The following is a 45,811-nucleotide window of genomic DNA, read 5'->3' on the forward strand; positions in this document are numbered from 1 at the left end:
GCCCCGCTGGGTCGGGGTGGCGGGGGCTCCGCCCCCGGGCCCCCGCGCCTCAAACGCCGGCGAGGCTGGAATGGGCCGTCGCGCCGGGAACGCCGACGCGCTGGACTTGGCCCGGCGGGCCCGGACGTCAGCGGCGAGGCCGGGATCGCCACCTGTGCCCGGCCGGCCGGCCCCCGCTCAGCGCAAGTACGACAGGCCCGGGTGGGCGGCGGCGTAGCCGTCCAGGAGGCGGTGGGCGACGGTGACCGAGTCGACCAGGGGGTGGAGGGCGAAGGCCCTCAGCGCCGCGGCACGGGAACCGTGCTCGGCAGCGGCCAGGACCTCCCGCTCGACGGCCTTCACGGACGCGACCAGCCCGGCCGCATGCGCCGGCAGCGGCGACACCCGCTCCGGCACCGCCCCACCGCGCCCCACCACACACGGCACCTCGACCACCGCCTCGCCGTCGAGCCCCGCGAGAACGCCACGGTTGCGGACGTTGAGGATCAGCCGCGCCCGCTCGTCCCGCGCGATCGCCCGCATCAGCGCGAGCGCCACCCGCTCGTACCCCCCGGACTCCAGATCCGCCTCGGCCCGCTCACCCGCCCCCGCCGCCTCCCGGTTCTCCGCCATGTACGTGGCCTCCCGCTCGGCCCGGGTCCGGTCCCACGCGGCGAGGGCCTTGACCCCGGGCCGCCCGGCCTCCGCGTAGAACCGCGCCTGCTGGTCCCGCAGGAACGCCCCGCGCGTCTGCTCCGCCTCGCGGTACGCCCGTACCGCCTCGCGGTTGAAGTAGTAGTAGTGGAGGTACTCGTTCGGGACCGCCCCGAGGGCCTGGAGCCAGTCCGCCCCGAACAGCCGCCCCTCCTCGAACGACCCGAGCAGGTCCCGGTCGGCCAGCAGCCCCGGCAGCTCGTCCCGCCCGTCGACCCACAGGCCGCTCACCCAGCCGAGGTGGTTGAGCCCGGCGTAGTCGATGCGCGCGGCCGCCGGGTCGGCGCCCAGCAGCCGGGCGATGCGGCGGCCGAGGCCGACCGGCGAGTCGCAGATCCCGATCACGCGGTCACCGAGGTCGGCGGCCATCGCCTCGGTCACCAGGCCGGCCGGATTGGTGAAGTTGATGACCCAGGCCTCCGGCGCCCGCAGCGCGATCCGCCGGGCCAGTTCCCGTGCGACGGGCACGGTCCGCAGCCCGTACGCGACACCGCCCGCGCCGGTGGTCTCCTGGCCGAGGACCCCTTCGGCGAGGGCGATGCGCTCGTCGTCGGCGCGCCCGTCCAGGCCGCCGACGCGGATGGCGGAGAACACGAAGTCGGCGCCGGCCAGGGCCTCGTCGAGGTCGGTGCCGGCGGTGACGGCCGGCGCGTCGGGGACGCCCTCGGCCTGCTCGGCGAGCACCTTGGCGATGGCGGAGAGCCGGGCCGGGTCGCGGTCGTAGAGGGCGACCCGGTCGACCCGGCCCTCGGCGTGGTCGCCGAGGAGCGCGCCGTACACGAGGGGGACCCGGAACCCGCCGCCGCCGAGGATCGTCAGTTTCACGTGCCGCCCGCCCTTCCGCCCGGCCCGGTGCGGAATCACCGTGCCCGGGCCAGTCTCGCCGACGCCCGGCCGCCCCCGTGCCACGGCACCCCGGCACCGGCCGGCTCGGCGTTCCGCCGGGCAGACAGCCCGCCGGACAGGCCCTAATCGGCCAGCGGCGGCACGGCCCGCAGCTGCGGGCCCGGCCGGACGGCGGCGAGGGCGCCCGGCGGGATGCCCGCGGCACCCTGCGGGGCGGAGAGCACGAAGGTGACGCGGGTCAGGCCCATGTCGTCGAGCAGCGGCCCGGACTCGGCCAGCACCCGGCAGCGGGTGACGCCCCGGCGCGGGTCCGGGTGGCGCACGGCGAGCACCGCGCCGTCGTCGCGCGCGGCCTCGGGGCCGTGGGCGGCGAGCCAGTGCGGGACGCCGTACCGGTACGCGGCCTCCATGAACGGGTCGTGCGCGATGTCCTGCCGGATGCTCTGCAGCCCCTCGTCCTCGGGGTCCGCGGCGAGCGCGGCCGCGAACCGGGCCAGCAGCGGCACGCACCACGAGGGCTCGTGGTCCTCCAGCACGGCGGCGGCGTCCGGGTGGAAGAGCACGAAGCGCAGGAAGTTGTCGTCGGGCAGCGCGGTGGGGTGCGGCCGGACGGTCTGGAAGAGCTGGTCGAAGGCGGAGTTGGTGAGCGCGACGTCCCAGCGGCGGTCGACGAGGAAGGAGGGGTACGGCACGGACTCCATCAGGGCCGCGTAGTCGCGCAGGTAGTCGCGCTGGACCGGGTCCGCGGGCAGCCGGCTCTCCTCGGAGGGCCGCCAGGACTGCGGCGGGTCGCGGTCGACGAGGACGCGGAACAGCCAGAAGCGCTGCCGCTCGCTCATCTCCAGGGCCTGGGCGAGGGCCAGGAGCTTGCGGTCGTTCCACTCCTTGACCAGGCCGCGTTCCCAGTTGCCGTACGCGCGGACGCTGATGCCGAGGCGGCCGGCCACGTCCTCCTGGCTCAGGCCGAGCTCTTCGCGGCGCTGCCGCAGGAGAGCCTTGCGGCGCTCCGACCGGATGGCTCCACGTACGGGCTCTTCGCCCGCCAGGCGATCCTGGCCGGACCGCGCGAGGGCCTCGGATGGGCCCACGGCTGCGAGATGTGACACCGGGAGCTCCCCCTTCTCACGGTCTGCGATCTTCATTTCCGTGTGGCGATCCTGCTACCGACGGCAAGACAGTGTCAACTATTGTGGCAATTCCAGCCCGTTGACACCTCATTCGCGCCACAGCTGTGGCAAGTTCTAGCCGTACGAACGGGAACCGGTTAGCCTCCAGAGGCCAACCGCGTGCCCGTACCAACCTCGCGTGATCTAGGAGAACCACTGGTGACAGACGGCTTCCAGGCAACCGTCACAGTGGCCACCGGACCCCTGGCGGCCACTGCCGCGCGCGTCGCCGAACTCGCGGGCAAACTCGGACGGTCCCCGAGCGAGGTCTTCGACCTGCGGCGGCTTTCGGACGCCTCGGGCGTCCCCGCGGACGTGGTCCGGGCCCTCCTCGACGGCCGCCCCGCCGGCGAACCCGACCTCCAGACCCGCTTCCTGCAGCGCCTCGACCTGCTGCGGCGCACCCGGGTCAAGCCCAACGGGCGCCGCTACACGCAGCAGGAGATCGCCGACGGCGCGGGCATGTCCCGCCAGCAGGCCGGCGCCCTGATCAACGGCGACCGGCGCCCGACCATGGAACACTGTGACGCGATCCAGCGGTTCTTCGGGGTGCACGCCGGCTTCCTGACGGCGCACGACTCCGACGCCCTCACCGACGCCCTGCAGCGCACCGAGCAGCAGCTGCTCCAGGACTTCGCAGGTCTCGAACGGGAGACCGTTCCGGCCGAGGCGGCCGCCGTGGACGACCCGCTGGCCCGTCTCCTCCAGGACCACGGGGTCCGCGGAATCGCCTGGCGGGCGGCCCAACTGCCCAGCGACAAGCACCGCGACAAGGTGACGGAATGGCTGGACATGCTGCTGGAAAGCGTCAAACCCACCGATTCCTGAGCAGGGAAGCGGCGTCAACCACGACAATGCGGTGCAGAGTTCCGGATCCGGGTCCGCTCCGACGGGGAGAACGGTGAGCATAGGCAGAGAGCAGCGGCGGCTGTGCGCGGAGCTCGTGGCCGGAATCCGGCTGCCCGCTCCGGCGGAACCCGCGGACCTCTACGCCGCGCTGTGCGAGGGCATGAGCCGGCACCGCGGGCGCCCCGTCCAGTTCCGCATGGCCTCGTTCCCGCCCGGGACGGCCAGCGGGCTGTGGCTCGACATGGCCGACCGCGACCTGGTGGTCATCGAGGAGCGCACCGCGCCCGACCACCAGCTGGTCATCCTCGGGCACGAGCTGTGGCACATGAAGGCCGGCCACTGCAGCCACCACGTCGACGGCGCGGCCGTCGCCGCCCGGCTGCTGTCCGACGAGGCCGACCTGAGCGAAACCGTCCGCAGCGTGGCGGCCCGCACCCGTGCGGACGTCTCGGAGGAGACCGAAGCCGAAACCTTCGGCCTCCTGTTGGGCAGCAAGTGCCGCTCCTGGCTGGCGGGCTCCGCCGGCCGGGCCCCGTCGGCCCGCGACGGCCTGGCCGGCCGCCTGGAAGCCTCCCTCGGCTACCGAGGACCCCGGACCTGACCATTGAACGGGGGGGACTACTACATACCCGCGGCGGCCATGTGGGTGGCACTCGCGTTCAAGGTGCCGGCGCTGCGGGCCAACTGGCGTGATCCGCTGCTGCGGTCGGTGTGCGCGCTGCTGGCCCTGGCCGGCGCCGTGTTCGCGTTCGCCGCGCCGCCGACGATCTCGGCCGTGAACCGGTTCACCGGCATCCCGAACGTCTCGGCGCCGCTGGTGTACTGCCTGATCACGGCGTTCAGCGCGTCCTGCCTGATCCTCATCGTCAACTGGCGGGGCGGCCCGCCGGAGGAGACCCGGCGGGTCTCCCGGCTCTGGATCCGCGGGTACGCGGCCGTCGTGGTCGCGCTGGTCGTCCTGTTCGTCCTCGGCGACGCACCGGAGGAACGGCTCCGGGACCTCGACACCTTCTACGCGAGCACCCCGTACATCCGCGAGATGATCGTGCTGTACCTGGTGGCGCACAACGTGGCCGCGGTCGTGATGGTGGCGATGTGCTGGCGGTGGGCCCTCCAGGTGCGCGGCTGGCTGCGCACCGGCCTCACGATCATCGTGATCGGCTACCTGTTCAACCTCAGCTACGACGTCACCAAGTTCGCGGCCATCGGGGCCCGCTGGGCGGGCACCGACTGGGACGGGCTGAGCACCTACCTGGCGCCGCCGCTGGCGTCCGCCGGCGCGCTGGTCAGCTCCGTCGGGTTCGTGCTGCCGCTGGTGTGCCAGCGCGCCGCCGACCACTGGCAGGTCTGGGCGACGTACCGGCAGCTGGGCACCCTGTGGCACGAGCTGCAGCGGGCCGCTTCGGACCGGACCACCGCGGTGCGCATCGCGTGGTGGTCGCCCGCGGACCTCCGGGTCACCCAGCGGGAGTCGGACATCCACGACGGGTTCCTGACCATCGGGCCCTGGTTCGACGCCGGCCTGCGGGCCGACGCGTACGCCCGGGCCGTCGCGGGCGGTGCGGACGAGGTCACGGCCGAGGCCGTCGCCGACGCGGCGATGGTCGCCGCCGCCGTACGGGCCCGGCGGGCGGACCTGGACGCCGGCACGGCGGAAATCGACCAGGAGCACCCCGCGGCGCCCGTGGCCCGCCCCCGGGATCTCGTACGCATCTCCCACGCGTTGCGCCATTCGCCCGTAGTAGCAGCAGCCCGCCGCGAGGCGGCCAGGTCAGAGAGCGGCCCCCATGGCAGATCCTTCGAAAACTGAGCGGGCCGCACGGCACGCCGTCGTCATCGGCGGCGGTCTGGCGGGCATGCTCGCCGCCGCCGCCCTGGCCGAGCACATGGACGCGGTCACCGTCGTCGACCGGGACGTCCTCCCGTCGGGTCCGGAGCCGCGCAAGGGCCTCCCCCAAGCGCACCACGCCCATCTGCTGTGGTCGGGCGGCGCCCGGGCGATCGAGGAACTGCTGCCGGGCACCACGGCACGCTGGCTGGCCGCCGGGGCCCGGCGGATCCCGCTGCCGACGGGGCTGGTGTCGATGTCGGCGAGCGGCTGGTTCCGGCGCTGGCCCGAGATGCAGTTCCTGATCGCCTGCAGCCGGGACCTCCTGGACTGGGTGGTGCGCCGGGAGGTCCTCGCCTGCGACCACGTACGGATGCTGGACGGCACCGAGCTGCTGGGCCTGGACGGGGACGCCGGCCGGGTCACCGGGGTGCGGATCCGGACCGCCGCCGGCGAGACGGCCACCCTGGACGCGGCGCTGGTCGTGGACGCGAGCGGACGGGGCTCGCGGGCCCCGCGCTGGCTGCAGGACCTCGGCGCCGGGGAGGTCCGCGAGGAGGAGGTCGACTCCGGGCTCGCCTACGCCAGCCGGATCTTCCGGGCGCCGGCCGGCACCGAGGACTTCCCGGTCGTCAACGTCCAGTCCGACCCGCGGGTGCCGGTGCCGGGGCAGACCGCCACCATCATCCCGGTGGAGGGCGGCCGCTGGCTGGTGACGCTGTCCGGGACCCGCGGCGGGCAGCCCACCGGGGACGCGGCCGAATTCGAGGCGTTCGCCCGCCAGGTCCGCGACCCGGTGGTCGGCGAGCTGATCGCGCACGCCAAGCCGCTGACCGACGTGGTGATGAGCCGCAGCACCGTCAACCGGCGCCGCTACTTCGAGGAGCTGAAGAGCTGGCCCGAGGGGTTCGTCGCGCTCGGGGACGCGGTGGCGACGTACAACCCGGTGTACGGCCACGGCATGTCGGTCGCCGCGCAGGGCGTGCTCGCGCTGCGCGCGCAGCTGCGCAGCCACGGGGCGGCCCGGCCCGGCTTCGCCCGCCGGGTGCAGCGGGCAGTGGCCCGGCCGGTGGCCACGGCCTGGGACCTGGCCGTCGGGCAGGACATCCTGTACCCGGGCGCGGTCGGCTCCCGGCCGCCGGCCTCGTCGGCGCTGCTGCGGCGGTACATGGACCGGCTGATGCTGACGGCCACCGGGCGGCCGATCGTCACCCGGACCCTGTTCGACGTCATGACGCTGTCCGCGCCGCCGCAGGCGCTGCTGCGGCCCGAGGTGGTGCTGGCGGTGGCCCGTGGACCGCAGCGGCCGCCGCTCGAAGGGCCGCCCCTGACCGGGGGCGAGCTGCGGTTCACGGAGCCCACCGACGGCAGCGCCGAGCACACCGACGCGGAGACCCCGGCCGAGGCGTGAGCCGGGGCCGGGGTCCGGGTGGGGGCTGGGGCGGGCCGGAGCCGGGGCGGGGTCAGGGTGCGGCGGCCGCCTGGGCGACGGCGACGGGGAAGAGGTCCGTGAACGGCGCCGCCGATTCGCCGTCCCGGCCGAACGGCGCGTCGAAGCTCCACACCAGGAACAGCAGGAACCCGATCAGCGCGCTGAACAGCCCCGCGAGCAGCAGCTCCCGGCGCGACCGGCGGATCTGCAGGGTGAAGATCAGGCCGACGGTGACCAGCGCGCCGGTCAGCAGCCCGAACCACACCACCCCCGGCAGCGTCGTCGTGTCGCTCTGGGTGCGCGCGTGCCGGGCGTCGTCCGCCGTGGCGATCTGGTCCAGCAGCGGCTGGTAGGCCTGCGCCTGCAGCTCGTTGGCCGGCGCCTGATGGGTGACGTCGCGGCGCAGCTTGCCGAGCAGTTCACCGCCCTCCGCCGACGGCGGCTCGTCTTCGGTCATCCGCGGCCAGTCGACGGCGACGGTGTGCGCCACGTACGCGTCGACCTCGCCGCGGATCCGGTCGCGGACCGCCGCCGGGTAGACGTCGGCCCGCTGGGTGACCTCGTACAGCGCCTGGGCCTCGCGCCGCACGTTGTCCTCGGCGGCGCCGCGGGCCTCCCAGACGCCGGCGATGGCCAGGCCCAGCACGATCGCGTACACGACGCCGACCATCATCGTCATGTACTCGATGACGTCGGGGGTTTCGCTGGTGTCCTCGTCGTCGGAGGCCCGGCGGTGCCGCAGGGTCGTGAAGAACAGGACGAGGGCGCAGGCGAGCGCCATGGTGATGGCCAGGACCAGCCACTGGGACACGAGGGGGCTCCGGTTGAGAGATCGGTCGGGCTGAGCGCCCGGGGGTCCGTCAGGACGCCCCGCGGCTCTTCGAACGGGGCCGCAGCGAGGCGGCGGCCAGCACGGCGGGCGTCGTCACGACGAGCATCAAAGTCATCGTCGACAGCCCCCCGGCCCGGGGGCTGCGCACCACGGCCGAGCGGTACGGACGCACCTTGAAGGCGGCCGGGCGGGCGGGCGGTACGGGCGCGGGCCGCACGGCCGGGGCGGGCGCGGTACGGGCCTCCGGCGATGCTGCCGGCACGTCCGGCACGTGAGGCACGTCCGGCACGGGTACGGGAGCCGCGGGGGCGGCGGCCGGGGGCGGTGCCGCGGCCGGCGGCGGTACGGCGGGCGGCGGCACCGGTGCGCCCGGCCGCTCCACGGGCGGCGGCAGCGGCACCGCGGGCCGGGCCGGCTCCACCGGCGGCCGGGGCTGCGGTGCGGGCGGCACCACCCGCGGCGGCTCGGGCGCCGGCCGGACCGGCCCGGCCGCGGCGCAGCCGCTACGCTGCACCCCCTGCCGCTCCCGGAGCTCCCGCAGCGACCACACCTTCACGGCCTGCCGCCCGTCCGGACCGGCTGCCGGTGACCGCTTCAGCACCCGCTCGCCGCCCTTCCCGGTGCCCGCGCGCACCCACGCGCCGCCGGGCCCCGAGCCGGTGCCGGCGGCCGCCCACCGGCCCTCCGGGCCGCCGGCGCGGGTGCCCGCCCGGACCCGCTCGCCGTCCGGTCCAGTGCCCCTGCCGACCATCGCCCAGTGGTCGGCGGCCGGTGCATCCGGGGCGTGGGACCAGACGGTCATCCGGCCCGGGCCGGGGAAGCAGACGCCCGCGTCGGGGGTGGACCAGCCGGACGGGCCGGTGCCGGTGGCGGCCGTGGCGGCGCCCGCGGTCAGCGGCGCCAGCAGGGCCGCGAGACCCGCTCCGGCGAGGTAGCGCCAAGCATCCACCGCGTGCCCTCCCGCTCGTTCCGGCGCACCACGACGTGGTGGCTCCGCGAGAAGAAACGATCAAGGCCCGGTTTCGACACGGCCGGTGCCCCTGCCGGGCTCACCCGGGCGGCCCAGTCCAGCGGGCCGCCCCGCCGCCCACCGGCCCAGACTCGGCCCAGGGCCGCAGCCGCGGCCCCACCCCGCCCCTGGGAGGACGGTACGGCGTGACACGGGACCAGACCGGGGGCGGCGGCCGCACATTCACCTTCCCGAGCGCGCTCACCGTGCTCGCCCTGGTCACCGTCGCGGTCTGGGCGCTCGCGTTCCTGATCCCCTCCGGCCGGTACGACCGCGACGCGAACGGCGCGCCGGTGCAGGGGACGTACCGGCGGGTGCCGTCCGGGCAGAGCGTCACCGACCGCCTGAACGACCTGTTCCTCGCTCCGGTGAACGGCCTGTACGGCGTCCAGGACGAGAAGACCGGCATGGTCGGACCGGACCTCTCCGGTTCCCTGTACGGCGCGGCCGGCGTGTTCCTGTTCGTGCTCGCGATCGGCGCGTTCATCACGGTCGTGTTCGCCACCGGCGCGCTGGACCGCGGGATCGCCCGGCTCGCGCACCGGCTGCGGGAGCGCGGGGCGCTGCTGATCGCGGGCGTGATGCTGGTGTTCTCGGTGCTCGGCACCGTGGAGGGCTTCGCCGAGGAGACCCTCGGCTTCTACGGCCTGCTGGTCCCGATGATGCTGGCGCTCGGCTACGACCGGCTGGTCGCGGTCGGTGCGTCCATCCTCGGCGCCGGCATCGGCGTGCTCTGCTCGACCGTCAACCCGTTCGCGACCGGCGTGGCCTCGGCGGCGGCCGACATCTCGCTCGGCGACGGGATCGCGCTGCGGTTCGTGATGTGGATCGTGCTGACGGCGGTCACCATCGGGTACGTCGTCCGGTACGCGAAACGCGTGCAGAAGGACCCGTCGCGCTCGCTGTGCGGGTTCCTGCCCGGGGACCGCGAGCAGGCCGCAGCGGGCGCCGGCGAGGAACCGGAACTGACCCGGCTGCACAAGGCGGTCCTCGTCCTGCTGGTGCTGGTCTTCGCGTTCATGATCTTCTCGGTGGTGCCGTGGTCGAGCGCGCTGACCGGCAAGGCGGATGCGGAGCCGTACTCCTGGGAGCTGGACTGGTCGTTCCCGCAGCTGGCCGCGATGTTCCTGGTGGCGGCGGTGCTGGTGGGTCTGGTGGCGCGGATGGGTGAGCAGCGGCTCAGCTCGACGGTGATCCAGGGCGCGGCCGACTTCATGTCGCCGGCGCTGGTGATCCTGCTGGCCCGCGGGGTGACCGTCATCATGAACAACTCGAAGGTCACGGACACCGTGCTGCACTCCATCGAAGGCGTGGTGAAGGGCACCTCGTCGGGGCTGTTCGCGGTGATCGTGTTCCTGGTGAACCTGCCGCTGGCGTTCCTGATCCCGTCCACGTCGGGCCACGCCACGCTCGCGATGCCGATCCTGGCGCCGCTCGCGGACTTCGCGGGCGTCTCGCGGGCGGTGGTCGTCACGGCCTGGCAGGCGGCCAGCGGCTGGATGAACCTGTGGGTCCCGACGACCGCCGTGACCATCGGCGGCGTGGCGCTCGCGAAGGTCGGCTACGACCGCTACCTGCGCTTCGTCTGGCCGCTGCTGGCCATCCTGTTCGTCCTGATCTGCGGCTTCGTGGCGGTCGGCGCGGTGATCTGAGGCGGGGGCCGCGGCGCGGGCGGGTCGCGGCCCCCGCCCGGCTCAGTCCTCGGCCCGCTGGGTCACCACGGCGCTGCTCTCGTCGCCGAGGAACTCGTACCAGCGCCGCTGGAGGCACAGGTAGCGGGTGTCGGCCTCGGCCAGCGCGAGGAACGAGTCGACGGTGGCGCCGAGCCGCTCCCGCAGCCCCGGGTCGGCCAGGTCACCGTCCTCGCCGAACGCGGCGTGCGCCTGCGCGAGGCTGAACATGTCCGGGTAGACGCGCGCACCGAGGTGCTCCAGCGGGACCCGCAGCGCCCACAGCCCGCGGTTGCCGCCGACCATCGAAGGCGAGGCGGACACCAGCAGCGTCTGCTTGTCCTTGAAAGGCTGCGGCCGGAACCGCGACACCCAGTCCACCGCGTTCTTCAGCACGCCCGGCACCGACGCGTTGTACTCGGGCGAGGCGATGACCAGCGCCTGCGCGGCCAGCAGCCGCTCCCGCAGCAGCCCGGCGCCCTCCGGCGGCCCGTGCTCGGCCTCGGCGTCCCCGTCGTACACCGGCATCTCGAAGTCCCGCATCCGCGCCCGGTCGACCACCGCGCCGGACCGCTCCACCTGCGCCGCCACCAGCGCCGCCAGCCGCGCGTTCACCGACCCGTCCCGCGAGGACCCGGCCAGCACCAGCACCCGCAGCGCCCCGGCCCCGTCGGTGACCGGCCCGGTCACCCCACTCGTCTCGTCCACGCGGGGACCGTACGCCCCCCGCCCCCGCCCGCCCCTCCGACGCCCCGACCCCTCACCCCATCGGCGGCACGACGAGGCCAACGCAAAAGAACCCCAGCCGAAGCTGGGGTCCTTGCTGGTGTCCGAGGGGGGACTTGAACCCCCACGCCCGATAAAGGGCACTAGCACCTCAAGCTAGCGCGTCTGCCATTCCGCCACCCGGACCGGTGGTCGGCCCCGGTTTCCCGCGGCGACATGGACAACAATACCAGGCGTTCGAGGTGGGTCCGAACCACATTTCCGATGGTCAGCTCGCTGCCGTGGTCTTGTTCTCGGTGATCCACTCCTTGTCGTGCTGCCAGCCGTACAGGGTGTCGCCGTCGACGTACGCGTAGTAGAGGCCGCAGCGGGCGGTGGCGCGGTCCTCGGCGCCGGCGGGGAACCAGGCGGCGCCGAGGGCGGGGGCGCCGCCCGCCGGGATCGCGGCGCCCGCGGGGGCGGGGCTGCATCCGGCGGGGAGCCGGCCGTCGGCGAGGGTGGCCTTGAGGAGGCGGTCGCCGCCGGTGGTCTTCATCGCGTACTCGACGGACCGGGCGTCGTCGGGCAGCCAGCGCGGTACGGAGGCGCGGGCCTGCTTGGCCTCGGCCCCGGTGGCGTACGAGGAGGTCTCCTCGTGCCGCTTGCCGGCCCAGTCCAGGGTGGCGGGCACGGCGACGGCCGCGGCGAAGCCGACGGCGACGAGGACTCCCGCGGTGGTCAGGACGAGGTTCTTGGCGACGCTCATGGACGGGCTCCGGGTGGGACGAGGGGGTGGTTCCGTCCCATGCTGTCGCGCCGGGCGGCCTCCCGCGTCCGCCCTGGGGACCGCTCCGCGTCCGCCCCGGGTCCCACGCCGGGGTCCGCCTCGGGGACCATCCCGTGTGCGCCGGCCCCGGGGTTTACGCGGCCCGCGTCGGTGCGTGGTTCCGCGTCCCCGAGCCGGCGCCTGGTCGGGCGTCACGCGCCGGCCCGTCACCGCAGCCGGCCGCTACGGGCAGCGGATGACCTGGCCCGCGTACGAGAGGTTGCCGCCGAAGCCGAAGAGGAGGACGGGGGCGCCGGTGGGGATCTCGCCGCGCTCGACGAGCTTGGAGAGGGCCATCGGGATGGAGCCGGCGGAGGTGTTGCCGGAGTCGACGACGTCGCGGGCGACGACGGCGTTGACTGCGCCGATGCGCTGGGCGAGCGGCTCGATGATCCGCAGGTTGGCCTGGTGGAGGACGACCGCGGCCAGGTCCTCGGGGGTGATGCCGGCCCGCTCGCAGACCTTGCGGGCGAGCGCCGGGAGCTGCCCGGTGGTCCACCGGTAGACGGACTGGCCCTCCTGTGCAAAGACCGGCGGGGTGCCCTCGATGCGGACGGCGTGGCCCATCTCCGGCACGGAGCCCCACAGGACCGGTCCGATGCCCGGCTCCTCGCCCTCGGCGCACGCCTCGACCACCGCGGCCCCGGCGCCGTCGCCGGTCAGCACGCAGGTGGTGCGGTCGGTCCAGTCGGTGATCTCGGTCATCTTGTCGGAGCCGATGACCAGCGCCCGGGTGGCCGAGCCGGCCCGGATCGCGTGGTCGGCGGTGGCCAGGGCGTGCGTGAAGCCCGAGCAGACGACGTTGATGTCCATCACGGCCGGGGAGCCCATGCCGAGCTTGGCGGCGACCCGGGCGGCCATGTTCGGCGAGCGGTCGATGGCGGTGGAGGTGGCGACGAGCACCAGGTCGATGTCCGCGGGCGTCAGGCCGGCGCCGGCCAGGGCCTTGCCGGCGGCCTGCGCGGCCATCTCGTCGACCGTCTCGTCGGGACCCGCGACGTGCCGCGTCCTGATGCCGACCCGGCTGCGGATCCACTCGTCGTTGGTGTCGACGAGCTCGGCGAGGTCGGCGTTCGTGAGGACCTTGGCGGGCTGGTAGTGACCCAGCGCGATCACACGGGAACCCGTCATGGGCGGTTTACCCCCTGGTGCGGCAGTATGCAGGACCCCCCAGCTTTGCCTGCTACCGACCGGTATGGGGGCACGTGATCCCACAGGTTCGGCCGGTCATCTTTGGAGCTTCCCGAGCGGTGCCCAGGGCAGCGGACCAGATCGTTCCGCGGGCCGTGGCGCCGGCCGGGGTGCTGGGGCCGCCGAACTCCGGCCGGAGCGCGTGCCCGACAATGGTGGGGCCGGAGAGTGCCGAGAAGAGGGTGGGCTGAGCACCATGGGACGGGTCACCGAGCGCCGTCGGATCGTCCGGATCCGGGACGGGCAGGTCAGCCGCCGGCCGGACACCCTGGTCGCCGAGGAGCCGCTGGAGATCCGGCTGAACGGTAAACCGCTCGCCATCACCATGCGCACGCCCGGCGACGACTTCGCGCTCGCCGCCGGCTTCCTCGTCAGCGAGGGCGTGCTGGGGCGGGCCGACGAGCTGCAGTCCATCGTCTACTGCGCGGGCGCCACCGCCGACGGCACCAACACGTACAACGTGGTCGACGTACGCCTCGCGCCCGGGGTCCCGGTCCCGGACATCACGCTGGAGCGCAACGTCTACACCACGTCCTCCTGCGGGCTGTGCGGCAAGGCCAGCCTGGACGCCGTACGGACGGCGACCCGGTTCCCCGACCTCGCGGACGACCCGGTGCAGATCACTCCGGCGCTGCTGGCGGAGCTGCCGGAGCGGTTGCGGGCCGGGCAGCGGGTGTTCGACACCACCGGCGGGCTGCACGCGGCCGCGCTGTTCGACGCGGACGGGACGCTGCTCGACGTACGCGAGGACGTGGGCCGGCACAACGCCGTCGACAAGATCGTCGGCCGGGCGCTCCAGGACGGCCGGCTGCCGCTGCGGTCAACGGTGCTGATGGTGTCCGGGCGGGCGTCGTTCGAGCTGGTGCAGAAGGCCGTGATGGCGGGTATCCCGGTGCTCGCGGCCGTCTCCGCGCCCTCGTCGCTGGCCGTGGACCTGGCCGCCGAGTCGGGGCTGACGCTGGTGGGCTTCCTGCGCGGTACGTCGATGAACGTGTACGCCGGGGACGAGCGCGTGCTCGTCGGGGACGCGGTGCCTCGGCAGGGATGAGGCGGGACGCCCGCCGGTGCTCACCGCCTCCGGCGCCGCGGCGCGGGCGTGCGGGTGTCGGCGGGCGGGTCGATGCGCTGGAGGTCGAGGGCGGGCGGGAGCGGGGCGATGCCCGGGCCGCCGGCCAGCGCGTACGCCGCGACCTCGTCGGTGGCGTCGTCGTCGAGGGCCCAGCCCACCCAGACCGCCCGGCCGCCGCGCTGCCGGCCCTCGCCGGAGGGCTGAATGACGATCACGTTGGCCTGGGCGCACGGTCCGAGGCAGTCGGAGGTGCGGACGGCCAGCCGTCCGCCGGATTCCGCGGCGGCGGCGTGCAGCCGGGCCAGCTGGCGGGCGTGGTCGGTTCCGGGGTTCTTGCGGGAGCTGCCGCAGCAGCAGCCGCGGCAGACGACGAGGGTGCAGGGGCGCGCTGCGGTGGGCCGTATCCAGGTCACCACGGAACGCTATCGGCCCAGGTGGTCAGCCGTGCCGGGCGGGGTCCGAGAGCTTCGCCACATCGCGGGCCGGGTCCGGCTGCGGATCGCGGGCGCGGCGGCGGGCGAGGGCCGCGCAGACCATGAGCTGCATCTGGTGGAAGAGCATCAGGGGCAGGACGGCGAGCCCGGCCTGGGGGCCGAACAGCACGCTGGCCATGGGCAGGCCGGCGGCGAGGCTCTTCTTGGAGCCGGCGAACTGGATGGCGATGCGGTCCTCGCGGGAGAAGCCGAGCCGGCCGGCGCCGTACCAGGTGAGGCAGAGCATCACGGCGAGCAGGACGGCTTCGACGAGGAACAGGGCGCCGAGGCGGCCGGGGCCGACCCGGTGCCAGACGCCGGCGGTCACGCCCGCGCTGAAGGCGCTGTAGACGACGAGGAGGATCGAGCCGCGGTCGACGTAGCCGAGGGCCTGCCTGTGGCGGGCCAGGAAGCCGGCGGTCCAGCGGCGGGTCAGGCGGCCGGCGAGGAACGGCAGCAGCAGCTGGACGACGATCTTCAGGAGCGAGTCGAAGGAGAGTCCGCCCGGGCCGCCGGCGCCGGCGCCGGCGAGCAGGAGGGCGGCGAGCAGCGGGGTGAGGACGATCCCGACGAGGCTGGAGAACGAGCCGGCGCAGATCGCCGCCGGAACGTTTCCGCGGGCGATGGACGTGAACGCGATCGAGGACTGCACGGTCGAGGGGACCAGGCAGAGGAAGAGGAACCCGCTGTACAGGTCGGGGGTCAGCACGTGCGGCACCAGGCCGCGGGCGGCGAGGCCGAGCAGCGGGAAGACCAGGAAGGTGGCCGCGAGCACGGTGAGGTGCAGCCGCCAGTGGCGCAGCCCGTCGAGCGTCTCCCGGGTGGACAGCCGGGCCCCGTAGAGGAAGAAGAGCAGGCCCACGGCCGCCGCGGCGGCGTCTTCGGCGAGGCCGGCGGCCGCCCCGCGGGCGGGGAGCACGGCGGCGAGGCCGACGGTGCCGAGGAGGGCCAGGACGAAGGGGTCCACCGGCAGCCGGGCGGGCGGGCGGAGGCGGGGCATGGAACGCTCGCTTGCTGGTCGCAGGGTCCGCGCGCCCGGGCGGGCCGCGCTGTGGCTCCCATCGTCACCCGGGGTCCGGTCATCGGGAAACACGTACACAGTGCTCACTGTCATCGCGATCGGTGATGGGCGCGGCGTCCTATCCTGGCCCCGTGTACGACCCCGGTCAGCTGCGGACCTTCCTCGCCGTGGCGCAGACGCTGAGTTTCACGCAGGCCGCGCGGCGGCTCGGGCTGCGGCAGTCCACGGTGAGCCAGCACGTGCGGAAGCTGGAGGAGGCGACGGGCCGGCAGCTGTTCGCGCGGGACACCCACAGCGTGGAGCTGACCGAGGACGGTGAGGCGATGCTCGGCTTCGCGGGCACGATCCTGGCCGCGCACGAACGGGCCACCGCGTTCTTCACCGGGACCCGGCTGCGGGGGCGGCTGCGGTTCGGGGCGTCGGAGGACTTCGTGCTGACGCGGCTGCCGGAGATCCTGGAGGCGTTCCGGCACGACCATCCGGAGGTCGATCTGGAGCTGTCCGTGGAGCTGTCGGGCACGCTGCACGAGCGGCTGGCGGCGGGCCGGCTGGACCTGGTGCTGGCCAAGCGGCGCGGGCCGCAGGACCGGCGGGGGCGGCTGGTGTGGCGGGACCGGATGGTGTGGATCGGCGCGGAGGGGCTGCGGGTGGATCCCGACCGGCCGGTGCCGCTGATCGTCTTCCCGCCGCCGGGGATCACCCGGGCCCGGGCGCTGGAGGTGCTGGAGCGGGAGGGCCGGGCGTGGCGGATCGCGTGTACGAGCGGCAGCCTCAGCGGGCTGATCGCCGCGGCCCGGGCGGGGCTGGGCGTGATGGCGCACACCCGGGGGCTGATCCCGCCGGGTCTGGTGCGGGTGCCGGACCGGGCGGGGCTGCCGGACCTCGGCGGGGTGGAGTTCGCGCTGCTGCGGGGCGAGCGGCCGGCGGATTCCTCCGCTCCGGCGGCGGACGCGCTGGCGGCGGCGATCCTGTCGGGCGGCGACCGGCTCAACCGGCCGGCCTGACCGGGCGGCGGCCGGGCGGCGGCCCCGCGCGGGGCGCCGTGCCGCCGTACCGCCGCGGCGGCCGTCGCGGAAGATCCGGCCGGGGTTCGCCAGTGCCGCGACAGACAACGTTGCCTGCCGCGGCACTGGTATCCGGCGGCAGACTCGTGACCAGTGCCGATGCCCCCGGTCGAGCGCTCGGTGAGGGCTTGGCAACGGATCTTCCGAGTGCCTCCCGCGGCGGCCCGGTGTGCAGTACCGTCGCGGCGCTGTGGTGGGAGGAGCGGTCGGAAGGAGCGGTCCCTTGCGCGAGTCCACGATGCCCCTGCGCGACTTCACGGTGCCCCCGGTGGTCACGGCGACACCCTCCGGCGGGCTGGCGGACGCCGTCTTCGACCACGCCCTCGACGATCCGGACCGGGTGGTCTTCGGCCGCAAACAGGACGGCGTGTGGGCCGATGTGACCTCGGGTCAGTTCCGGGACGAGGTGCTGGCCCTGGCGAAGGGGCTGCTGGCGCAGGGCATCCGGTTCGGCGACCGGGTGGCGGTCATGGCCCGGACCCGGTACGAGTGGACGCTGTTCGACTTCGCCCTGTGGTCGGTGGGCGCGCAGCCGGTGCCCGTGTATCCGACGTCCTCCGCCGATCAGGTGTGGTGGACGCTGTACGACGCCGGGGTCACGGGCTGCGTGGTGGAGAACGAGGACCAGGCGATGACGGTGGGTTCCGTCGTCGACCGGCTGCCGCGGCTGGCCCGGCTGTGGCAGCTGGACGCGGGGGCCCTGGCGGAGCTGACGGCGTCGGGCGCGCAGGTGGCAGAGAGCGTGGTGCACCGGCACCGGCGGGCGGTGACCCCGGACTCGGTGGCGACGGTGATCTACACCTCGGGGACCACGGGCCGCCCCAAGGGCTGCGTGCTGACGCACGCGAACTTCATGTACGAGACGGACACCATGGTGGCGCGCTGGGAGCCGGTGTTCCGGTCCCGGCCCGACGACGAGCCGTCGACGCTGCTGTTCCTGCCGCTGGCGCACGTCTTCGGGCGGATGGTCGAGGTGGCGGCCGTACGGGCCCGGGTCAAGCTGGGCCACCAGGCGGTGCTGGCCGCGGACCAGCTGCTGCCGGACCTGGCGGCGTTCCGGCCCACGTTCGTGCTGGCCGTGCCGTACGTCTTCGAGAAGGTGTTCGCGGCGGCCCGGCGCACGGCGGAGGCGGAGGGGCGCAGCGGCCCGTTCGAGCGGGCGGTGGAGACGGCCGTGCGGTACGCGGAGGCGCGCGAGCAGAAGCACTTCGGGACCGGGCCGGGGCCGTCGGCGGCGGTGCGGGTCCAGCACCAGGTGTTCGAGCGGCTGGTGTACGGGAAGGTGCGGGAGGCGCTGGGCGGCCGGGTGCGGCACGCGATGTCGGGCGGGTCGGCGATGTCCCGGCAGCTGGGGCTGTTCCTGGAGGGCGCCGGGATCACGGTGTTCGAGGGGTACGGGCTGACGGAGTCGTGTGCGGCGGCGACGGCGAACCCGCCGGGGGCCACCAAGTACGGCACGGTGGGGCTGCCGATCCCGGGCACCCGGGTGCACATCGCGGCGGACGGGGAGGTGTGGCTGCACGGGGCGCACGTGTTCGCGGGCTACCTCAACGATCCCCGGGCGACGGCGGAGGTGCTGCGGGACGGCTGGCTGGCGACCGGGGACCTGGGCCGGCTCGACGCCGACGGCTATCTGACGATCACCGGCCGGAAGAAGGAGATCCTCGTGACCTCCAACGGCAAGAGCGTCTCCCCCGCCGCACTGGAGGAGCGGGTGCGCACGCATCCGCTGGTCTCCCAGTGCATCGTCCTCGGCAACGACCGCCCGTACATCGCGGCGCTGGTCACGCTGGATCCGGAGGGGGTGGCGCACTGGCTGTCGATGCGCGGCCGGGCGGCGCCGGCCGCGGCGGAGCTGGCGATGGACGCGGAGCTGAACGCGGAGGTGCGGCGGGCGGTGGTGGCCGCCAACACCCTGGTCTCGCAGGCCGAGTCGATCCGGGCGTTCCGGGTGCTGGCGCAGCCGTTCACGGAGGAGCACGGGCTGCTGACACCGTCGCTGAAGCTGAAACGGCGGGCGATCGAGCGGGGCTTCGCGGCGGAGGTGGCGGCGCTGTACGGGCGGTGAGGGGGCGGGCGGCGTCCACTGCGGGGCGCCCGGTCCAGCTGCGGGGTCCCGGGTCCCACTGCGGGGTGCCCGGTCCCGCTGCGGGATGCCTGCCGGATCACAATCTGACGGATCGTCATTTCACCGTCGCACGACAATTGACGCCTCATCAGGTTCCGCCCAGAATGCGGGAATTCCGACCGGAGGGACCTGAGTCCATGTCGCGATCCATCCGCGCGCTCGCCGCCGCTGCCGCCGCCCTGTTCCTCGTGTCCGCCTGCAACTCCGCCGCCGACGGCACCGGGAACGGCAAGGGCGCCGAGCCCGGCGCGGCGGTGCGCGGCGTCACCGCCGACGCGATCCGGGTGGGCGGCATCGTCTCGATGACCACCGCCAGCGGCTACAGCAAGAAGGACACCGACCTCGGCGCCCGGGCTCGCTACCTGCGGGCCAACGCCGAAGGCGGGGTCAACGGCCGGAAGATCGAGTACCTGGGCGCCGAGGACGACGGCCAGGACCCCGGCCGCAACATGGCGGCGGCGCGCAAGCTCGTCCAGCAGGACAAGGTGTTCGCGGTCGCCCCGATGAGCTCCGTCACCTTCTCCGGCTCCGCGTTCCTGGAGCAGTCGAAGGTCCCGACGTTCGGCTGGGGAACCCTGCCCTCGTTCTGCGGCCCCGAGTACCTGTACGGGTTCAACGGCTGCCTGGTCCCGATGCCCGGCGGCACCCTCAACCAGACCTGGCCGGAAGGGCTGTTGAAGGTGCTGGGCGGCGGCAAGGGCAAGACCGTCGCGCTGATCGCCAACGACAGCGACGCCGGCAAGTTCGGCATCCGCACGTTCAGCCAGGGCTTTTCGACCGCCGGGTTCAAGGTGACGTACGCCAAGCCGTCCGTGCCCGCCACCGCGGTGCCCAGCGACTGGTCGGCGTACACGAAGGACATCCTGCGCAGCAACGGCGGCAAGGCACCGGACGCGGTGGTCTCCGTGATGCAGACCCCCAACAACATCGGCCTGTTCACGGCCCTCAAGCGCAGCGGCTACACCGGGGTGCTGTCCGACCCGACCGACTACGATCCCGGTCTGCTCGCCCAGGAGGCAACCCGCAAGGCCCTCGACGGGGTGCACGTCCTGCTGCAGTTCCAGCCGTTCGAGTCGGACGACCCGCAGATGGCCCGCTTCAAGGCGGACATCCGCAAGGCCGCCGGCAAGGACGTTCCCCTCAACATGCACATGATGACCGGGTACATGAGCGCCGACCTGTTCCTCGCCATCGCGCAGAAGGCCGGCCGCGGTCTCACCCCCGAGTCGTTCCAGGCAGCCGCCCGGACCTTCTCCGACACCGGCACCCTCGTCGGCGACCGCAGTGAGCCCAAGGGGCAGCGGGAGAGCTTCGGTTGCGGCGCGCTGGTGCAGCTGCGGGGCGGCCGTTACGAGGTGTCGGTGCCGTTCGCCTGCCACCCGCCGGTCCCGTTCAAGTAGGGCGGCCCGGAACCGACATGGCCGACCTGCCGGTCTTCGTCCTGAGCGGGCTGGTGTCCGGGGCCCTGTACGCGCTGCTGGCCACCGGTCTGGTGCTGTCGTACTCGGCGTCCGGGCTGTTCAACTTCGCCCACGGCGCCACCGCGTACCTGTGCGCGCTGGCCTTCCACGAGCTGCGCTCCGGCCTCGGCTGGCCGCCCGTACCGGCCGCGCTCGCCGTGGTCCTGGTCCTGGCGCCGGGCCTCGGGTGGGCGCTGGACCGGCTGATGTTCCGGCGGCTGGCCCGGGTCGGCGAGACCGCGCAGATCGTCGCCACCATCGGCCTGCTGGTGGCGCTGCCCGCGGCCGGGCTGTGGGCGGTGGAGCTGCTGGCCGGGCTGGGGGCCCCGGTGGTGCCCGCGGAGAACGTGTTCGGGCTGCCGGGGGCCGGGCCCAGCCCGGCCGTGTCCTGGCGGCTGCCGGGCGGGGTGGGCATCGATTCCGACCAGCTGATCACCTGGGTGGCCACGGCCGTGGTGGCGGTGGCGCTGTGGGTGCTGATGCGGCACACCCGTCTCGGCCTGCAGCTGCGGGCCGCCGTCGACGACCGGGCGCTGACCGAGCTGCGCGGGATCAGCGCCGACCGGCTGTCGTCGGCGGCGTGGATGCTGGCGTCCGGACTGGCCGGGCTGGCGGGCGTCCTCGCCACTCCGCTGCTGGGCCTGTCGGCGCACGACTTCACGCTGTTCCTGTTCGTGTCGGCCACCGCCGCGGCACTCGGGCGGTTCGTGTCGGTGCCGGTCGCGTTCGCCGCCGGGCTGGGGCTGGGCGTGCTGCAGAACCTGGTCGCCGGGTACGCCTCGTTCGCCGAGCGGATCACCGGCTTCCGGACGGCGGTGCCGTTCCTGATCCTGTTCGCCGGGCTGCTGGTGCTGACCCGGCGGCAGCGGACCGCCGGCACCGCGGCGGCCGATGCGCCGCCCGCCGACCACCTGGCCGGGCTGCCGGCCGTACGGCGGCAGGGGCCGTGGGTGGTGGGCGCGGTCCTGCTGGGTGCCGCGTTCTACACCGTGACCACGCCGTTCTGGAGCGGGGTGCTGGCCCAAGGGCTGGCGCTGGCACTGGTGTTCATGTCGTTCACGGTGGTCACCGGGCTGGGGGCGATGGTCTCGCTGGCCCAGGCCACCTTCGTGACGGGGGCCGCGCTGGTCGCCGGGCTGCTGATGGGCCGCGGCTGGCCGTTCGTGGCCGCGGCGGCCGTCGGGACCTGCGCGGCGGCGCTGCTCGGCGCGCTGGCGGCGCTCCCGGCGCTGCGGCTGGGCGGGCGCTCGCTGGCCCTCGCGACCCTGGCGATGGCCTTCCTCGCCGACCAAGTGCTGTTCCAGATCGGCCCGTTGCGCAACGGGGACCTCGGCTGGGCGGTGCCGCGGCCGGTGCTGGGGCCGCTGGACCTGTCCGACGACCGGGCGTTCGGCGTGGCGATGCTGCTGCTCACCGTGGTGGCGGCGGCCGGGCTGAGCGCGCTGCGCCGCTCCCCCGCCGGGCGGGCCATGCTCGCGGTGCGCTCGGCCCCCGCGGCGGCGCAGGCGTCCGGGGTGTCGGTGGTCCGTACGAAGCTGCTGCTGTTCACGGTGTCCGCCGGGCTGGCCGGCTTCGGCGGGGTGATGTACGCGTCCTTCAACACCCGCATCACGGCAACAGACTTCACCGCGATGACCGGCCTGATCTGGCTGGCGGTGGTGGTCGCCGCGGGTGTCCGCCGCCCCCAGTACGCGGTGGTGGCCGCCCTGGTCTTCGCTGCCGCCCCGCCCCTGATCACCCGCTACGCCACCGACTCCCCCCACCTCCCCGTCCTCCTCTTCGGCCTGGCCGGCCTGGCCCTGGCCAACGACCCGGACGGCTACTGCGCGGCGGTCCCGCAGCGCCGGGCCGCCCGACGGCGGGCCCGGGCTGCGCACGCCGCACCGGCCGCGGCCGCCCCGCCCGAACCGGGCCCACCGGCGTCCGCCGCGACGCCGGAGCCGGCAGGGGGCGGGCGGGACGGCGTACGGGAAACCGGGGCGGCGGACCCGGACGGCCCGCCGGTGCCGGAGGCGGGCCGGGCTTCGCCGGACGGCGGGCGGGAGTCCGGGGCGGGCACGGACGGCGCGTCTGCTGCGGAGGCGGTCCGGGAGCCGGTACACGGCGCGCCGGAGCCGGGCGCGGGCCGGGCTTCGCCGGACGGCGGGCGGGAGTCCGGAGCGGGCGTCGGTGCGAACAGGGCCGGCGCGGCGCCGGAGGAGCCGACGGGTGAACGGCGGCGTTCTGCACTGGAGTTGGACGGGGTGTGGGCCGGGTACGACGGGGGGAGCGTGCTGCGCGGGGTGGACCTCGTGGTGCGGAGCGGGCAGATCCTGGCGCTGCTCGGGCCGAACGGGGCCGGGAAGTCGACCCTGTGCCGGGTCGCCGCCGGGGCGCTCGCGGCGGATCGCGGGCGGGTGCGGCTGGCGGGACGGGACCGGACCGGGGACGGGCCGGTGGCCCGGGCCCGCGGCGGGGTGCTGCTCGCCCCCGAGGGCCGCGGCGTGTTCCCCGGGCTGGGCGTGGCCGAGAACCTCGCCCTCCACCTGCCGCGCCCGGCCGACCGGGAGGCGGTGTACGAGCGGTTCCCGCGGCTGGCCGAGCGGCGCGACGTACCGGCCGGCTCGCTGTCCGGCGGCGAACAGCAGCTGCTCGCCCTCGCACCGCTGCTCCACCGCCCGCCCGCGGTGCTCGTCGCGGACGAGCCCTCCCTGGGGCTCGCCCCGCGGATCGTGGAGGAGGTGTACGGGCTGCTGCGGGAGCTGCGCGCGGCCGGTACGGCCCTGCTGCTGGTGGAGGAACGGGCGGCGGAGATCCTCGGCGTGGCGGACACCGTCGCCTACCTGGCGGACGGCCGGGTGGCCTGGTGCGGCCCGCGCTCCGAAGTGGAGGAGGACCGGCTGACCGAGGCCTACCTGGGGGTGGCGGCCCGGTGAACACGGCACTGGAGGTGCAGGGGGTCGGCGTCCGGTTCGGCGGCGTACAGGCCCTGGCGGAGGTGTCGCTGGCGCTGCGGCCCGGCGAGGTGTGCGGGCTGATCGGGCCGAACGGGGCCGGCAAGACGACCCTCTTCGACGTGGTGTCCGGGATCCGCCGCCCGGACCGCGGGCGGGTCCTGCTGGACGGCCGGGACGTCACCCGGCGCTCGCCGGTGTGGCGGGCGCGCCGCGGGATGCGGCGCACGTTCCAGCGGCAGCAGCTGTTCGGACAGCTCACCGTGGCCGACAACCTGCTGGTCGCCCAGGAGTGGCGCGGCGGCGGCCGCACGCGGCGGGCCACGGCCCGCGAGCGCGCCGCGACCGTCCTGGCCGAGTGCGGCCTGGCTCCGCTGGCGGACGCGTACGCCGCAGGGCTGCCGGTGGGGCGGGCCCGGATGGTGGAACTGGCCCGCGCCCTGGCCGACCCGCCCCGCGTCCTGCTCCTGGACGAACCGGCCTCGGGCATGTCCGCCCCCGAGCGGACGGTCCTGGCGGACGTGGTCCGCCGCCTGGCCGCGGAGCAGGGCTGCGCGGTCCTCCTCGTCGAGCACCACGTCGGCTTCGTCATGGACCTGTGCACCCGTGTCACGGTCCTCGACCTGGGCCGGGTCCTCGCCGAGGGCAGCCCGGCGGAGGTCCGCGCGGACCGTGCGGTGCGGGAGGCGTACCTCGGACGGTCGGGGTGAGGCCGTGGCGGGGCCGTGGCGGGGTGACCTGCGGCGCCAGCGGCCGGGGCTGCCGTTCGGGGAGGCGTCGGCGGTGGCGGGAATACGACGGTCGGGCTGCCGGTTGGGGAGCCTGTACGTGCTCGACGACGCGAGGGAACGACCCGACGTGAACCAGGTCCCCACCATCAAGCTCAACAACGGCACGCTGATGCCCCAGCTCGGCTTCGGCGTCTGGCAGGTGCCGGACGACGAGGCGACGGCCACGGTCGCGACGGCGCTGGAGGCCGGCTACCGCAGCATCGACACGGCCGCCGTGTACGAGAACGAGACCGGGACCGGCCGGGCCATCGCCGCCGCCGGTCTGCCCCGCGAAGAGCTGTTCGTCACGACGAAGCTGTGGAACAGCGGCACCGAGTCCTGGGGCCGCGACAACGTGCTGCGCGAGTTCGACGCCTCCCTCACCCGCCTCGGCCTCGACTACGTGGACCTGTACCTGATCCACTGGCCGCGCCCGATGCGCGGCGACTACCCGGCCATCTGGAAGGCGTTCGAGGAGATCGCCGCGAGCGGCCGCGCCAAGGCCGTCGGCGTGTCGAACTTCAAGCCCGTCCACCTGGACCGGCTGCGCGAGGAGAGCGACCTCGTCCCCGCGGTCAACCAGGTCGAGCTGCACCCGTTCCTGTCCCAGCCGGAGCTGCGCGCCTTCCACCAGGAGCGCGGCATCGCCACCATGGCCTGGTCCCCGCTGGGCCAGGGCAAGGACCTGCTGGCCAGCCCGGCCGTGCTGGCCGCGGCCGAGAAGCACGGCCGCAGCGCTGCGCAGGTCGTCCTGCGCTGGCACGTCCAGCTCGGCAACATCGCCATCCCGAAGTCCGTCACCCCGTCCCGGATCCGCGAGAACCTCGACGTGTTCGGCTTCGAGCTCGACGCCGAGGACCTCGCCGCCCTCGACGCCCTGAACACGGGCACCCGGATCGGCCCGGACCCGGACGGCTTCGACTGGAATTGAAGGACCCGGGCCCGGCGCCGGGCCGCCCGACTGGTCCGGCGCGCCCTGTCGCCGGGTCTGCCCGGACGGCTGAGACGCCACTGAACCCGCCTTCCCCGTACGGGTGTTGCCGCGGGGCCCGGAATCCGGGCCCCGCCGGCCCCGGCACCGTCAGACCCGCGCGCGGTGCCCGCTCGGGCTGATGCCGCGCACCCGCTTGAAGGCCGAACTCAGTGCGAACGAGCCGCTGTAGCCGACCTTGCGGGCCACCGCGTCCAGCGTGTCGTCGGTGTCCCGCAGCAGGTCCGCGGCCAACGCGAGCCGCCAGCCGGTCAGATAAGCCATCGGCGGCTCGCCCACCAGCTCGGCGAAGCGGCGCGCGAACGCCGCGCGGGACATCCCGACGGCGGCGGCCAGCGAGGCCACCGTCCACGGCCGGGCCGGCTGGTCCTGGAGCAGCCGCAGCGCCCCGCCGATCACAGGATCACCCAACGCCCGGTACCAGCCCGGAGGTTCACCCTCGGGCCGGGAGAACCAGGTACGCAGGACGTCGATCAGCATGAGGTCGAGCAGCCGGTCGAGCACCACCTCCTGCCCCGGCTGGTCCTTGGCCGCCTCGGCGTCGAGGAGCGGCCCGAACGGACAGTCCGCGAGCCCGCCGGGCATCGCCAGCAGCGGCGGCAGGGCGTTCAGCAGCCGGCCGCCGATCTCGCCGGCCATCCGGTACGTGCCGACCAGCAGCGCGTCGTCCCCGTCGGTCCGGTCACCCCAGGTGCGCACGCCGAGCTGCATCACCGAGCCCAGCGGCTCCCCCGCCGGACCGGTGCACTGCCCCTCGGGGTCCACGAACACCCTCGGCGCCCGGCCCGGCGCGTCACACACGGTGTACGGGGCGGGGCCGCGGGCCAGGGCCACCCCGCCCGGTCCGAGGCGGACCGGTGCCCCGTCCTCGGGCTCGATCCACACCTCCCCGCGCCGGACGAGCATCACGCACAGCGCGGCCCGGTCCTCGATGCGCACGGACCACGGCGCCTGCATCACCATCCGCAGCAGGAACGCGCCCTGCGCCCGCGGCCCGTTCAGCAGTCCGGTCAACGCGTCCACGGGCCGAGCGTAGGCGATCGCGTGCCGGAAGGGGGCGCCCCCGTCGTGGACGCCCGGACATGCGGGCGAGCCTCGGGGACATGGCTCACCGGGCCGGGCGCCGCCAGTCTGGACGCATGACGAACACGACGGAGAACACTCGGCCCGGGACCACGCGACCGGAGACCGTCCTGGTGACGACGGCGACCGGCAAGACCGGCCGGCGGGTCGCACAGCGGCTGGCGGACCTCGGGCACACCGTGCGGGCGGGCTCCCGTACCGGCCCGGTCCGCTTCGACTGGGCGGACGAGACGACCTGGGGGCCGGCACTGGCCGGCGCGGACCGCGCGTACGTGGCGTTCCACCCGGACCTGGCCGCCCCGGCGGCGGCGCCCGCGCTGCGGGAGTTCGGCCGGATCGCAGCCGCCCACGGGGTACGGCGGCTGGTGGTGCTGTCCGGCCGGGGCGAGCCGGAGGCGGTGGCGGCGGAGCGGGCGCTGGGCGCCTCGGGGGCCGAGGTGACGGCGGTACGGGCGAGCTTCTTCGCGGAGAACTTCAGCGAGGGCTTCTTCGTGGACGGCATCCTCGCCGGCGAACTCCCCTTCCCCGCCGGGGAGGTGGCCGAACCGTTCATCCTCGCGGACGACCTCGCGGACGTCCTGGTGGCCACCCTCACCGACCGGGCGGCCACCGGCGTGGTGCACGAGGTCACCGGCCCGCAGGCGCTCACGTTCGCGGAGGCGGTGGCCGAGATCGGGCGGGCGACGGGCCGCGCGATCCGCTACGTCCCGGTGTCGGGTCCCGCGTACGCCGCGCTCCTGGAGCGGTACGGACTTCCCGCGGCGGAAGCGCACTTCCTGTCGGCCCTGTTCACTCAGCTCCTCGACGGCCACAACTCGCTGCCGGCGGACGGCGTCAAGCAGGTCCTCGGGCGCGACCCGCGTCCCTTCGCGGCGTACGCCGCCGAGGCGGCGGCCGCGGGCGCCTGGTCCTGACCGCGCGGCGGGCCCCTGCCGACTCCGGCCCCGCCGGCGTGTGAAGCGCGGGGGTCCGGGGCCGGGGCCCCGGGGCCGGATCAGGCCGTGCGCCGGAAGGCCACCAGCCGGTACCGCGGCTCGCCCCGCCTCCGCTCCGGATCCGGCAACGACTCCAGCTCCCCCGCCAAGGCCGCCGCAGAGGTCCGCGGCCGCACCCGGGACGCGTACCGCCCCGCCCGCACCGCCTCGGCCGCCTCCCGCGGGCTGCACCCCTGCCCGCTGCCGTGGAAGCCGGTCTCCCCGACCGGGACCAGCCCGCAGACCACCCCGGCCCGCACCACGTCCGCCCACGCATCCGCCGGATCACCCGTCAGATGCGGCGCCAGCACGGCATCGATGTCCGACCCGACGTCGTGCGCCGCATCCTTGTCGACCGTCGCGAGGAACACCCCGCCGGGCCGCAGCACCCGCGCCACCTCCGCCACGACCGCTCCGAGCAGCCCCGGCTCCCGCAGCAGGTGCAGCAGCCAGACCGCGCTGACCGCGTCGAGCGACCCGCCCGCGAACGGCAGCCGGGTGCCGTCCGCCAGCACCACCGGCACGCCCCGCGCCCCCGCCCGCCGCAGCATCCCGTACGACGGGTCCGCCCCCAGCACCCGCAGCCCCGGCCGCCCCAGCCGGGCCGTGACGATGCCGGTGCCGCACGCGAGGTCCAGCAGGGTGCGGGCGGTCGCGGGCAGCAGCGCGTGCACCGCGGCCGCGGCGGCCTCCGCCCGGGGTTCGCCGCCGCGGGTCCGGTCGTAGGCCTCGGCCTCGGCGTCGTAGTCGACGAGCGTCATCAGCGTGCACCGTGCCCGGGGGCCAGCGCCTCCACCCGCTCGGCGAGGGCGAAGTCCTGCTCGGTGACCGCACCGCCTGCGGCGTGCGTGTTCACGGTGAGGCGCACCGAGTGGTAGCCGAGGGTGAGGTCGGAGTGGTGGTCGAGCTCGTCCTGCACGGCGGCGATGCCCATCACGAGCGCGGCGGCGGCGAAGTGCGTGCCGAGCTGGTACGTACGGGCGATCCGGTCGCCCTCCTGCGACCAGCCGGGCAGCTCCCGCAGCCGGTCCTCGATCTCCTTCTGGGACAGCGGCTCCATGGCCATGTGCGTCTCCTCCCGTGATCGTCGGTGCCCCAGCCTCGCACACGCGGACCCCGGGGGAAGCTTTCGCGCCATATGCGTCGCGGGTTCCGTCCGCGCCTTCCGTGGCGGGCGTGACGCTCCTATGCTCCTGCGCCGAACGCGACTGTTACCGGCGGTAGCTAGGGGTGGCGGATGACTTCGAGACGTACGTTCATGGCAGGCGTGGCCGCGGGTACGGCGGCGGTCGGCGCCCTCCCGGCCGGAGCGGCGGCCGCTGCGGAAGCGCCGGGCGCGACCGGATCCGGATCCGCTGCCGGAGCAGCCGGCCGGCGCGTCGCGGTCCTCGGCGGCGGGGTCGCCGGCCTGACCGCCGCCCACGAACTCGCCGAGCGCGGCTACGCCGTGACGGTCTACGAGCGCCGCGCCCTGGGCGGCAAGGCGCGCAGCATGGACGTCCCGGACAGCGCCCGCGGCGGCCGCCGTCCGCTGCCCGCCGAGCACGGCTTCCGGTTCATCCCGGGGATCTACCACAACCTGCCGGACACGATGCGGCGGATCCCGTTCGACGGGAACCCGAACGGCGTGTGGGACAACCTGGTCGCCCCGCCCGAGATGATGTTCGCGCGCAGCGGCGGCCGCGAGGACCTGCGCGGGCCGATCCCCTGGCCGGGCCACGAGCCCGCCGGCCTGGACGTCGACGAGCTGCGGCGGGCACTGACCGGGCTGCTGGAGACCTTCTTCCGGCTGCCGCTGCACGAGACCGCGTACTTCGTCGACCGGGTCCTGGTGTTCATGACCAGCTGCGACGAGCGCCGCGACGAGGTGTGGGAGCGCACCCCCTGGTGGGAGTTCACCCGCGCCTCCCGGATGTCGTACGAGTACCAGCGGATCCTCGCGATCGGCGTCACCCGCAACATCGTGGCCACGAAGGCCGAGGAGGCTTCCACCCGAACCGTCGGCGCCCTCGGCGAGGCGTTCGTGTTCAACCTGCTCGGCCGCGGCGCGGACGGCGCGCCGGACCGCATCCTCAACCTGCCGACGAACGAGGCCTGGATCGACCCCTGGGAGGCCCATCTGCGTTCCCTGGGCGTCGAGTTCAGGATCGGCTGGACGGTGCGCGAGGTCCGGTACGGGGACGGCCGGATCACTGGGGTCACGATGGCGGACCCGTCCGGGGCGGCGCGGACGGTGACCGCCGACCACTACGTCTCGGCGCTGCCGGTGGAGCACGCGCGGCGCACCTGGGGGCCGGCACTGCGGGCCGCCGACCCGATGCTCGGGCGGTGCGACCGGCTGCAGACCGACTGGATGACCGGCATCCAGTTCTACCTGACCGAACGCGCCCCGCTGGTCCACGGGCACCTCAACTGCATCGACTCCCCCTGGTCGCTGACGGCGATCCAGCAGGCGGAGCACTGGCCGGACCGCGACTTCCCGGCGGACTACGGCGACGGCACGGCCGTCGACTGCCTGTCGGTGGACATCTCCGAGTGGGACAGGCCGGGGATGCTGTACGGGAAGACGGCGAAGCAGTGCACCCGCGAGGAGGTCGCCCGCGAGGTCTGGGCCCAGCTGAAGGCCGCCCTCAACGATTCGGGCCGTACCGTGCTGCGCGACGGCGCCCTGCACTCCTGGCACCTGGACCCCGGCGTCGACGGCCTCGGCACCCCGCACCCGGTGAACCAGGACGAGCTGCTGATCCACCCGGTCGGCACCCTCCACAACCGCCCGACCGCGGACACCCGCATCCCCGGATTCTTCCTGTGCGGGGACTACGTGTCCGTGGACATCGACCTGGCGACGATGGAGGGCGCCAATGCGTCGGCCCGTGCCGCCGTCAACGCCCTTCTGGAGCAGGACGGTTCGACGGCAGACCGGTGCCGGGTGGTGCCGATGTACCGGCCGCCGGAGCTGGAGCCGCTGCGCCGGCACGACCGGCTGCGGTACCGGCTGGGCTTGCGGAACGTGTTCGACCTCGGCTGACCCGGCTCGGCTACTGTCACGGCATGACGACCCGCAAACCGGCCGTGACCGTGGGGCAGTTGCTGCGTACGTGGCGGGAGCGGCGCGGGATCAGCCAGCTCGAACTGGCGAACCGCGCCGACTCCTCGTCCCGGCACATCAGCTTCGTGGAGACGGGCCGCTCCCGGCCCGGCGAGGAACTGCTGCTGCGCCTGGCGGACCGCCTCGACATCCCCGTACGGGAGCGCAACGCCCTGCTGCTGGCGGCCGGTTACGCCCCGCACTACGCCGAGACCCCGCTGTCCGACCCGTCGATGGGGCTGCTGCGGGAGGGCCTGGAGCGGCTGCTGACGGGGTACGAGCCGTACCCGGCGCTGGTGGTCGACGCCACCTACCACGTGGTCGCCGCCAACCGCGGCATCGCGATGCTCCTGGACGGCCTCCCGGAGCACCTGCTGACACCGCCGCTCAACGCGATGCGCATCACCCTGCACCCGGAGGGCCTGGCGCCGCGCATCCGCAACCTCCCCGAGTGGCGCGGGCACCTGCTGGCCCAGATGGAGCGCCAGATCGCGCTGGCCCGCTCGGAGCCGCTGCGCGCGCTGTACGAGGAGGTGTCCGCGTATCCGGTGGCGGAGCGCGTCCCGGCGGCCGCCGCCGACCCGGTGCCGTACTTCGCGCTCCCGCTGGTCATCGAGCACGACGGGCACGTGCTGTCGTTCGTCTCGTCCATCTCGACGTTCAACACCCCGATGGACGTCACCGTCGCCGAGCTGGCCATCGAAACCATGCTCCCGGCCGACCCGGCCACGGCGAAGTACCTCCACTCAGCGGGACATTGACCTCAGGGCGAGCCACTGCACCAGCGCGAACCCCGCGACGACGGCCGCCTGCGCGACGATCCACACCGCGCCGGCGACGGTCGGCGACACCCACGCGCCCAGGGCCACCAGGCTCGCCACCACCCACGCGGTGTTCGCCTCGACCACGAACGTCACGCCCCCGGCCGGCGGCCGCTGCCGGGAGGCCAGCCACCCGACCCCCGCCCCGAACACCACGAGGAACACCCCGATCCCGAGCAGCACCCCCCGCCCGACCCCGAGCTCCCGCCCGACCGCCCCGGAGAACACGGCATACCCCACCCCGTTCCCCGCAGTGACCACCGCATCCACCCCCAGCACCCGCCGCAACGCAACCCGCGGCTCGTCGGTACGGGTAATGGTGCCGATCAGCGCCATGGACATGGGCCATCCTCCCAGGGTCGGCAAACACGCAGGTGGGGCCGGGTCCGGGGGCGAGTGCGCGCCTCCGGAACCCGATGTCCCCAGCCTGCCGGGCCCGCCCCGGAGGGTCGATTACCCCGGAGGTCATGCCTGCGGCCGGCCCCGTCCCCCGGACACGGCGCCGCCCCCGGGCCCGTGCCGGGCTCGGGGGCGGTGGGGCCGGGGGCCGGGTGGGTCAGATGAGGTCGGTCAGGCCGGCCTGGTGGGCGGCGGCGGTGACCGTCTGCTCCAGGAGGACGGCGATGGTCATCGGACCCACGCCTCCGGGGACCGGGGTGATCAGGGAGGCGCGGGTGGCGGCGGACTCGAAGTGGACGTCGCCGACGTTGCCCTCGTTGTAGCCGGCGTCCAGGACGACCGCGCCCGGCTTGATGTCCTCGCCGCGGATGAATTCGGCCTTGCCGACGGCAGCGACCAGGACGTCGGCCTGGCGGACGATCGAGGAGAGGTCCTTGGTACGGGAGTGGCAGTAGGTGACGGTGGCGTTCTTCTCCAGCAGGAGCATGCCGGCCGGCTTGCCGAGGATGGCGCTGCGGCCGACGACCACGGCGTGCTTGCCGGTGAGGTCCACGTCGTAGGCGGCGAGCAGGCGCATGATGCCGCCGGGGGTGCAGGACTCGAAGCCCGGCAGGCCGAAGCCCATGGCGGCGAAGGAGTGCATGGTGACGCCGTCGACGTCCTTGCCGGGGGCGATGGCCTCGAAGGCGGCGCGCTCGTCGATGTGGTGCGGCACCGGGTGCTGCAGCAGGATGCCGCTGACCTCGGGGTCCTCGGAGAGCGCCGTGATCGTGGCGACGAGTTCCTCGGTGGTGGTCTCGGCGGGCAGCGCCACGTGGCGGGAGGTGATGCCCGCCTTGGCGCAGCGGTTCTGCTTCATCCGTACGTAGGTCACGGACGCCGGGTCCTCGCCGACGAGGACCGTGGCCAGGCAGGGGGCTTTGCCGGTGCGCTCGGTGATCGCGGCGGCACGCACGGCGGTCTGCTCGGTGATCGTGCGGGCGACGGCGGTGCCGTCCATCAGGCGGGCGGTCTCGGTCTGGGCAGTCGTCACGGGGTCTCCTGAACGTCGCTGCGGGATCGCGGTTCGCCCAGGCGCGCGGCATCGACGCACGGGGTGCGCCGGGCCGCTCCCCGGTGGTGATCCACCCAAGCGCCAGTCACGGCCCGCCGTCCAGCCTACCCAATGGGAATCCGGTGGCCGAGCAGCCCTCCATACTGGGACGATCAACATATGACACCTGTTTTCGACGCATTGGTGGCGGAAGCCGAGTCGGTCTCGGTCGAAGGCTGGGACTTCTCCTGGCTGGACGGCCGGGCCAGCGAGCAGCGGCCCTCCTGGGGCTACCAGCGGCTGCTGGGCGAGAAGCTGGCCCGGGCCGGGGCCGCCCTGGACCTGCAGACCGGCGGCGGCGAGGTGCTGGCGGGCGCCGGCCCGCTGCCCCGGCTGATGGTGGCCACCGAGGGCTGGCCGCCGAACGTGGACCGGGCCACCCGGCTGCTGCACCCCCTCGGCGCCGTCGTGGTCGCCCACGACGACGCGACGCCGCTGCCCTTCGGGGACGAGTCGTTCGACCTGGTGGTGAGCCGGCACCCGGTGGACATCCACTGGGCGGAGATCTCCCGGGTGCTGCGGCCGGGCGGTACGTACTTCTCCCAGCAGGTCGGGCCGGCGAGCGTCTTCGAGCTGGTCGAGTACTTCCTCGGGCCGCAGCCGGAGGAGGTCCGGCGGGCCCGGCACCCCGACGACGCGGCGGCCGACGCGGCGGCGGCCGGGCTGGAGGTGACGGACCTCCGCTCGGAACGGCTGCGCACCGAGTTCGGCGACATCGGTGCCGTGATCTACTTCCTCCGGAAGGTGATCTGGATGGTTCCGGACTTCACGGTCGGCCACTACCGTGACCGGTTGCGGAACCTGCACGAGCGGATCGAACGAGAGGGCCCCTTCGTCGCCCACACGGCACGATTCCTGATCGAGGCCCGCAAACCGGAATGATCCGGAAGGCCTCGGCGTTGGAATTGTGGCACCTGCTTCCCGGCAGCGTGGCGCAGGTCACTCAATTCCGTGCGTAACGCTTCGACTCGGGCACACGATGAACCGACAGGTGTCCTCGCGCGGCCCGCGGCACCGACCCCGGCAGGGGCCGGTTTCGGCCGTCGCGCGATGATGTCCCGCCCGTCCTTTGTCTGTTCGCAACGAGAGGCTCCTTGTGTCGCTCAGCCCGTCCCGTACGTTCCCTCCGGAGATCGCCGAATCCGAGGCCCTCGTCGCGCTCGTCGAGCGCGGCCGCGAGCAGGGTCACATCAACGGTGACGACGTGCGCCAGGCCTTCGAGGCCGGCCGCATCCCGGTGGACCAGTGGAAGCGGGTCCTGCGCAGCCTGAACCAGGTGCTGGACGAGGAGGGTGTCGCGCTGCACGTCAGCGCGGCCCCCGCCGCCAAGACCGCTGCGAAGAAGCCGCGCAAGGCTGCCGCGGCGCCCGCTCGCACGACCGTCAAGAAGACGGCCGCCGCCCCCCGCCCGATCGGTGCCCGCAAGACGGCCGCCGCGCCCGCTCCGGCCGCGGCCGCCTCCGCCGCCGCGGCGGCGATATCGGCACAGCCGGCCGGCGCGGAGGCCGACGACGCCGCCGCCGAGCCCAAGAAGCGCGTGGTCAAGAAGGCCGCCGCGAAGAAGACCGTGGCCAAGAAGACCGCGGCCAAGAAGACCACCGCGAAGGACGCCGACCCGGACGGCGTCGAGATCGAGGGCGAGGACTGGACCGAGGACCTCGCGGACGAGGCCGAGGAGGAGGCTCCGAAGGCCGCCGGCCAGGGCTTCGTGCTGTCCGACGAGGACGACGACGACGCCCCGGCGCAGACCGTCATGGTCGCCGGTGCCACCGCCGACCCGGTCAAGGACTACCTGAAGCTGATCGGCAAGGTGCCGCTCCTCAACGCCGAGCAGGAGGTCGAGCTCGCCAAGCGCATCGAGGCGGGCCTGTTCTCCGAGTACAAGCTCGAAGAGGAGGAGGACCACAAGCCCGCGTTCAAGCGCGAGCTGGAGATCCTGGTCGAGGACGGCCGCCGGGCCAAGAACCACCTGCTGGAGGCCAACCTCCGCCTCGTGGTCTCGCTGGCCAAGCGCTACACCGGCCGCGGCATGCTGTTCCTGGACCTGATCCAGGAGGGCAACGTCGGTCTGATCCGCGCGGTGGAGAAGTTCGACTACACCAAGGGCTTCAAGTTCTCCACGTACGCCACCTGGTGGATCCGCCAGGCGATCACGCGTGCGATGGCGGACCAGTCGCGCACCATCCGCATCCCGGTGCACATGGTCGAGATCATCAACAAGCTCGCCCGCGTGCAGCGCCAGATGCTCCAGGACCTGGGCCGCGAGCCCACCCCGGAGGAGCTGGGCAAGGAGCTCGACATGACCCCCGAGAAGGTCATCGAGGTCCAGAAGTACGGCCGCGAACCGATCTCCCTGCACACCCCGCTGGGTGAGGAGGGCGACAGCGAGTTCGGTGACCTCATCGAGGACTCCGAGGCCGTCGTCCCGGCGGACGCCGTGTCCTTCACGTTCCTCCAGGAGCAGCTCCAGTCGATCCTGGGCACGCTCTCGGAGCGCGAGGCGGGCGTGGTCTCGATGCGGTACGGCCTGAACGACGGCCAGCCGAAGACGCTGGACGAGATCGGCCGCGTCTACGGGGTCACCCGTGAGCGGATCCGGCAGATCGAGTCCAAGACCATGTCGAAGCTGCGCCACCCGTCACGGTCCCAGGTCCTGCGCGACTACCTCGACTGATCCGGCCCCCGGCCGGAAGGCCGGGATCCGGGCATCCGGGAAGCGAAGAGCCGTCGCTCAGTGCTCCAGCAGGTCCTTCAGCCGGGCCTCGTTGCGCGGCATCTCCTTGCGCGCGTGCGGCCGTACGACCAGCGGTACGAAGGCCTTGCCGAGGCCGTGGCCCTCCAGGTGGAGGTCGAGGGTCACCCGGGACCGGGTCCCGCCGTCGAGCGGCTCGATGGTGCCTTGGACGTCACCCTCGACAGGGCCGCCGCCGACGCTGTGCAGGTGCCAGCTGCGCGGCGGGTCCAGCTCGGTGATCTCCATGGTCATCGGGAACTTCCTGCCGGCCATCTGCCGGGTGATCTGCACCCGGGACCCGACGGCCGGCGGTCCCTCGCCGAGCGGGGTGGCCGCGACCGCGCTCTCCTGCCACTCCGGCATGTGCCGGAGATCCGTCATGTAGGCAAACACGTCTGCGGGCGTACGGGAGATCTCGATGGTCTCCTTGATGGCGGCGGACATGGCGCCCCCTTCACTGCCCCCTGGTGGTCGTGATCGTCCCGATCGTGCGCGGATGTCCCTTCACCCGAAGGGTCCCACGGTGCACCGTGCACCGCCACAGGGGGCAGCCCGGGGTTTCAGGACTCGCGGTCCGCGGCCGCGGCGCGCTCCTTGCGGGCCGCCATCCACGCGTACACGAGGATGCCGCAGAACAGGAACAGGACGCCCTGGTAGACGGCCGCGTACCCGGAGCCGGCGACCAGCCAGAGCGAGAAGGCGCAGGCCGCGCCCGCCAGCACGGCGTCGCGCACCAGCCGGCCGCGGTGCACCCGGTCGGGCTGTCCCGAGACCAGGAAGTACACCTGCGCGGCCGTGGCCAGCAGGTACGGAACGGTGGCGGTGAAGGTGGTCACCAGGACCAGGATCTCGAAGACGCCCTCGGAGCCCGCCGCGTAGTTGAAGACGGTCAGCGCGGACGCCAGCACCACGGTGACCAGGACGCCGAACACCGGGACGCCCCGCCGCCGGGCCAGGAACGGCTTCGGGAACAGCCCGTCGCGGGCCGCGGCGTACGGGACCTGGGCGCTGAGCAGGGTCCAGCCGTTGAGGGCGCCGACCACGGAGACCACGGCCGCGCAGGCCACGGCGGTGCCGCCCCAGCCGCCGCCGAACATGGCGTTCACGGCGTCGGAGAACGGCGCCTGGGACCCGGTGAGCCGGTCGTGCGGCACCAGGCCGAATACGGACAGCGTGCCCAGCAGGTAGACCAGGGCGGCGGCGCAGGTGCCCAGCACGGTCGCCCGGCCGACGTTGCGGCGCGGGTCGCGGACCTCGCCCGCGCTGACCGCGGCGGACTCCACTCCGAGGTAGCTGAACAGCAGGATCGCAGCGGAGGCCGAGACCGCGCCGACCGCGGAGGAGTCGTCGGCGCGGAACGGGCCGAGGTTCGCCGGGTCGAAGAAGAACAGGCCGCCGACGGCGACCAGCAGCAGCGGGGCGAACTTCAGCACCGTGGCCACCAGCTGCACCGCGCCCACGTACCGGGTGCCGGCGAAGTTGGCCGCCGCGGGCAGCCACTGCACGGCCAGCGCGGCCAGGCACATCGTCCAGGCGTGCTCCCCGACGGCCGGGAACAGCACGGCGAGGTAGCCGACGGCGGCCACGGCCAGGGCCGCGTTCGAGACCCAGCCGGTGACCCAGTAGCTCCAGGCGGAGAGGAACCCGGCGAAGTCGCCGAAGGCCGCGCGGGCGTACACGTACGGGCCGCCGGTCTGCGGGTGCCGGTCGGCGAGCCGGCCGAAGACCAGCGCGAGGCAGATCGCGCCGAGGGTCAGCACCCCGAAGGCGACCAGGCTGATGGTGCCGAACGGCGCCACCGAGGCGGGGAGCAGGAAGATCCCGCCGCCGACGATGTTGCCCATGACCAGGGCGGTGGCGACGGGCAGCCCGAACCGGCGGGTGTGGCGGCCGTCGGCCGCGGGGGCGGCCCGGTCGGGGTCGGCGGACGGCACGGTGGCCGGTGCGGTGGCCTGTTCTACGGCCATGGGGGCGGCGCCTTACGTTTCACATGGTGAACACATCACATGGTGGACAAACCCGAATATCGTGGGGGCTGCCCGGTCCCCCGCCAAATCGCCGCTCTTCGTCCCGTCAGGACGGCGGACCAGACGGAAGTGTTCCGGTTTCGGACACCTCCGGCCGCTGATCTTCCACCGGTCCCCGGCTCTCCCGCGCGTCCGCCAGCCAGCCCCGCAGCACCGTGTGCACCTGCTCCGCGCCGGACACCGGCCCCGCAGGCTCCGGCAGGTCCGTGGGCCACATCAGGAAGGCGTGGCCCTGCTCGCCGCCCAGCCCGCCGTGCGAGCCGATCTGCTCCTCGAAGGCGTGTACGGCCCCGGTGTGCGGGTCGTACGCGGAGTTCACCATGACGTCCGCGACGTGCGGGAACCCGTCGGTGCGCCGCACCGCGTCGGCCGCGCCCGGCCCGAACTCCGCGAGCAGCGCCTCCGCCGCCCCCGGCACGTCCAGCCGGGCCTCCGCACCGTGCGGCCCCAGCAGCACGCCGGTGCCGTCGTTCCCGCGGACCAGCAGGAAGCCGACGCCGGGATGGTTGGCGAGGGTGGCCAGCAGGGCCGGGTGGCGGCGCTCGATCTGCCCGCGGGTCAGCCGGTACGCCACGTCGGGGAACGAGATCAGCGCCAGGTTCCCCGAGGCCAGCACCACCGGGTCGAAGCCGCGCCCCGGCCGGGCCTCCTCGCCCTCCTCCACCGGCCGGTGCAGGGCCGCGAGGACCGCCGCGCGGGCCTCCGAGCCGCTGGGGGTGCGCCGGGCCCGGCGCCGTACGGGCAGCCCGCAGCCGGCCCGGACCAGGTCGCGCAGGGTCAGTCCGAAGCGGCCGAGGAAGGTCTCGCCGGGGCTCTGCCCGTGGTCGGACAGCAGCACGATCCGGTACGGGCGCGGCGCGTGCGCGGTGACCTTCACGATCATCTCGACGCTGCGGTCGAGGCGGCGCAGCACCTGGAGGGCGTCCCGGCTGCGCGGCCCGGAGTGGTGGGCGACCTCGTCGTAGCCGACGAGGTCGGCGTAGACGGCGGCGCGGCCGGCGAGCACGTCGCCGATGACGGCGGCCACCACGACGTCGCGCTCGACCACGGTGGCGAAGGCGCGGATGAACGGGTACAGCCCGCCGCGCCCGACCCGCGGGTGGTCGCCGCGCAGCCGGGCCCGGACGGACTGGGTCATCTCGCGGACCACCTCGGCGGCCAGCGAGAGTGCGGTGCGGACCGCGTTGGCCGGGTCGGAGAAGTACGCGAAGTAGCCGGCGCGGGAGCGGGTGCCCCGGCCGCGGCGGGCGGAGACCGACAGGACCAGGGCGAGCTGGCCGGCGCCGCCGCCGAAGAGGTTGCCGCGGCTGGCGCCGTCGGCGGCGAGCAGGCCGGCGCTGCGGGTGCGCAGGACGGCGCGCCGCTGGAGTTCGGCGGCGCTGGTGGGCCGGTTGCAGACGACGGTCTCGCCGGTCTCCTTCTCGTACCAGCGGAACGCGGGCACGTCGAAGTTGGAGCCGTGCAGGATGCCGAGCTGGCTGGCGCCGGTCTGGCTGGACCAGTCGGTGCGCCAGGGAGCGAGGCGGTGGGTTGTGTCGAGCAGCCCGGCGGTGGCGGGCATCAGCCCGGTGGCGACGGCGTGCCGCAGTACCTCGTGGCCGACGCCGTCGAGCTGGAGGAAGACGGTGCCGGGCCGGTCCTCGGGCGGGGCGGCGGGGCCGCGGCGGCGCCGGCGGTCGGCGAGCCGGGACAGCCGGCGCCGGTACGCCTCGTCGTCGCGCACCGCCAGGGCGGTCGAGGTGGCGGAGGCGACGGCGGACATGACGGCGGCGACGACCACGGCGGTCCGCGGGTCGGCGGAGCCCCGGCCGTCCGGGATGAGGTCGAGGGCGATGAGCAGCAGCGAGCCGTTGAGGAAGAACACGAGCAGCCCGAGGACCAGGGCCGGCACCAGCAGCAGGGCGCGTACCAGCACGGGCCACACCAGGGCGCTGAGCAGGCCGAACGCGCCGGCGCCCCAGGCGGCGGTGAGGGCGGTGCGGGTGATGCTGTCGCCGTCGGCGGACTGCAGCCGGAAGTCGGGCAGCAGCCCGGCCAGGGCCAGCATGGTCAGGGTGGACACCGCCCACACCACGGCCACCCGCAGCAGGGCGCTGCCCGCCTTCCGCCATCCCCCGCCGCGCACGCCGCCGCCACCTCGCTCCCGGGCCCGCTCCGGGCCGACGGGCCTGCCTCCCAGCGTCGCACGGGGCGGGGGCGGCCGGGGGCCGGCGGTGGGTGCGGCGGGTCGGCGTGCCGGGTCCGCGTGCCGGGCGTGCCGGGCCGGCGTCAGGTGCCGTCGTAGCCGGCCGTCGGCATGGACAGGCGGCGGTGCACCTCGGCCTTCATGGCGGGGGTGTACGCGGGCTCGTCCTGACCGACGGTTTCCAGCCGTACGCCGCGGCGCTCGCACTCGGCCGTGAACTCGTCGACGGAGCGCAGGGCGCGGGCCAGGACCCGCCGGCTGGGGGCGACGAACAGGTCGACCTGGCCGCTGTCGACGTCCGTCCAGAGGCCGATGTGGTCGGCCCGCAGCCCGTAGAAGAGCAGCTGGCGGGTCACGACGTACCCCTGGTCGGCGGCCCAGCGTGCGCACACGGCGTGCTGGCTGCGGGTGTCGACCGCGAAGGGGTCGATGTCGAGTTCCTCAAGCGGGGCCAGGCTGGCGATCGCGGCCACGCGCACCTCATCCATGCCGCCCGACCCTACTCCGCCCGGGGCCCCGCGAGGAGGGGTAAACCAAGCCCTTCGGGGCGCACGCGGACGGCACGCTCCGGCAGCCAGGCCCTAGGCTCGGGGTGAGCGGCCGTGGGCCGGCGCCCGGTGCGGGTGCGGTCCGCGGGGCGTGGACGGAAGGGGTGCCGCATGACGGTGGGGATCACCTGGTGGGGTCATGCGACCTGCACGGTCGAGGACTCGGGGATGCGGCTGCTGACGGATCCCCTGTTCGCCCGCCGGCTGGCCCACCTGCGGCGACGGGCCGGAGCGGTGCCGCCGGCCGCGGCGGCGGTGGCGGATGCGGTGCTGGTGTCGCACCTGCACGCCGACCACCTGCACCTCCCGTCGCTGGCGCGGCTGGCGCCGGGCACCCGGGTGCTGGTGCCGCGGGGGGCGCGGCGCGCGGTGCCGGGGCTGGCGCGGCTGCGCGGGCTGCGGATCACGGAGGTGGCGCCCGGGGACGCGGTGGCGGTCGGGGCGCTGGAGGTACGGGCGGTGAGCGCACGGCACGACGGGCGGCGGCTGCCGTTCGGCCCGCACCGCTGCCCGGCGCTCGGGTACGTGGTGGCGGGCGAGGCGCGGACGTACTTCGCCGGGGACACCGGACTGTTCGACGCGATGGCGGACGAGGTGGGGCCGGTGGACCTGGCGCTGCTGCCGGTGGGCGGCTGGGGTCCGTTCCTCGGTCCGGGGCACCTGGACGCGGGGGCGGCGGCGCGGGCGCTGGCCGCGCTGGGCCCGGCCGCGGCGGTGCCGGTGCACTACGGGACGTACTGGCCGGTCGGGCTGGACGCGGTGCGGCCGCACGAGTTCCACGCACCGGGCGAGGAGTTCGCACGGCAGGCGGGCCTGCTGGCGCCGACGGTGGAGGTGCACCGGCCGGGGCACGGCGAACGGGTGGTGGCCGGCTGATGCTGGGCGATCTGGCGGCGGAGGCGACCGGGTGGTTCACCGGGCCGGCCGGGCAGGTGACGGGGCCGGTGCCGGCGGAGTCCACCCAGCAGGCGGTGGGGTATCCGGCACTGTTCGTGCTGGTGGCACTGGGTGCGCTGGTGCCGGTCATCCCGACGGGGGCGCTGGTCAGTACGGCGGCGGTGGTGGCGCTGCACCACCAGACCCTGCCGGCCGGGCTGCTGCTGGTGTTCCTGCTGGCGGCGCTGGGCGCGTTCGCGGGCGATCTGGCCCTGTACTGGCTGGGCCGGCGCGGCACCAGGTCGCAGGGCGGGTCGCGGGCGCTGGCACGGCTGGAGGCCCGGGTGTCCGCGGACCGGCTGGCGGCCGCCCAGGTGCGGCTGCGCGAGCACGGCGTGGCGGTGCTGGTGCTGTCCCGGCTGATCCCGGCGGGCCGGATCCCGGTGATGCTGGCCTGCCTGCTGGCCCGGATGCCGGTACGGGAGTTCGCCCGCGGCGACGCCCCGGCCGCTCTGGCGTGGGCGGCGACGTACCAGCTGATCGGGATCCTGGGCGGGTCGCTGTTCGACGAGCCCTGGCAGGGCGTGGTCCTGGCGGTCGGGCTGGCCCTGCTGGTCAGCGCGGCCCCGGCGGGCTGGCGACGGCTGCGGGGCTGACCAGGGTGCGGGAGCCGCCGACCGGCAGGTCCCAGAGGGCGTCGCGGGGCAGTCCGGCCCGGTCCCAGGCGGCCCGGACCCGGCGCAGCGGTTCGAGGACGGGTTCGGCGGAGAGCACGAAGGTGGCCCAGTGCATGGGCGCCATGCGCCGGGCGCCGAGGTCGAGGCAGGCCTGGACGGCCTCCTCGGGGTCGGCGTGCACCTCGCGCAGCCACCAGCGGGGGGCGTAGGCGCCGATCGGCAGCAGTGCCAGGTCGATGCCGGGATGTCGGCGGCCGATCTCGGCGAACCAGTGGCCGTACCCGGTGTCGCCGGCGAAGTAGATCCGGTGCCCGGCCGGACCGGTGGCCACCCAGCCGCCCCACAGGGTCCGGCAGGTGTCGAGCAGCGAGCGCTTGGACCAGTGATGGGCGGGCACGAACTCGAAGCGGACGCCGCCCAGGTCGACCGCCTCCCACCAGTCGAGTTCGGTGACGGCGGTGAACCCGCGGCGCCGGCACCAGCGGGCCAGCCCGGCGGGCACCAGCAGCGGGGTGTGGCGGGGCAGCCGGCGCAGGGTGGGCGCGTCGAGGTGGTCGTAGTGGTTGTGGCTGATCAGTACGGCGTCCACGGGCGGGACGTCCTCCCAGCGGACCCCGACGGGTGTCAGCCGGGCCGGGGTGCCGAGGATCTTCCGGGACCACACCGGGTCGGTGAGGACGGTCAGCCCGCCGATCCGCAGGATCCAGCTGGCGTGCCCGGCCCAGGTGACCGCGGCGCCCCCGGCGGCCACGGGCGGCAGCGGGGCGGGCGCGTACGGCAGGTCGGGGATGCCGCGCAGGCCCTCGGGGTCGGGCCGGAACGCGCCCTCCCGGGCCAGCCGGGCGAACCCCCGCATCCCGGGCAGCGGCGCGGTCAGCCGGTCCGCGAAGGACCGCGGCCACCTCCGCAGCTCCCCCAGCGGCCGCACCCCGGCCCGGGCGGCCGGCTCCGCGCGCACGCCGCCGGCCGCACGCGCGGTCCGGTCCGTCTGTTCCGTCATCGGGAGAACTCCATTCACGGGCCCTGGGCGGGTCAGGTGAGGCTGGTGAAGGCGGAGGCGAGGGTGGCCAGGGAGCGGCTGACGTGGGGCAGGGCGAGCGGGTCCTCTGCGGCGAGGGCGGCGAGCCGGTCCTCGGGGGTGTCGCCGAGGAGCGGGGCGGTGTCGAGGCGGACCCGCAGGGCCCCGAGTTCGTCGGCGAACCGCTGGGCGCCGGGGGCCGGCCGGCCGAGCCTGGCGCCGAGGAACTCCTCCAGCTCCAGCGCGTCGCCGACCCCCCGGCGGGCCAGCGCCGGACGCAGCGGGGACAGGTCGGCGTACAGGTGGCGGCCCGCCTGCGGGGGCAGCGCGAGGGCGCCGGCGGCCAGCAGCAGCCGGTGGGCCTCGGCGGCGATCCGGCCGTGCAGCCGGGCGGCGTCCCGGCTGCGGCCGGCGACCGGTCCGGGCTCGTCCAGGGCGTGTGCGGCGACCGCGGCCACGGGTGCAGCGAGCAGCGCGCCGGAGGCGGTCAGCACGTCGAGGGTGCGAGCGCGCAGCCCCTCGCCGCGGGGGGTGCCGGGGAACCGGGCGACGGCCGCGGGCCAGCCGCCGGGCAGCAGCGCCCCGCCGAGGTCGGCGAGGACGGTGACCTCCTCGGGGCACATCTCGGCGGGACTGACGAGAACGGTGTCGTGCGGCCGGTGGAGGGTGTCGCGCCAGGTCTCGTCGCTGACGACGGCCAGCCCTTCGAACACCGCGGCCTCGCAGGCCTCCCTGAGCACCTCGGGCGGGGCGACGGTGGCGGTCGGGTCGTCGGCGACGCTGAGCAGCAGCAGACCCGGGTCGCCGCCCTCCGCGCGGACCCTCCGTACGGTCTCCAGGAGGGCGTACGGGTCGGGTACGCCGCCGCATTCGGCGGGGGTCGGGACGTGGTAGGCGTGCCGGCCCAGCAGCCGGATCTGGGGGGTCCACCAGGCGGGGCAGGGCCGCGGCAGGAACACGTCGCCGCCGTGCGCGGCGATCACGGCGGCCAGCAGGGCGGGCGCGCCGGGGGCGGCGGCCACCCGGTCGGGGGGTGCGGCCAGGCCGCGCCGGCCCCAGAATCCGGCGGCGGCGGCCCGGACGGCCGCTCCGCCGCCGGGCGGCTCGGGTGCGGACCGGCCGGCCGCGGCGGCGAGGACGGCGACGAGTTCGGGCAGGACGGGCAGTCCGGCGTCGGGGGCGGGCGGGGCGTACCGGACGGGGCCGTGGTCCTCCGGTGCCGTGCGCCGCATCGTCCCCACCGCCTGTTCCGCCACTCCGCCAGACTCCACTGCCCCTTTATACGGACAAAAAACACATTCCGCGCCCGTTGGCGACCCAATCCTCGCCGCAGCCGACCGGGGTCCGGGGCGCGGCCCCGCGTCGCTCAGCCCCTGCGCCCGAGCAGCCCCAGGAGCCGCGTCTGCGCATCCGCACCGGCCGGCACTTCCAGCGGCTCCGCATACATCCCGCTGGCCGCCAGCCCGTCGACGTACGGCATGACCTCCTTGATGGAGAACTCGACGAGGTCCGCCGGCAACCGGTCGTCCGCCCCGATCCCCCGCGCGAGATCCCACGCGTGCACGACCACGTCGGCGGTCAGCTCCGAGCAGTACGCCATGGCCTTCGTGGGCCCGTACGACAGCTGGACGGTCCGTTCCAGCGCGCCGGGCGCGCCGAACGCCGCCACCGCACCGGCCGCCGCCCGGTCCCACGCCCCGGCCGGGTCCTCGCCCAGCAGGTCTCCGGACAGGCTCTCGCCGACCTCGGCCACCGTCTTGCCGTGGGTGACCAGCGGCGGCACCCACAGCTGCTCGCCGGTGACGTGGTTGACGAGGTCCCGGACGGTCCACTCGGTACACGGGGTCGGCGCGCCCCACTGGTCTTCGGTCACGGCATGCACCAGCCGGCCGTAGAGGGCGAGCGCCCGGCCGTGCTGTGCGAGGAGTGTGTCTGCCACGGTTCCCACCATCCTCCCGGGACACCCCTGTTCCCCACTGTCCCCGTACCCGGATTCGCGCGCCACCCGCCGCCCCAACACCCTTGCGCCGCAAGAGTGGTGTCCACATGTCAAAACGTCTATCTCATTCCTCGACATGATCGCCTACGGTGGTCCCAGCAGCAGGACGACGAGAGGGAGTTGCCGCGATGGGCACCGACGCACACCGTGAGACCGCCGTCTACACCCACGGGCACCACGAGTCGGTGCTCCGCTCGCACCGCTGGCGGACGGCGGAGAACTCGGCCGGCTACCTGATCGGCCGGCTGCGGCCCGGCATGTCCGTCCTGGACGTCGGCTGCGGGCCCGGCACCATCACGGCGGACCTGGCCTCGCTGGTCGCACCGGGCCGGGTGACCGCCGTCGACCACGCGGCGGACATCCTCGGGCAGGCCCGGGCGCACTGTGCGGAGCGGGGGCTGGACACGGTCGACTTCGCCGTGGCGGACGTGCACGCGCTGGACTTCCCGGACGACTCGTTCGACGTGGTCCACGCCCACCAGGTGCTGCAGCACGTGGGCGATCCGGTACGGGCGCTGCGCGAGATGCGGCGGGTGTGCCGGCCGGGCGGCATCGTGGCGGTGCGGGACGCGGACTATGCGGCCATGACCTGGCACCCGGCGTCGCCGGACATGGACGACTGGCTGGGGCTGTACGAGCGGGTGGCGCGGGCGAACGGCGGCGAGCCGGATGCGGGGCGGCGGCTGCGGTCGTGGGCGCTGGCCGCCGGGTTCTCGGCCGTGACGTGCTCGGCGACGGTCTGGTGCTTTGCGGACGAGGCGGACCGGGCGTGGTGGGGCGGGCTGTGGGCGGACCGCACCGTCGCCTCCTCCTACGCCGACCTCGCCGTCGCCGGCGGGCACGCGACGCGGGCTGACCTCGACCGGATCGCTGCCGCGTGGCGCGCGTGGTCCGCGGCGCCGGACGCCTGGTTCGCCGCCCTCCACGGCGAACTCCTCTGCACCCCCTGACCCCCGGGGTCTCCGCCCCCGGACCCCCCGGTCCTCAATCACCGGGCAGGCTGAATCTGCCCCCGCCGGGACTCAGCCTGCCTGTCCGGCGCCCGCGGCGCGGGACCTGGCCTCCGCGGCACCCTCCAGCCCGTCCGGCGCCCTCGGCACGGCCTCCGGCCTCCGCGTCGCCCCAGCCTCGCCGGCAACTTCCAGCCTCGCCGGCGCTTGAGGACCGGGGTCTGGGGCGGAGCCCCGAAATCCAGCCCCGCCGGCGCCCTCGGCACGGGGCCTCCGGCTCCGCCGTACAGTCCAGCCCGTCCGGCGTTTGAGGACCGGGGTGGGGGGCGGCCCCCCCGTTCGGGAAGGGGCGGGTAGGGGAAAAGCCCCGCAGGGTCCGGGGT

Annotated in this window: 41 protein-coding genes, 1 tRNA gene and 1 riboswitch; of the genes, 20 read left to right on the forward strand and 22 right to left on the reverse strand. The window is 74.7% G+C overall.

Annotated elements, in window-relative coordinates; genetic code table 11:
- Positions 1–177: 177 nt before the first annotated feature.
- Positions 178–1,518, reverse strand: a complete 1,341-nt coding sequence (locus tag LG634_RS29440; RefSeq protein WP_226738139.1) for a 6-phospho-beta-glucosidase — start codon at positions 1,516–1,518, stop codon at positions 178–180.
- Positions 1,519–1,661: 143 nt separating this feature from the next.
- Positions 1,662–2,645, reverse strand: coding sequence for an MmyB family transcriptional regulator (locus LG634_RS29445; protein WP_308072695.1), 984 nt, complete (start codon positions 2,643–2,645; stop codon positions 1,662–1,664).
- Between the two features lie 219 nt (positions 2,646–2,864).
- On the opposite strand from LG634_RS29445, the gene LG634_RS29450 reads away from it, so the two are divergent.
- The 4 genes from LG634_RS29450 to LG634_RS29465 all read left to right on the forward strand — a co-directional run bounded on the left by LG634_RS29450 (position 2,865) and on the right by LG634_RS29465 (position 6,793).
- The gene (locus LG634_RS29450; RefSeq protein ID WP_226738143.1) at positions 2,865–3,533 is read left to right on the forward strand and encodes a helix-turn-helix domain-containing protein; all 669 of its coding nucleotides are present in this window, start codon (positions 2,865–2,867) and stop codon (positions 3,531–3,533) included.
- 73 nt (positions 3,534–3,606) lie between these two features.
- Positions 3,607–4,155 carry a toxin-antitoxin system, toxin component gene (locus LG634_RS29455; protein WP_226738144.1) on the forward strand — a complete coding sequence of 183 codons (549 nt, stop codon included), beginning with the start codon at positions 3,607–3,609 and terminating at the stop codon, positions 4,153–4,155.
- 3 nt (positions 4,156–4,158) lie between these two features.
- A complete protein-coding gene (locus tag LG634_RS29460) occupies positions 4,159–5,364 on the forward strand; it encodes an MAB_1171c family putative transporter (protein ID WP_226738146.1) in 1,206 nt (401 codons plus the stop codon).
- Positions 5,342–6,793, forward strand: coding sequence for an FAD-dependent monooxygenase (locus tag LG634_RS29465; protein WP_226738148.1), 1,452 nt, complete (start codon positions 5,342–5,344; stop codon positions 6,791–6,793). Before LG634_RS29460 ends, LG634_RS29465 begins: the two co-directional genes overlap by 23 nt.
- 52 nt (positions 6,794–6,845) lie before the next feature.
- Here LG634_RS29465 and LG634_RS29470 read toward each other — a convergent pair whose 3' ends face one another.
- Both LG634_RS29470 and LG634_RS29475 read right to left on the reverse strand, forming a co-directional pair.
- The gene (locus LG634_RS29470) at positions 6,846–7,625 is read right to left on the reverse strand and encodes a bestrophin-like domain (protein WP_226738150.1); all 780 of its coding nucleotides are present in this window, start codon (positions 7,623–7,625) and stop codon (positions 6,846–6,848) included.
- A gap of 49 nt (positions 7,626–7,674) precedes the next feature.
- Positions 7,675–8,595: a hypothetical protein gene (locus LG634_RS29475; protein ID WP_226738152.1), complete on the reverse strand. Its 921-nt coding sequence runs from the start codon at positions 8,593–8,595 to the stop codon at positions 7,675–7,677.
- Between the two features lie 206 nt (positions 8,596–8,801).
- On the opposite strand from LG634_RS29475, the gene LG634_RS29480 reads away from it, so the two are divergent.
- Positions 8,802–10,307: a YfcC family protein gene (locus tag LG634_RS29480; protein ID WP_226738155.1), complete on the forward strand. Its 1,506-nt coding sequence runs from the start codon at positions 8,802–8,804 to the stop codon at positions 10,305–10,307.
- A gap of 42 nt (positions 10,308–10,349) precedes the next feature.
- Here the strand turns inward: LG634_RS29480 and LG634_RS29485 are convergent, their stop codons facing one another.
- The 4 genes from LG634_RS29485 to LG634_RS29500 all read right to left on the reverse strand — a co-directional run bounded on the left by LG634_RS29485 (position 10,350) and on the right by LG634_RS29500 (position 12,987).
- A complete protein-coding gene (locus LG634_RS29485) occupies positions 10,350–11,033 on the reverse strand; it encodes an NADPH-dependent FMN reductase (protein WP_226738157.1) in 684 nt (227 codons plus the stop codon).
- 116 nt (positions 11,034–11,149) lie between these two features.
- Positions 11,150–11,237, reverse strand: a tRNA-Leu gene (locus LG634_RS29490).
- Positions 11,238–11,319: 82 nt separating this feature from the next.
- On the reverse strand, positions 11,320–11,796 hold the full coding sequence (locus tag LG634_RS29495; protein ID WP_226738159.1) for a hypothetical protein: 477 nt from the start codon (positions 11,794–11,796) through the stop codon (positions 11,320–11,322).
- Positions 11,797–12,039: 243 nt separating this feature from the next.
- Positions 12,040–12,987 carry a beta-ketoacyl-ACP synthase III gene (locus tag LG634_RS29500; RefSeq protein WP_226738161.1) on the reverse strand — a complete coding sequence of 316 codons (948 nt, stop codon included), beginning with the start codon at positions 12,985–12,987 and terminating at the stop codon, positions 12,040–12,042.
- A gap of 256 nt (positions 12,988–13,243) precedes the next feature.
- On the opposite strand from LG634_RS29500, the gene fdhD reads away from it, so the two are divergent.
- The gene (gene fdhD / locus LG634_RS29505; protein ID WP_226738163.1) at positions 13,244–14,095 is read left to right on the forward strand and encodes a formate dehydrogenase accessory sulfurtransferase FdhD; all 852 of its coding nucleotides are present in this window, start codon (positions 13,244–13,246) and stop codon (positions 14,093–14,095) included.
- A 20-nt stretch (positions 14,096–14,115) separates the two neighbouring features.
- Here fdhD and LG634_RS29510 read toward each other — a convergent pair whose 3' ends face one another.
- On the reverse strand, positions 14,116–14,529 hold the full coding sequence (locus tag LG634_RS29510) for a (2Fe-2S) ferredoxin domain-containing protein (RefSeq protein ID WP_226738164.1): 414 nt from the start codon (positions 14,527–14,529) through the stop codon (positions 14,116–14,118).
- 25 nt (positions 14,530–14,554) lie between these two features.
- Positions 14,555–15,589: a bile acid:sodium symporter family protein gene (locus tag LG634_RS29515; protein ID WP_226738166.1), complete on the reverse strand. Its 1,035-nt coding sequence runs from the start codon at positions 15,587–15,589 to the stop codon at positions 14,555–14,557.
- A gap of 152 nt (positions 15,590–15,741) precedes the next feature.
- On the opposite strand from LG634_RS29515, the gene LG634_RS29520 reads away from it, so the two are divergent.
- From LG634_RS29520 to LG634_RS29545, 6 genes are all read left to right on the forward strand, one after another.
- Complete coding sequence (locus LG634_RS29520; RefSeq protein WP_226738168.1) at positions 15,742–16,614, forward strand: LysR substrate-binding domain-containing protein; 873 nt, start codon at positions 15,742–15,744, stop codon at positions 16,612–16,614.
- A 298-nt stretch (positions 16,615–16,912) separates the two neighbouring features.
- On the forward strand, positions 16,913–18,742 hold the full coding sequence (locus LG634_RS29525) for an AMP-dependent synthetase/ligase (protein ID WP_226738207.1): 1,830 nt from the start codon (positions 16,913–16,915) through the stop codon (positions 18,740–18,742).
- Between the two features lie 197 nt (positions 18,743–18,939).
- The gene (locus LG634_RS29530) at positions 18,940–20,202 is read left to right on the forward strand and encodes an ABC transporter substrate-binding protein (RefSeq protein WP_226738170.1); all 1,263 of its coding nucleotides are present in this window, start codon (positions 18,940–18,942) and stop codon (positions 20,200–20,202) included.
- Between the two features lie 17 nt (positions 20,203–20,219).
- Positions 20,220–23,177: an ABC transporter permease subunit gene (locus LG634_RS29535; protein ID WP_226738172.1), complete on the forward strand. Its 2,958-nt coding sequence runs from the start codon at positions 20,220–20,222 to the stop codon at positions 23,175–23,177.
- A complete protein-coding gene (locus LG634_RS29540; protein ID WP_226738174.1) occupies positions 23,174–23,905 on the forward strand; it encodes an ABC transporter ATP-binding protein in 732 nt (243 codons plus the stop codon). The genes LG634_RS29535 and LG634_RS29540 overlap by 4 nt, the downstream gene beginning before the upstream one ends.
- Before the next feature lie 148 nt (positions 23,906–24,053).
- Positions 24,054–24,896, forward strand: a complete 843-nt coding sequence (locus LG634_RS29545; RefSeq protein WP_308072696.1) for an aldo/keto reductase — start codon at positions 24,054–24,056, stop codon at positions 24,894–24,896.
- Between the two features lie 150 nt (positions 24,897–25,046).
- Here LG634_RS29545 and LG634_RS29550 read toward each other — a convergent pair whose 3' ends face one another.
- Positions 25,047–25,979 carry an AraC family transcriptional regulator gene (locus LG634_RS29550; RefSeq protein WP_226738176.1) on the reverse strand — a complete coding sequence of 311 codons (933 nt, stop codon included), beginning with the start codon at positions 25,977–25,979 and terminating at the stop codon, positions 25,047–25,049.
- A gap of 116 nt (positions 25,980–26,095) precedes the next feature.
- Here LG634_RS29550 and LG634_RS29555 point away from each other — a divergent pair, with 116 nt between their 5' ends.
- Positions 26,096–26,953 (forward strand): Rossmann-fold NAD(P)-binding domain-containing protein, encoded by an 858-nt coding sequence (locus LG634_RS29555; RefSeq protein ID WP_226738178.1) that lies wholly within the window; start codon positions 26,096–26,098, stop codon positions 26,951–26,953.
- Between the two features lie 80 nt (positions 26,954–27,033).
- Here the strand turns inward: LG634_RS29555 and LG634_RS29560 are convergent, their stop codons facing one another.
- Entirely contained in the window at positions 27,034–27,774 is a 741-nt protein-coding gene (locus LG634_RS29560) for a class I SAM-dependent methyltransferase (RefSeq protein ID WP_226738179.1), read from the reverse strand.
- Positions 27,774–28,079, reverse strand: coding sequence for a 4a-hydroxytetrahydrobiopterin dehydratase (locus tag LG634_RS29565; protein ID WP_226738181.1), 306 nt, complete (start codon positions 28,077–28,079; stop codon positions 27,774–27,776). Before LG634_RS29565 ends, LG634_RS29560 begins: the two co-directional genes overlap by 1 nt.
- Before the next feature lie 171 nt (positions 28,080–28,250).
- On the opposite strand from LG634_RS29565, the gene LG634_RS29570 reads away from it, so the two are divergent.
- Complete coding sequence (locus LG634_RS29570; protein WP_226738183.1) at positions 28,251–30,041, forward strand: hydroxysqualene dehydroxylase; 1,791 nt, start codon at positions 28,251–28,253, stop codon at positions 30,039–30,041.
- 23 nt (positions 30,042–30,064) lie between these two features.
- A complete protein-coding gene (locus LG634_RS29575) occupies positions 30,065–30,862 on the forward strand; it encodes a helix-turn-helix domain-containing protein (protein WP_226738185.1) in 798 nt (265 codons plus the stop codon).
- Here the strand turns inward: LG634_RS29575 and LG634_RS29580 are convergent.
- Both LG634_RS29580 and LG634_RS29585 read right to left on the reverse strand, forming a co-directional pair.
- Positions 30,848–31,264, reverse strand: coding sequence for a hypothetical protein (locus LG634_RS29580; RefSeq protein WP_226738187.1), 417 nt, complete (start codon positions 31,262–31,264; stop codon positions 30,848–30,850). The genes LG634_RS29575 and LG634_RS29580 overlap by 15 nt on opposite strands.
- Before the next feature lie 214 nt (positions 31,265–31,478).
- Positions 31,479–32,321, reverse strand: a complete 843-nt coding sequence (locus LG634_RS29585; protein WP_226738211.1) for a bifunctional 5,10-methylenetetrahydrofolate dehydrogenase/5,10-methenyltetrahydrofolate cyclohydrolase — start codon at positions 32,319–32,321, stop codon at positions 31,479–31,481.
- A gap of 61 nt (positions 32,322–32,382) precedes the next feature.
- Positions 32,383–32,474: riboswitch (ZMP/ZTP riboswitch) on the reverse strand.
- Positions 32,475–32,534: 60 nt separating this feature from the next.
- Here LG634_RS29585 and LG634_RS29590 point away from each other — a divergent pair.
- Together LG634_RS29590 and LG634_RS29595 are read left to right on the forward strand one after the other, a co-directional pair.
- A complete protein-coding gene (locus LG634_RS29590) occupies positions 32,535–33,296 on the forward strand; it encodes a class I SAM-dependent methyltransferase (protein WP_226738189.1) in 762 nt (253 codons plus the stop codon).
- Positions 33,297–33,510: 214 nt separating this feature from the next.
- A complete protein-coding gene (locus tag LG634_RS29595) occupies positions 33,511–35,088 on the forward strand; it encodes an RNA polymerase sigma factor (RefSeq protein WP_226738191.1) in 1,578 nt (525 codons plus the stop codon).
- 57 nt (positions 35,089–35,145) lie between these two features.
- Here LG634_RS29595 and LG634_RS29600 read toward each other — a convergent pair whose 3' ends face one another.
- The 4 genes from LG634_RS29600 to LG634_RS29615 all read right to left on the reverse strand — a co-directional run bounded on the left by LG634_RS29600 (position 35,146) and on the right by LG634_RS29615 (position 39,848).
- The gene (locus tag LG634_RS29600) at positions 35,146–35,592 is read right to left on the reverse strand and encodes an SRPBCC family protein (protein WP_226738193.1); all 447 of its coding nucleotides are present in this window, start codon (positions 35,590–35,592) and stop codon (positions 35,146–35,148) included.
- A gap of 116 nt (positions 35,593–35,708) precedes the next feature.
- Positions 35,709–37,115 carry an amino acid permease gene (locus tag LG634_RS29605; protein ID WP_226738194.1) on the reverse strand — a complete coding sequence of 469 codons (1,407 nt, stop codon included), beginning with the start codon at positions 37,113–37,115 and terminating at the stop codon, positions 35,709–35,711.
- 106 nt (positions 37,116–37,221) lie between these two features.
- Positions 37,222–39,300: a phage holin family protein gene (locus LG634_RS29610; protein ID WP_226738196.1), complete on the reverse strand. Its 2,079-nt coding sequence runs from the start codon at positions 39,298–39,300 to the stop codon at positions 37,222–37,224.
- A 143-nt stretch (positions 39,301–39,443) separates the two neighbouring features.
- Complete coding sequence (locus tag LG634_RS29615; RefSeq protein WP_226738197.1) at positions 39,444–39,848, reverse strand: hypothetical protein; 405 nt, start codon at positions 39,846–39,848, stop codon at positions 39,444–39,446.
- Between the two features lie 171 nt (positions 39,849–40,019).
- Here LG634_RS29615 and LG634_RS29620 point away from each other — a divergent pair, with 171 nt between their 5' ends.
- Entirely contained in the window at positions 40,020–40,784 is a 765-nt protein-coding gene (locus tag LG634_RS29620) for an MBL fold metallo-hydrolase (RefSeq protein WP_226738198.1), read from the forward strand.
- Positions 40,784–41,440 carry a DedA family protein gene (locus tag LG634_RS29625; RefSeq protein WP_226738199.1) on the forward strand — a complete coding sequence of 219 codons (657 nt, stop codon included), beginning with the start codon at positions 40,784–40,786 and terminating at the stop codon, positions 41,438–41,440. The genes LG634_RS29620 and LG634_RS29625 overlap by 1 nt, the downstream gene beginning before the upstream one ends.
- Here LG634_RS29625 and LG634_RS29630 read toward each other — a convergent pair.
- From LG634_RS29630 to LG634_RS29640, 3 genes are all read right to left on the reverse strand, one after another.
- The gene (locus LG634_RS29630; RefSeq protein WP_226738201.1) at positions 41,400–42,461 is read right to left on the reverse strand and encodes an MBL fold metallo-hydrolase; all 1,062 of its coding nucleotides are present in this window, start codon (positions 42,459–42,461) and stop codon (positions 41,400–41,402) included. The two genes, LG634_RS29625 and LG634_RS29630, sit on opposite strands and share 41 nt — an antisense overlap.
- Positions 42,462–42,493: 32 nt before the next feature.
- Positions 42,494–43,711 carry an aminotransferase class I/II-fold pyridoxal phosphate-dependent enzyme gene (locus LG634_RS29635; RefSeq protein ID WP_226738213.1) on the reverse strand — a complete coding sequence of 406 codons (1,218 nt, stop codon included), beginning with the start codon at positions 43,709–43,711 and terminating at the stop codon, positions 42,494–42,496.
- Between the two features lie 134 nt (positions 43,712–43,845).
- Positions 43,846–44,430, reverse strand: coding sequence for a TIGR03086 family metal-binding protein (locus LG634_RS29640; RefSeq protein WP_372482514.1), 585 nt, complete (start codon positions 44,428–44,430; stop codon positions 43,846–43,848).
- 176 nt (positions 44,431–44,606) lie between these two features.
- Between LG634_RS29640 and LG634_RS29645 the strand changes: the two genes are divergently transcribed.
- A complete protein-coding gene (locus LG634_RS29645) occupies positions 44,607–45,428 on the forward strand; it encodes a class I SAM-dependent methyltransferase (RefSeq protein ID WP_226738205.1) in 822 nt (273 codons plus the stop codon).
- Positions 45,429–45,811: the final 383 nt, after the last annotated feature.

Source organism: Streptomyces bambusae (assembly GCF_020532645.1).
GTDB lineage: Bacteria > Actinomycetota > Actinomycetes > Streptomycetales > Streptomycetaceae > Streptomyces > Streptomyces bambusae.

Bases quoted from the DNA above. Each gene is read 5' to 3' on its own strand.
- LG634_RS29465 (WP_226738148.1), top strand. From the start codon at position 5,342: ATGGCAGATCCTTCGAAAACTGAGCGGGCCGCACGGCACGCCGTCGTC.
- LG634_RS29495 (WP_226738159.1), bottom strand. From the start codon at position 11,796: ATGAGCGTCGCCAAGAACCTCGTCCTGACCACCGCGGGAGTCCTCGTC.
- LG634_RS29500 (WP_226738161.1), bottom strand. From the start codon at position 12,987: ATGACGGGTTCCCGTGTGATCGCGCTGGGTCACTACCAGCCCGCCAAG.
- fdhD (WP_226738163.1), top strand. From the start codon at position 13,244: ATGGGACGGGTCACCGAGCGCCGTCGGATCGTCCGGATCCGGGACGGG.
- LG634_RS29515 (WP_226738166.1), bottom strand. From the start codon at position 15,589: ATGCCCCGCCTCCGCCCGCCCGCCCGGCTGCCGGTGGACCCCTTCGTC.
- LG634_RS29525 (WP_226738207.1), top strand. From the start codon at position 16,913: ATGCCCCTGCGCGACTTCACGGTGCCCCCGGTGGTCACGGCGACACCC.
- LG634_RS29530 (WP_226738170.1), top strand. From the start codon at position 18,940: ATGTCGCGATCCATCCGCGCGCTCGCCGCCGCTGCCGCCGCCCTGTTC.
- LG634_RS29535 (WP_226738172.1), top strand. From the start codon at position 20,220: ATGGCCGACCTGCCGGTCTTCGTCCTGAGCGGGCTGGTGTCCGGGGCC.
- LG634_RS29555 (WP_226738178.1), top strand. From the start codon at position 26,096: ATGACGAACACGACGGAGAACACTCGGCCCGGGACCACGCGACCGGAG.
- LG634_RS29560 (WP_226738179.1), bottom strand. From the start codon at position 27,774: ATGACGCTCGTCGACTACGACGCCGAGGCCGAGGCCTACGACCGGACC.
- LG634_RS29565 (WP_226738181.1), bottom strand. From the start codon at position 28,079: ATGGCCATGGAGCCGCTGTCCCAGAAGGAGATCGAGGACCGGCTGCGG.
- LG634_RS29570 (WP_226738183.1), top strand. From the start codon at position 28,251: ATGACTTCGAGACGTACGTTCATGGCAGGCGTGGCCGCGGGTACGGCG.
- LG634_RS29575 (WP_226738185.1), top strand. From the start codon at position 30,065: ATGACGACCCGCAAACCGGCCGTGACCGTGGGGCAGTTGCTGCGTACG.
- LG634_RS29580 (WP_226738187.1), bottom strand. From the start codon at position 31,264: ATGTCCATGGCGCTGATCGGCACCATTACCCGTACCGACGAGCCGCGG.
- LG634_RS29585 (WP_226738211.1), bottom strand. From the start codon at position 32,321: ATGGACGGCACCGCCGTCGCCCGCACGATCACCGAGCAGACCGCCGTG.
- LG634_RS29590 (WP_226738189.1), top strand. From the start codon at position 32,535: ATGACACCTGTTTTCGACGCATTGGTGGCGGAAGCCGAGTCGGTCTCG.
- LG634_RS29600 (WP_226738193.1), bottom strand. From the start codon at position 35,592: ATGTCCGCCGCCATCAAGGAGACCATCGAGATCTCCCGTACGCCCGCA.
- LG634_RS29605 (WP_226738194.1), bottom strand. From the start codon at position 37,115: ATGGCCGTAGAACAGGCCACCGCACCGGCCACCGTGCCGTCCGCCGAC.
- LG634_RS29615 (WP_226738197.1), bottom strand. From the start codon at position 39,848: ATGGATGAGGTGCGCGTGGCCGCGATCGCCAGCCTGGCCCCGCTTGAG.
- LG634_RS29620 (WP_226738198.1), top strand. From the start codon at position 40,020: ATGACGGTGGGGATCACCTGGTGGGGTCATGCGACCTGCACGGTCGAG.
- LG634_RS29625 (WP_226738199.1), top strand. From the start codon at position 40,784: ATGCTGGGCGATCTGGCGGCGGAGGCGACCGGGTGGTTCACCGGGCCG.
- LG634_RS29630 (WP_226738201.1), bottom strand. From the start codon at position 42,461: ATGACGGAACAGACGGACCGGACCGCGCGTGCGGCCGGCGGCGTGCGC.
- LG634_RS29635 (WP_226738213.1), bottom strand. From the start codon at position 43,711: ATGCGGCGCACGGCACCGGAGGACCACGGCCCCGTCCGGTACGCCCCG.
- LG634_RS29640 (WP_372482514.1), bottom strand. From the start codon at position 44,430: ATGGTGGGAACCGTGGCAGACACACTCCTCGCACAGCACGGCCGGGCG.
- LG634_RS29645 (WP_226738205.1), top strand. From the start codon at position 44,607: ATGGGCACCGACGCACACCGTGAGACCGCCGTCTACACCCACGGGCAC.